The organism is Pseudomonas sp. UBA6310, from assembly GCF_002438225.1.
Classification (GTDB): Bacteria; Pseudomonadota; Gammaproteobacteria; order Pseudomonadales; family Pseudomonadaceae; genus Pseudomonas_O; species Pseudomonas_O kuykendallii.
This window is the reverse complement of record NZ_DJTK01000083.1, coordinates 147,848-203,736: the sequence shown is the minus strand read 5'-3', so window position 1 is coordinate 203,736 and position 55,889 is coordinate 147,848. Positions and strand designations below refer to the sequence as shown.

Here is a 55,889-nt window from a genome sequence, read left to right as displayed (position 1 = left end):
TTCGCCCGCAGCGTCGCCGCACGCGCGGCGCTGGAGGGCTCCGGGCTGGCGCTGGAGGCGCTGGGCAGTCGCTCTCTGGGCGAACTGCTGTTCAGCGACCAGGCCTTCGCGCGCGGCGAGTTGCAGGCCTGCGTCTATCCGGCCGAATGGCTGCCGGGCGAACAGGCCGCGGCCGGGCTCTGGGCGCGGCGTTCGTGCTTCCGCCGTGGCGCGCTGGGCGTGCTGGTCGCCGAGGTGTTCCTGCCGGCGCTGTGGCACGCCGCCGGGGCGTGATCCGCCTGCCGCGCTTCGACGGCGACGGCGAGCCGGTATACTCCGCGCGACCGGATCGGAGCCGCCCTCGATGTACACCCGCCTGCTGCACTCACTGAACCGCCTGCACCCGCGCACCTGGGACTTCATCCAGCTGATGCGCCTGGACAAGCCGATCGGCATCTACCTGCTGCTGTGGCCGACGCTGTGGGCGTTGTGGGTGGCGGCCAAGGGCGTGCCGAGCGCGAAGAACCTGTTCATCTTCGTGGCTGGGGTGCTGCTGATGCGCGCCGCCGGCTGCGTGATCAACGACTACGCCGACCGCGATTTCGACGGCCACGTCGCCCGCACCCGCGCGCGTCCCCTGGCCAGCGGGGCGATTCGTCCGAAAGAGGCGCTGGTGCTGTTCGCCGTGCTGCTGGCGGCGAGCTTCGTGCTGGTGCTGTTCACCAACGTCACGACTCTCTGGCTTTCGATCGGCGGCGTGGTGCTGGCGGCCAGCTACCCGTTCATGAAGCGCTACACCTTCTACCCGCAGGTGGTGCTCGGCGCGGCGTTCTCCTGGGGCATGCCGATGGCGTTCACCGCCGAAACCGGCAGCCTGCCGGCGGCGGCCTGGCTGCTGTACATCGCCAACCTCTTGTGGACGGTGGCCTACGACACCTACTACGCCATGGCCGACCGCGAGGACGATCTGAAGATCGGGGTGAAATCCACCGCCATCCTGTTCGGCGATGCCGACCGCGCGATCATCCTCACGCTGCAACTGCTGGCGCTGCTGTGCCTGCTGCTGGCCGGCGGGCGCTTCGAGCTGGGCGGCTGGTTCCATCTCGGCCTGGGCGTGGCCGCGGCGTGCTTCGCCTGGGAGTTCTGGGCCACCCGCCGGCGCGAGCCGCTGGTGTGCTTCAAGGCCTTCCTGCACAACCACTGGGCCGGGCTGGCGATCTTCCTCGGCATCGTGCTGGATTACGCCTTCTAGGCGGACGCGCGCCTGTCACATCGCTGCAACATTTCCGTTATCTAATGCGACGCATAGATGGTTTGGGCAGGAATGGACATGGCAGGTAGAACAATCCTCATCGTGGACGACGAGGCGCCGATCCGCGAGATGATCGCGGTGGCGCTGGAGATGGCCGGCTACGAATGCCTCGAGGCGGAAAACACCCAGCAGGCGCATGCGCTGATCGTCGACCGGCAGCCGGACCTGATCCTGCTCGACTGGATGCTGCCCGGCACCACCGGCATCGAGCTGGCGCGGCGTCTCAAGCGCGACGAGATGACCGCCGAAGTGCCGATCATCATGCTCACCGCCAAGGGTGAAGAGGACAACAAGATCCAGGGCCTGGAAGTCGGCGCCGACGACTACATCACCAAGCCGTTCTCGCCGCGCGAGCTGGTCGCCCGGCTCAAGGCCGTGCTGCGCCGCGCCGGGCCGGTGGACAACGAGGCGCCGATCGAGGTCGGCAGTTTGCTGCTCGATCCGGTCAGCCACCGCGTCACCATCGACGGCAAGCCGGCCGAGATGGGCCCCACCGAGTACCGCCTGCTGCAGTTCTTCATGACCCATCAGGAGCGCGCCTACAGCCGCGGCCAGTTGCTCGACCAGGTCTGGGGCGGCAACGTGTACGTCGAGGAGCGCACCGTGGACGTGCACATCCGCCGCCTGCGCAAGGCGCTGGGCGAGGTGCACGAGAACCTGGTGCAGACCGTACGCGGCACCGGCTACCGCTTCTCCACCAAGAGCTGACGGCGGGCGCGACCAGCCGGCCGTTGCGAACCGGTAGACTGCGCATGACCGATCGCCGTTTCCTTCCGCACAGGACCTGACCCGCCTTGAACACCGATTGGCGCCGCATTCTGCTCCGCCACCTGCTCGCGCTGATCGGCGGCGGGCTGTTGCTCGGCTTCATCAGCGATGCCTACGGCTGGAGTTTTGCCCTCTGCCTGGCGCTCTACCTCGGCTGGCTGCTGCGCGACCTGCTGCGTCTGCGGCGCTGGCTGGAAAGCGCCGACGCGCAGGCCGAGGTGCCGGAAGCGCGCGGCCTGTGGGAAGAACTGTTCGACCGCATCTACCACCTGCAACGGCGCAACCGCCAGGCCCGCGAGCGCCTGCAGGCGGTGATCGACCGCGCCCAGGAATCCACCGGCGCGCTGCGCGACGCGGTGATCATGCTCGACAGCGGCGGCAACCTGGAATGGTGGAACCCGGCGGCGGAGACCCTGCTCGGGCTCAAGACCCGCCAGGACGGCGGCCAGCCGGTGGGCAACCTGGTGCGTCATCCGCGCTTCAAGGAGTACTTCGAGCAGGAGCAGCACACCGATCCGCTGGAGATTCCCTCGCCGATCAACGAGGACCTGCGCCTGCAGTTCCTCATCACCCGCTACGGCAACGGCGAACGCCTGATGCTGGTGCGCGACGTGACCCGCGTCCACCAGTTGGAGCAGATGCGCAAGGACTTCGTCGCCAACGTCTCCCACGAGTTGCGCACGCCGCTGACGGTGATCGCCGGCTACCTGGAAACCCTGCTCGACAACGACCCTGGCACCAGCCCGCGCTGGCGCCGCGCCATGCAGCAGATGCAGGAGCAGGCCGGGCGCATGCAGAACCTGCTCAACGACCTGCTGCTGCTGGCGCGCCTGGAGGCCACCGACTACCCCTCGGACAACCAGCCGGTGGCGGTGGAGCCGATGCTGCAGTCGATCCGCACCGATGCCCTGGCGCTGTCCGGCGAGCGTGGCCACCGCGTGCAGCTGGACATGGAAGTGGGCCTGCGCCTCAAGGGCAGCGAGGCCGAGCTGCGCAGCGCCTTCTCCAACCTGGTGTTCAATGCGGTGAAGTACACCCCGGCCGGCGGCGACGTGCGCATCCGCTGGTGGAGCGACGCTCAGGGCGCACACCTGGCGGTGGCCGACAGCGGCGTCGGCATCGAGGCCAAGCACCTGCCGCGGCTCACCGAGCGCTTCTACCGCGTCGACTCCAGCCGCGCGCTGAGCACCGGCGGCACCGGCCTCGGCCTGGCCATCGTCAAGCACGTGCTGCTGCGCCATCGCGGCAAGCTCGAAATCGCCAGCGTGCCGGGCAAGGGTAGCGTCTTCACCTGCCACTTCGCGCCGGCCCAGGTCGTTCCGCTGTCCGTCGAGGCGTTGTCCGCCGCGGACGACTGAGGCGCGCCCGCGCGCGCCGTTCGCAGCCAGGGGCCGTGGCGTCGGGGCCGCCGCTCGGCCACTCGCCGCCGAAACTGTTGCAAAGCCCGAATCCAACCCTCAACCTTGAGCCCATCATCAGCCCTACGAACCCCCCATGGACCCTTCCCCTAGCTCCCTCTACACCTATTTCGCCGACTTCGGCCTCGTGCTGTTCGCCCTGTTCCTCGTGCTGCTCAACGGCTTCTTCGTCGCCGCCGAGTTCGCTATGGTCAAGCTGCGCGCCACTCGGGTCGAAGCCATCGCCGAGACGAGCGGCTGGCGCGGGCAGATCCTGCGCACCGTGCACAACCAACTGGATGCCTACCTGTCGGCCTGCCAGCTGGGCATCACCCTGGCCTCCCTCGGCCTCGGCTGGGTCGGCGAGCCGGCCTTCGCCCACCTGCTGACGCCGCTGCTGCAGTACTTCGATATCGATTCGCCGGCGCTGGTCCACGGCATCGCCTTCTTCAGCGCGTTCTTCATCATTTCCTACCTGCACATCGTGGTCGGCGAGCTGGCACCCAAATCATGGGCGATCCGCCAGCCCGAGCTGCTGTCGCTGTGGACGGCGGTGCCGCTGTACCTGTTCTACTGGCTGATGTACCCGGCCATCTACCTGCTCAACGCCAGCGCCAACGGCATCCTGCGCATCGCCGGGCAGGGCGAGCCGGGGCCGCATCACGAGCACGCCTACAGCCGCGACGAACTCAAGCTGATCCTGCACTCCAGCCGCGCCCACGACCCCAGCGACCAGGACATGCGCGTGCTGGCCTCGGCGGTGGAGCTGGGCGAGCTGGAGGTGGTGGACTGGGCCAACTCCCGCGAAGACCTGGTCTACCTGGAGCGCCACGCGCCGCTGGAGGAAGTCTTCGAGGTGTTCCGCCGGCACAAGTACAGCCGCTACCCGGTGTACGACGAGGCCGCCGAGACCTTCGTCGGCGTGCTGCACATCAAGGACCTGCTGCTGGAGCTGTCGCTGCTGGAAATGCTGCCCACGGCGCTCAAGCTCGACGACCTGATCCACCCGATCGACCGGATTTCCCGGCACATGCCGCTTTCCGCGCTGCTCGAGCAGTTCCGCCAGGGCGGCTCGCATTTCGCCCTGGTCGAGGAGGCGGACCACAAGGTGGTCGGCTTCCTGACCATGGAAGACGTGCTCGAAGTGCTGGTGGGCGATATCCAGGACGAACACCGCAAGGCCGAGCGCGGCATCCTCGCCTACCAGCCGGGCAAGCTGCTGGTGCGGGGCGACACGCCCTTGTTCAAGGTCGAGCGCCTGCTCGGCGTGGACCTCGACCACGTCGAGGCGGAAACCCTCGCCGGGCTGATCTACGACACCCTGAAACGGGTGCCGGAGGAAGAGGACGTGCTGGAAACCGACCATCTGCGGATCATCGTGAAGAAGATGAAGGGTCCGAAGATCGTCCTCGCCAAGGTCGTCAAGCTGGACTGACGGCAATCCCCAGCACCTGCCGCAGGCGTTCGCCGTCGAGCGCCCGGCAGATGCCCTCGGGCTTCTGCATCGGCGCATCCTCGGCGGCCAGCATGGCGTTGAGCACGGCTTCCTCGGTGGCCTGCACGGCCGCCAGGTAGAGCGCGTCGAAGCACTCGTCGTTGAGGTAGTCCAGGTTCAGCCGGGTCGGCGCCAGCTGCGGCAGCGGGCGCGGGTTGGCCACGCTGAAGGCGATGAAGATATCCCCCGAATTGTTGCCGCCCGGCGTACCGCCCAGGGCGATGCCCAGCCCTGCGCGCTGTGCCAGGCGCTTGAGCTGGTGCGGCAGCAGCGGCGCATCGGTGGCCAGCACCACGATGATCGAGCCGCGCTCGCGCTCCAGGCCGGCCGGCAGCTCATCCTCCAGGCGCTCGCCCACCGGCACGCCGAGCACCTTGAGCCAGGCGCGCTGGCCGTGGTTGGCCTGCACCAGCGCGCCCAGGGTGTAGCGCTGGCCGTCGATCTCGATCAGGCGCGAGGCGCTGCCGGTGCCGCCCTTGAAGCCGTAGCAGATCATCCCGTTGCCGCCGCCGACGTTGCCTTCGGCGATCGGCCCGTCCTGCGCGTTGTCCAGCGCGGCGAAGGCGTCGGCCTCGCTGACGTGCTGGCCGTTGATGTCGTTGATCACGCCGTCGTAGGTCTCGGCCACCACCGGCATCGCCCACAGGTGGTTGGCGTCCCAGGCCTCGGCGTACTGGCGCAGGGTCCAGCGGGTCGCGGCGTGGTGGACGATGCCGACGCTGTGGGAGTTGGTGATGCACAGCGGGCCGACGAAGTAGCCGCCGTGCTCGATCCAGTGGGTGCCGGTCATCTCGCCGTTGCCGTTCAGCGCGTGGAAGCCGGCCCACACCGGCTGCGGCTCGCGCGCATAGCCACGGGGGAGGATCGCGGTGACGCCGGTCTTCACCCGCTTGCCGTTGTCGGCGAGGTAGTCGAGGGTGCGGTAGCCGACCCGCACGCCGGGCACGTCGGTGATCGCGTTGTGTGGGCCGGTGATGCCGGGAACGGCCAGGCCGAGTTCGCGGGCGCGGGGTTTAGCCATGGGCGTGGTCATCCGAGGAAGTGGCGGGCTTGCGGTTGCGCAGGTACAGCCCGAGGGAGGCGATCAGCAGCGAGGCGAGCAGCAGCAGGGTGGCGATGGCGTTGATTTCCGGCTTGATGCCGCGGCGGATCATTCCGTAGATGAACACCGGCAGGGTGGTCGAATCGACACCCGAGATGAAGTAGGTGATCACCAGGTCGTCCATCGAGATGATGAACGCCAGCAACGCGCCACCGAGCACGCCGGGGAGGATCTGCGGCAGGGTGATGCGGCGCAAGGTGGTCCAGGCCGAGGCGCCGAGATCGGCCGAGGCCTCCTCCAGCCGCGTGTCCATGCCGGCCAGGCGCGCGCTGACGATGAGGAACACGTAGCTGATCAGGAAGGTGCAGTGGCCGATGATGATGGAACCCTTGCCCAGCGGCACGCCGGCGCCGACGAAGAAGATCAGCAGGGCGATGCCGAGGACGATGTCCGGCATCAGCATCGGCAGGAACAGCAGCACCCGGTAGAAACCCTGCAGGCGGAAGCGGTAGCGCGCCAGGGCCAGCGCGGTGAGCGTGCCGACCAGGGTCGAGATCAGCGTGGTGACCAGCGCCACGGCGAGGCTGGTACGCAGCGCCGCCAGCAGTTGCCCGGTGGATTCGACGTAGAGCGCGTTCTCGCTCAGCGAATTGGACAGGCCGAACAGCGAGCGATACCAGTCCAGGCTGGCGCCGCTCCAGATCATCATGTTCAGCGGGTTGCCATTGAACGAGTAGGCCACGATCAGGCCGATCGGCAGGTAGAGGAAGACGAAGAACGCCAGGCTGTAGCCGCCCAGCAGGCGGCGGCCGATGAGTCCGAGCAGTCTGTTCATCGGGCGGCCTCCTTCAGTGCGGCGCGCCCCTGCCAGCGCACGTAGAGCAGCAGGAACAGCAGCACCGCAGCCATGATCAGCATCGCCAGGGCGGCGCCGAACGGCCAGTTGCGCGCGGCGAGGAACTGCTGCTCCACCAGGTTGCCGATCATCAGCACGCGCGCGCCGCCGAGCAGCGACGGCACGATGAAATTGCCCAGGCTGGGGATGAACACGATGATCGAGCCGGCCGCGATGCCCGGCAGGGTCAGCGGGAAGATCACCCGCCAGAAGCTCTGCCAGCGCCCGGCGCCGAGGTCGGCCGAGGCTTCCAGCAGGCGCCGGTCGAGCTTCTCCACGCTGGCGTAGATCGGCAGGAACATGAACGGCACGAAGATGTAGGTCATCCCCAGCAGCACCGCGCCCTCGGTGTAGATCAGGTCGAGCGGCGCGTCGATCAGCCCCAGCCCTTGCAGACTGGCGTTGAGGAAGCCGGTGGGGCGCAGGATCAGCACCCAGGCGTAGAGGCGCACGATCAGGCTGGTGAAGAACGGCAGGGTGATCAGGAACAGGCAGAAGTTGCGCAGCCGCTCCGGCTGGCGGCTGACCCAGAACGCCGCCGGGTAGCAGACCAGCAGGGTCAGCAGCACGGTGATCGCGGCGAGCTTGAACGAGCGCAGGAGGATCTGCAGGTAGACGATGTCGAATTCCTCGTTGCTGCCGTCCGCCCAGCCGAGGATGCGGCCGAAGTTGTCCGGGTAGAAGGTCCATTCCACGCCGCCGTACAGGCCCGGCTCGAGCAGGCTGTAGAGCGCCATGATCGCCAGCGGAACGACGAAGAACAGGCCGATGATCAGGGTCGCCGGGCTGAGCAGCCCGGCCAGGCGCCAGCGCGCGCGGTTCTCGGCGGTGAGCATCAGGCCTCCCCGGCGATCAGGTGCGCGGCGTCCAGCGCATACCACAGGCGCAGGCTGGCGCCCGGATGCAGGCGTTGCAGGGCCTGGCGCGAGGCGTCGCGCACCACCGCCTTGATGCGGCTGCCGGTGGCGCTGCGCAGGCTCACTTCGAAATCCTTGCCGATGAACACGGTCTGCTCGACCACGCCGTCCAGCGCGCCGTGCGCGGCCGGGTCGCCCGGGCAGTCGAGGTGGAATTGCTCGGGGCGCAGCAGGATGTGCAGCGGCTGGCCGACCTGCAGGCCGGCGCTCGGCAGGCGTAGCGGATCGCCCTGCTCGCCGACCAGCGTGGCGACGCCGTCCGCGCAGGACTCGACCCGCGCGCGCAGCAGGTTGCTCTCGCCGATGAAACCGGCGACGAAGGCGTTCGCCGGGCGGTCGTAGATGTCCTGCGGCGCGCCGACCTGCTGCACGTGGCCGCCGTTGAGCACGACGATGCGGTCGGACATGGTCAGCGCTTCTTCCTGGTCGTGGGTGACGAAGACGAAGGCGATGCCCAACTCGTGCTGCAGGTTCTTCAGCTCGCGCTGCATGGCCTGGCGCAACTGGCGGTCGAGGGCGGAGAGCGGTTCGTCGAGCAGCAGCAGGGCGGGACGGTCGACGATGGCGCGGGCCAGGGCGACGCGCTGCTGCTGGCCGCCGGACAGTTGCCCCGGCTTGCGCTTCTCCAGCCCGCCCATGCCGACCAGTTCCAGCGCCGCACCGACGCGCTGGCGGCGTTCGGCCCTGGCCACGCCGCGCACGTCGAGGGCATAGCCGACGTTGTCGCCGATCGACAGGTGCGGGAACAGCGCGTAGCTCTGGAACACGGTGTGCACCGGGCGCCGGTTAGGCGGCACCTGGTTCATCGCGACGCCCTGGATCAGCAGTTCGCCGCTGTCGAGGCTCTCGAAGCCGCTGATGGTGCGCAGCAGGGTGGTCTTGCCGCAGCCCGAGGGGCCGAGCAGGGTGACGAATTCGTTGGCGCCGACGCTCAGGTCGACGCCGTCCAGGGCGCGGACGGCCTGGCCTTCGGGGGTGCGGTAGTGCTTCACGGCGGCCCTGATTTCGACCACCGGGTTGTTGGCATGTGACATGAACGACTCCGGGAAAGCGCAAGGTCGCGACCGGCGCGAGCGGCGGCCGCGAACCTTCTGGGAGTGAGCCGGCTGGCGGGTGACGCCGGCGCGGACGGGACCTGCCGGCGGGTCAGTTCGCCGTGCGCACGCGCGTCCAGGCGCGGTCGTACTTCTTCAGGTCCTTGCCGAGGTCGTGGAAGATCTGCAGCTTGGCCATCACGTCCGGCCCCGGATTGACCTCTGGGTTGTCGCGCAGCTCGGCCGGCAGCAGTTTCAGCGCTTCCTTGTTCGGCGTGCCGTTCATCTGCTGCTCGGTGTTCAGCGCGGCGATCTCCGGCTGCAGGAAGAACTCCATGAAGCGCTTGGCGTTGGCCTTGTTCGGCGCGCTTTTGAGGACGCACATGTCTTCCTGGTAGAGCGTCGCGCCCTCCTTGGGAATCACGTAGGCAAGGTGCTCGGGGTCCTGCTTCACGTACATCATCGCGCCGACGAAGTAGTGCGCCGCGGCGACGTCGCCGGACTGCACCATGGGCACGCTCTCGTAGGTGAAGGCGGAAACCAGCGGCTTGCGCTCCAGCAGCCAGGATTCAGCCTGCTTGATGTCCGCAAGGTCGGTGCTGTCCACCGATTTGCCGTTGACGATCAGGCCGACGCCGAGGGTCTCGCGCATGTCGTCGAGCATGATGACCTTCTTCCCGGCCTTGGCTTCGGCGAAGAAGTCGGCCCAGGACTCGATCGGTTTGCTGACCCTGGTCTTGTTGTAGAAGATCCCCACGGTGCCCCAGGCGTAGGGCATGCAGTACTCGCCCTTGGGGTCCGATTTGGCGCGCAGGAAGCTCGGGTCGATGTTGGCGAACGCCGGGCTCTGGTCGATGGAGGTCTTTTCCAGCAGGCCGAGGGCGGCCATGCTGTCCTGCATGTGCACCGAGGGGAAGACGATGTCGTAGCCGCTGGCGCCGGCCTGCAGCTTGGCCAGCATCTCTTCGTTGCTGCCGTAGGTGTCGAGGGACACCTTGATGCCGGTCTGCTCGGTGAAGCGGCTGAGCACCTGCGGGTTGATGTAGTCGCCCCAGTTGTACAGGTGCAGCTCCTCGGCGGCCTGGCCGGCGGCGCTGGCGAGCAGGGCCGAAACGGCCAGTGCACCCCGCGCTAGGTGGCGCAGGGCGTTGCGGTGATAGGGTGCGGGCATGTTCCTGTACTCCGTTTCTGATTATCCGCCCGCATGAAGCGAGCCTTTGGTTGGGGCAGGAATTGCATGGCCGAAGGGCCGAAAGGAAGAACGCGTGTTTCTAGTCGTTATGTTTTGCCGGGCGGGTCGAGCATATAGTAAATTTCTTCCAGTCATCAACACGATGACATAAAAATTCCAGAGCTAGCGGAGCTTCGCCCATGCTGGACAGCAAGATGGAACAACTGAGCGGCAAGCTGACCCCGGCCGAGCGCTCGCTGTGGGCGTACATCCAGGCCAACCTGGAGAGCCTTTCGTTCGAGAACGGCACCACCCTGGCGCAGAAGAGCGGCGTCAGCCCGAACACCGTCAGCCGCTTCCTGCGGCGCCTCGGCTACAAGGGGCTGAAGAGCCTGAAGGAGGAACTGCGCGACGAGGTGCGCGTGCAGTCGCTGCTCAACAGCACCCTGCTCGAGCGCGTCGAACGCCAGCCGGACGACCTGCTGGCGCACCTCAACGAGGAGATCGAGGCACTCACCGCCTTCGCCAGCCAGCTCGGCAACCAGCACTGGCAGGACGTCGTCGCCCGCGTCAGCGAAGCCGAGCGGGTGTTCGTCTGCGGCTTCCAGACCATCCGCGGGCTCGCCGAGGATTTCGCCAACCGCCTTTCGCTGGTGCGCTCCGGGGTGGAATACCTCGACCTCTACAGCGGCGTGCTCGGCCACTGGCTGGACAGCCGCGACAAGCGCTGCTGTGTGATCCTCATCGACATCGCGCCCTACGCCGATGCCGGCATCGCCTTCGCCAACACCTGCCTGAAGAACGACACCGACCTGGTGGTCTTCACCGACGAGTACGGCATCGCCCGGCACATCGACACGCCCTGGATCATCACCATGAAGACCAAGACCGGGTTGATCCTCGAGTCCACCGGTGGCCTGACCAGCGCCCTCAACGTGCTGCTGCATTGCGTGGCAGCGCAGCGCAAGGACGAACTGAAGGAGCGCATGGCGGCCTACCGGGAGCGTGTGCAGAGCCTCAAGCTGTACCGCTCCTGAGGCCGCGCCCGGTGGCGCCTGGCGGCGAGCGCGGGCGGTCTGGCGCGGGCGTCTGGTACACTCCGGCATCCTCGTTGCACGGTCCCGTCGCCGGCCGTGCGCACCCCGCGCCTCATTCCACTGCCCGCCGATCCCATGTCGCTCAAGCTCGTCTCCGTCAACATCGAACGTTCCATGCACCTGCCGCGTGTCGAGGCCTTTCTCCGGCGCGAACGTCCGGATGTGCTCTGCCTGCAGGAGCTGTGCGAGCGCGACATTCCGTTCTTCGAGGCGCTAATGGGCAGCCGCATGAGCTTCGCGGCGATGGCGCGCTATCCGGGGGAGGGGCCGGACAACGTGGTCGGCGTCGGGCTGATCGCCCGCGAGACGGCGTTGGCGGACGTGTGCGCCGAGTACTATTCCGGCAGCGCCGGGAGCATCCGCGAGATGACCTTCCTCAACACGGACGGCAAGCGCGGCGCCGACCCGCTGAGCATCGCCGAAGTCATGCTCAGCGCCAGCGTCGGCGGCTTCCGCATCGCCGTCACCCACCTCAACGTCACGCCGTTCGGCACCTCCACGCCGTACCAGCGCGAAAGCGCCGGCAAGCTGATCGGCCTCGCCGAAGCACAGGCGCGGCAGGCCGGCGACCTGTTGCTGGCGGGCGACTTCAACGCCCCGCGCGGCCGCGCCACCTTCGACCTGATCGCCGAGCATTTCATCGACGGCATCCCGGCGCAGCACACCACCAGCATCGACGGCTCGCTGCACCGCGCCGGGGACATCCCGTTCATGGTCGACGGGCTGTTCCACACGCCGGGCTACCGGCTCGAGGATGTCGTCCTGAGCACCGGCGTCTCCGACCATTGCGCCCTGAGTTGCCGGCTCAGGCGGACCTGATCCCGCACCGGCTCCAACACCGTAACGCCGTAGGGTGGGCTTCAGCCCACCGGCCACGCGCCCTCCGTCACCCCGCGCCCACGCCGTTCAGGCCGGCGCGCTGCGGCTCAGCTGTTCGAGCAGTTCCAGGTCGGTGCTCATGCCGGAGGTTTCGCGGATGCGATTGAGGATTTCGCGCTTGAGGGCGAGAAATTCCGCGGAGAGCTTCATGTCCTGGTGGCGTTCGGCGGGCAGCGGCACCTCGTAGACGCTGTCGATGCGCCCCGGCCGCGGCGCCATCAACACGATGCGCCCGCCCAGGTAGATGGCTTCCTCGACGTCGTGGGTGACGAACAGGATGGTGCTCTTCTCCAGCCGGTGCACGTGGCGGATCAAGTCGTGCATCACCTCGCGGGTCTGCGCGTCCAGCGCGCCGAACGGCTCGTCCATCAGCAGGATCTGCGGCTTGGGCATCAACGCGCGGGCGATCGCCACGCGCTGCTGCATGCCGCCGGAGAGCTGGTTCGGGTAGGCATCGGCGAAGGCCGACAGCCCCATCAGGTTGAGCAGCGCATCGGCGCGGCCGCTGGCCACCTCGACGTCGGCGTCGCTGTTGACGGTGTCGGAGACGACCTTCAACTGGCGGCAGAACTTGATGTTCTTCATCACCGTCAGCCAGGGATAGAGGCTGTAGTGCTGGAACACCATGGCGCGGTCGATGCCGGGGCCGTCCACCGCGCGTCCGTCGACCAGGATGTCGCCGGCGCTGTGCCGTTCCAGGCCGCCGATGCTGCGCAGCAGGGTCGACTTGCCGCAGCCGGAGGCGCCGACGAAGGTGATGAATTCGTTCGGGCGGATCTCCAGATTGATGTCCTGCAGCGCCTGCACCGTTTTGCCGCGACTGGCGAACACCTTGTCGACATGGCTTATGCGGATTTTCGCGTCGTTCATCGCGCTTACCTCTTCAACCAGGGGAAGGCCAGGCGGCCGAGCCAGCGGAACGCCTGGTCGGTGAGCAGGCCGATGACGCCGATCAGCAGGATGCCGGCGAAGATCTTGTCCGTCTGCATGTAGCGCTGCGCCTTGAGGATGGCGTAGCCGAGGCCGGAGTTGGCGGCCACCAGTTCGGCCACCACCAGGTAGGTCCAGGCCCAGCCGCAGGTGATGCGCAGGGTGTCGAGCAGCGCCGGGCGCGCCGACGGCAGGATCACCAGCTTGATCACCTCGTAGCGGCTGGCGCCCATGGTCTGCGCCGCCTCGATCTGCGCCATCGGCACCCGGCGCACGTCCTCGGCGACCATCAGCACCATCTGGAAGAAGGTGCCGATGAAGATGATGAGGATCTTCGAGCCCTCGTCGATGCCGACCCAGAGCATCACCAGCGGGATGAAGGCCACCGCCGGCATGTAGCGGATGAAGTCGGTGAGCGGCTCGAGGAACGCCTGCACCGGGCGGTAGGTGCCGATGTAAAGACCCAGCGGCAGGGCCAGCAGCGCCGAGGAGCAGAAGCCGCCCATCACCCGCCAGACGCTGATGGCGATGTCGGCGAACAGGCCCTCGTCGGTCAGCCAGTGGCCGAGGCGCTTGATCACGGCGTCCGGGCCGGGCAGGAACATCGGGTTGGACACGCCGAAGGTGGTCGCGGCCCACCACGCCAGCAGCGGCGCCAGCAGCCCGGCGAGCGCCAGGCCCCAGATCGCGCCGCGCGGCAGGTCTCCGCGGATGACCCACCAGCGGGCGGCTTTCGGCGACGCCGCCGGACGTGTTTCGGGCAGGGGGCGATGGGCGGTCATGGTTCGTTTCTCCGGGGTGAAGACGGGCTCGCGCAGGCCTGCCAGCCGCCCTGCGGCGGCGTGGCACCGAGGTGGCCGAGGGTCTCGGCATCCAGCAGTTGCGCAGGTTGGTCGGGGTCGATGCGGCTCGGCAGGAGCGCCTGGCCGACCCGCTCGGGCAGCGTCGATAACGCGATGCGCCAGGGCTGCGTGCCCTGGCAATGGCGGCCGAACGACAGCTCGAAGTCGAGCAGCGTGCCGGCCTCCGCGCCACCCGCCAGCAGCGCGGCGAGCGAGGGCGCGGCGGGCAGGGCGGTGGCGCGACCGGCGGCGAAGAGGAAGCAGTCGCCGGCCAGCAGCAGGCAAGCCTGGCGGCCGTCGCCGGCGCTCAGCCAGGTGCCCCAGTTGCGCCCGAGGGATTCCGGCAGGCGCTCCCAGACTTCGTGGTAGCTGCCGTCGAGGCCATCCTCGAGCACGCGCTCGCTGGACTCGAAACGCATCCGGCCGATGTCCTCGCGGCCGCTCGGCGGCTGGAAGTCGATCGCCCGGTGCCACTGGCAGAGGTCGTCGTTGACCTCGGTGACGCCGGCGAAGCCGGCCTGCAGCACGCGCTCGGCCTCGCTGCGCGGTGCCGGCTGCGGAATCCGCAGGTCGGCGAACAGGCGCTCGGTCTGCAGCCAGTAGACGTGGGTGCTGCTGTCGTGAACGCCACCGGTGGTGGTCAGCAGCGTGCGCTGCCAGACGCCGAGGTAGGCGTCGGGAACAGGTTTCATGAATGGAACTCCGGGAACTGGCGCAGGCCGTTGAAGAAGGCCATGTCGTGGTTCGGCCACAGCTCGCCGCCGGTTTCCCGCGCCAGCGCCTTGAGCTTGCGGATGCTGTCGATGGCCATGTCCTCGCGATCCTGCCAGAGCGTGCCGGGAGCGATTTCCTCCTCGATGTTCTCGGTCAGGTCGGCGGCGTCGCCGGCGAGGATCACCGGCTTGCCCTCGGGCAGCTCGATCAGCAGCGACATGTGCCCGGCGGTGTGGCCGGGCGTGTTGATCGCGCGCACGCCGGGGACCAGGTCGTACTCGCCGGTCTGCACCTTCCAGCGGTAGTCGCCGGCGAAATCGTCGGCGAAGTAGGCCTCGTCGGCCTGTCCGCGGGCGGCTTCCAGCTCGGCGGCGTGCACGTGCACCTCGGCGCCGCAGACCTCGCAGAGACCGCCGGCGTGATCGAAGTGCAGGTGGCCGAGGAACACCAGGTCGATGTCCGCCGGGGTCAGGCCGAGGCGGGCGAAATGCGCCGGCAGGCGCTGCTCCTCGCTCATCTGCGGCGCGCCCAGCGGGAAGTCGCCGTACCAGCGCTCGCGCAGCGCCGGGTCGGCGATCTTGCGGTAGTCGCAGCCGACGTCATAGAGGATGCGCCCCTGCTTCGTCTCGATCAGGTAGGCGAGGATCGGCGCCTCGATGGCAATGCCCTGGCCGCGGCGGTAGGTGGAGATCGACTTGTCGTAGCGGTAGGTCGCGGTGAGCAGCGGCCACAGGCGGGTTACCTGGGTCATCGGCGCTCCTCCCATTCGGCCAGTACATCCTGACTGTCGAGGACGCGGCCGAACAGCCCGCCTTCTACCGCCATCATCGCCACCACGGCGGCGTGCAGCGTGGCGTGCGCCGAACCGCAGGCATCGTCGACCAGGGTGCAGGCGAACCCGAGATCCACCGCGCTGCGCAGCGTCGAGGACACGCAGACCTCGGTAGTCACGCCGGTGACGATCAGCTCGTCGATGCCGCGGTTGCGCAGCATCAGCTCCAGGTCGGTGTGGGCGAAGGCGCTGTAGCCGGGCTTGTCGATCACCGGCTCGCCGGGCAGCGGCTGCAACTCGTCGATCAGGTCGTGGCCGTACTCGCCGCGCACCAGCAGGCGCCCCAAGGGGCCCTGGCCACCGATCGGCGCACCCGCGCACTCGGCGCGCCGGCGCTTGCTTTCCGGCAGGTCGGCGAGGTCGGGACGATGGCCCTCGCGGGTGTGGAAGATCGCCAGGCCGTGGCGACGGGCGCCGTCGAGCAGGCGCTGGATCGCCGGGATCGGCGCGCGCAGGCGCGTGATGTCCAGCCCGGCGCGGTCGGCGTAGCCACCGGCGGCGCAGAAGTCGCGCTGCATGTCGATGACGATCAGGGCCGTGCTCACAGCGCGAATTCCTTGCGCACCGCCTGGGCGATGCCGTTGCAGATGTCGCCGGCCATGCGCGCGCCCTTCTCGGCGCTGGAGCCCTTGGCCGAGGACAGCACGCCGGACGGCGGCACCCACTCGGTGCGGCTCGGGTACATGTCGTAGGGCGGGAAATCGGCGGGCGGATCGTTGGGGATCAGGTCGATGCGCACCAGGTTCGGCAGGTAGTGCAGCATCAGCGACGTCTCGATCACCGCCGCGTGCTCCAGGGCGAAGCCGGGGAAGCCTTCGGGGAACACGTCGGCCAGGGTCTGCTCGCTGCAGAAATCCCAGTGCTCCAGGCGCATCACCTGCAGCTTCGCGGTGGGGCCCAGCTCGCGCAGCGCCAGCTCGATGCCCTCGGTGACGAACCACTGGTTCTCGTAGTGACCGTCGACCAGCACCAGGCGGGTCACGCCGTGGCGGGCGAACTCGCGCACGGCGTCGCGTACCAGGGCGATCAGGGTCTGCCCGTCGAGGCTGGTGGTGCCGCAGAAATGGTTGCCGCCGCCGCACTTGGGCTGCGACTTGTAGCCGTAGGACAGCGCCGGTGCGACCAGCCCGCCGACGCGCGCGGCGACGTCCTCGCAGAGCGCGCTGGCGAGCAGCGCGTCGGTGCCCAGCGGCAGGTGCGGGCCGTGCTGTTCGGTGGCGCCACAGGGCAGGAAGACCACGGGCGATTCCTCGCTCACGCGGCGGGCGTATTCGACCCAGCTGAGCTGGTCCATGCGTACGGTTGTCATCGGTTTGCCTCGCAGACAGAGGGAAGGGTGGGCCGCGGCGGACGCGCGGCGATGAAGGCGGCGGCCAGCACCAGGGCGCCGCCGAGCCATTCGCGCAGGCCGATCTCGCGCTCGCCGAAGGCCGCCGAGCTGAGCACCGCGGCGATCAGTTCGACCAGCGCCAGCACCGCACCGCGGCTGGCCTCGACGTGGCTGAAGCCGTACTGCGCCGCGGCCATGGAGACCAGCCAGAAGGCACCGAACAGCGCCACCAGGCCCCAGGTTTGCACCGACATCGGCGGCAGGCCGCGGCCCTGGATCAGGCAGAACAGCGCGCCGAAGGCGGCGCTGCCTAGAAAGGCGACCAGCGCCTTGCTGGTCAGCGGCACACGCTCGGCCGAGCGCGTGGCGATGTTGTTGAGGGCGAAGGCCATGCCGGCGGAGAGCGCCAGGGCATCGCTGCCGTGCAGCGCCTGGAAGCTCTCGCGGCTGACGCCAAGGGTCAGGGCGATGCCGAGCATGGCCAGCAGCACAGCGCCGATACGCGTGGCGTCGAGGCGTTCGCCGAGCAGCAGCCAGCCGCCCAGCAGCGCCCATACCGGCGCCAGGTAGAACAGCAGCATGGCGCGCATCACGTCGCCTTCGGACAGCGCGCTGACCAGCCCGGCGGTGGCCCAGCCGCCGCACGCGCCGATCGCCAGCAGGTTGAAGCGCTGGCTCCACCAGGCGCGGCGCTGGCGCAGGATCAGCGGCAGGCTGACGAGGCTGAGCAGGCCGTAGCAGGCGAGGATCAGCGGCATGCCGAGCAGCCCGCGGTTGGCGAACATCTGCACCGGAATCCAGCCGAGGCCCCACAGGATCGCGCCGCTCATCAGCGCCAGTTCCGCTCGCAGCAGGCTCATCTTCAGCCCATCCAGGCGCCGCCGTTGGCGCCGAGGGTCTGACCGTGGAAGAAGCTCGCCTGCGGCGAGACGAGGAACAGCACCGCCGCGGCGATTTCCTCGGGGCGCCCGAGACGGCCGGCGGGGATCGCGGTTTCCGCGGCGATCATCTCGGCGCTCATGTGCTCCAGCGAGACCATCGGCGTGTCCACCGGGCCGGGCGCCACCGCGTTGATGCGGATCGCCGGGGCGAACTCGCGGGCCAGCGACTTGCTCAGGCCGATCACCCCGGCCTTGGCGGTGCAGTAGGCGACGTACTGGGCGCGGCCGAGCTGGCCGAGTTCCGAGGCGATGTTGACGATGCTGCCGGTGCCGCGTGGCTGCATGTGCCTCAGCGCCTGGCGGCAGCAGCGGTAGACGCCGCCGAGGTCAACGCCGAGCAGACGTGCCCAGTCGTCCTCGTCGGTGTCGAGGAAGGCTTTCTCGAGAATGATCCCGGCGTTGTTCACCAGGATGTCCAGCGGCCCGTGGCCGAGCACCTCGACGAACATCGCCTCGACCTGCTCCGGCGAGGCGACGTCGGCCTGTACCGCGTGGGCGCGGCCGCCGGCGGCGACGATCTGCGCCACCAGCGCTTCGGCGGCCTGCGGCTGGTCGAGGTGGTTGATCCACACCCGCGCGCCGGCGTCGGCCAGCGCGATCGCGATGGCGCGGCCGATGCCCTGGGTGGCGCCGGTGACCAGCGCGACCTGGTGTTCCAGTGGCCGCGCCATCAGTGCATGACCTCGCCGTGGCTGACCGACAGCGCCTGCCCGGTGATCGGCGCCGCCAGTGCGCTGCCGAGGAACAGGAAGGTGCCGGCCAGGTCAGCCGGCGTGAGCAGTTCGGGCACCGCCTGGGCGGCGAGGATCGTGGCCAGTTCCTGCTCCTCGCTGCGCCCGGCCTCGGCGGCCATCACCCGCAGCGAACGCATCGCCGCCTCGGTGGCGATCCAGCCGGGGCACACGGCGTTGACGCGAATCCTCCGCCCGCCCAGTTCCCAGGCCAGCGAGCGGGTCAGGCCGATCACCGCGTGCTTGCTGGCGACATAGGCGGAAAACCCCGGCACGCCCTTGAGGCCCCAGATCGACGCCTGGTTGATCACACTGGCGCCATCCTTCAAGTGCCCCAGCAGGGCGCGGGTCAGGCGCAGCATCGAGGCGACGTTGTTGTCCAGCAGCGCCTGCCAGTGGGCATCGGCCTGTGCGCCGGTATCGCTCAGCGGCGTGGCGTACTCGACGCCGGCATTGTTGATCAGCACATCCAGCGGCCGCCCGCCGCGGCGGGCGGCGTAGTCGGCGATGGCAGCGCTGTCGCCCAGGTCGACGCAGGCGATGCGGCTGGAGGTCAGCGTCGCCAGTTCCTCGGCGACCTGCCCCAGCGCCTCGGCGTTGCGGTCGAGCAGATCCAGGGTGGCGCCCTGCTCGGCGAAGGCGCGCGCCAGGCCGCGCCCGATGCCGCTGGCCGCGCCGGTGATCAGCACCTGTTTGCCGCGGTAGTCGATCATGCTCACACCGCCGTCAGGAAGGACACGCCGACCGCGCCGTAGAAACCGTCGGCGCGGTGTTTGCCTTCCGGCTCGACCACGCCGTAGTTGTCGTCGATGACGCGGCGCAGGCGGTGCTGGTGGAAGCTCTTGAACAGCAGGTGCATCGGCAGCACCTGGGCGTAGTCGTCGCCGTACAGCTGCTTGTGCAGCGCCGGCAGGCGGTACCAGGGCGCCACCGGTTTTTCGTGGTGGGCGTTGTGGTAGGCGAAGTTGAGCAGCAGCAGGTCGAGCACCGGCCAGCGCACCGAGACCACGTTGCTGAAGGTGTTCATCTGCTCGTAGGTGCGGTCGCGGGTCTTGTCGTCAGGGATCTTGCCGCCGTCCTCGAGCACCGCGAAGGCGTCGTAGGTGTGCTGGTAGGCATCGGTGAAGCGCAGCACGGTGAGCATGATCGACCAGGCGACGAAGTACAGCACGGCGGCCAGCGGCGAGGCGTAGGCGAGCAGGCCGAAGAGCACGCCGCGGATCAGCAGGGTGAGCGCGACCTTGCGGCGGTTGGCGCGGTGCTTGGCGTTGTCGGTGATGAACGGCAGGAGGATCACGTAGTAATGCATGATCAGCTCGACCGCCGGCACGTAGGCCCATTCCGCGGCCAGCACCAGCTTGCGGAACCAGGCCGGGCTGCGGGCGAGGAAGGCCTTGGTGTCGAAGGTGATCACGTCGGCGCGGTCGACGTGGTGGCGCATGTGCTTCTTGCGCAGGTCCTGGAAGCCGGCGTAGCAGCTGCCGCAGATCCAGCTGCACAGCTCGCCGGCCCATTCGTTGTGCCGGGGCTTGGCGAAGATGGTGCCGTGGGCGAATTCGTGGATCAGGTAGGCGGCGACGATCATCGAATGGGCCAGCAGCAGGGTGCCGGCAGCGATCGCCGCCCAGTGACCGGAAAGCAGCAGGCCGATGCCGCCGACGTAGCCGACGAGGGTGTAGGCGATGGCCAGGGTATTGGCCAGGCGGCCGTCGGCGTAGCGGTAGATCTGGGTGGACATAGGTTCCTCCAGCGGTGGAGCGCGGGCGCGCCGTGGCGAAGTCGGGCGCAGGTGCAGCGTCGGTGGAGGGCAAGCCCCTCCACCGGCGAGGACGCGATTACTCGGTCAGCGCTTTGACGAACTGGGCGTCGTAGGTCTTGGCGAAGTCGGGGATCTCCGCGATCTGGCCGTTATCCTTGAGCAGCTTGGCGATCACCGCGCCGCTGCCGAAGAACGAGGTGGTGGCCTCGGCCTTGGTGAAGTTGGTTTCCATCTCGTTGAGCGGGATGTTGTACACGCCGCTCATCTGCGCCTTGGCTTCTTCGGCATCGACGCCGAGCACCTTGCCGATGATCTTCGCCGCTTCGTCCGGATGGCTCTGGATGTAGGCGAGGCCGTCGAGGTAGCCGAGGATCAGCGCGCTGATCGCTGCGGGTTTCTTGGCGATCATCTTCTCGTCGAACACCAGCACGTCGGTGATCAGGCCGGGCGCGTCCTTGGACGAGTAGACGACGTGGAACTTGTCGCTGGGCATGCCGAGGATCTGCGACACGTTGGGTTCGTAGGTCACGCCGATCGGCAGGCTGCCGGAGGCCATGGCGCCGGGAATGCCTTCGGGCGTCATGTTGACCGGCTGGATGTCCTTGTCGGTCAGGCCGTTGGTCTTCAGCGCATAGGCGAGCAGGAAGTCGGACGGCGAAAGCGGGTTGAAGCCGACCTTCTTGCCCTTGAAGTCGGCCACCGAAGTGATGGATTTCTCGGCGACGATGGCATCGCCACCGTTGGAGAAGTCGATCGGCATCACCACCTTGTGCGCCAGGCCCTTGGCGGCCGAGTTGATCACCTGGTCATAGGTGAGCATGCCGCCGTCCAGCGCGCTGCCGGCCATCGCCGACGGGATCATCGCGGGATCGTTGAAGAACTGCAGCTGCACCTTGAGGTTGTGCTTCTTGTACAGATCGAGGGCATCGGCGACATAGAAGGGCGCGTAGCCGGCCCAGACCACGGTGCCGATCTTCAGCGATTCGGCCGCGGAGGCGGCGACCGGAAGTAGCGTGGCGGCGGCCAGACAGAGGCCGGCGAGGGTCTTGCGGAACGCGAAGCGGGTTAGCGACAGGCTCATGGCGGAACTCCTACACAGGGAATCGGGCACGGGATGACGACGCGTCTCCCGGGCTTTTATCCCGCCGTGTAGCCCCCTTGTCCTTGGGGCCGGAGAACTCTCGGACCTGCCATCCACTCGCGTGGACCGGAACCCTAGTTCGCCTCTGGTGTTGCTCCTGTGTGCCAAGCGTCATGAGTGCACGATGTACCAGCGTTGCCGGCGCGTTGACTCATCCCGTTCGATTGGGTTTTTGCAAGTCCGGTGCCAGTTTGTCGCAGCCTGCCTGGCGTGCCGGCAAACCCCAGCGCGTTCAACGGGTTGGCGGCATCCGGCGGAATCGGCGCGGGAAATGTGCGCTGCGCCTGCCACGCTTCGGCGCACCAGCGGCAGGCGCCACGCCAGTTTTCAGTGCAACGAAGCCGCCTACTCGCCACCCACGGCGAAATTGGGCAGCGCGTCCACCGGCTGGGCGAAGTCGAAGGGAATCGATTCCAGCGCCAGTCCGACGTTGCGCTGGACCACGAAGTGCAGGTGCGGACCGGTGCTGTTGCCGGTGTTGCCGGAGAGCGCCAGCGCGCTGCCGGGCAGCACGCGCTGGCCCTCGCGCACCTTCACCGAGCCCTGCATCAGGTGCAGGTAGACGCCCATGGTGCCGTCATCGTGAAGGATCCGCACGAAGTTGCCCGAAGGGTTCTTGCCGCGCCCGCTCTGGTCGTTTTCCACCTTCACCACCATGCCGGCGCGGGCGGCGACGATGGGCGTGCCCTCGGGCATGGCGATATCGATGGCGTAGCGACCCTTCGGCGTGTTGTGGCTGTAGCCGCCGTTGGCGCCCTGGCTCTTGCGGAACGGCCCGCCGCGCCAGGGCAGCGGATAGCGCACCGCCAGCGGCTGCAGGCGCGGATCGCCGAGGGCGTAGCGCAGCTTGGGCGTGTAGCGCAGCGGCTGACTGGGATCGCGCGGCGCGAGGGTGGCCAGGCGGATCGAGCTGCGTGGCGGCAGCACCCAATGAATCGGCTTGTCCGGCGCGCCGACCGCGTTGTCGAGTTTTTCCAGGCGCAGCTCGACTTCCACCGGCGCGTAGAGGTCGTTGCGCACGCTGAGGGTCTCGCCGCCGGCATGCTTGCTGGTCTCCAGCTTCACCTGGTTGTCCAGGCGCTCGACCATGCGGTCCTGGAACACGAACACCTTCGCGCCGGGCGCGGCCTGGTCGCTGTAGGTGACCACGCCGTTGGCGTCGGTGTACTTGTAGACGGTCAGCGCGGCGGCGGGCGCGCTGAGCGCCAGCAGGCAGCAGAGGAAGAGCAGGCGTCCGGGCATGGGGTTCCGCAGTGGAAGGGGTCGCGAGGCGAAGATAGCAGCGCCGGCCCGGCTCGGCGAATCGCCGGCCGTCGCGCAGGACGCCCTAGGCGCCGGGGACGAAATGCTTCTGCGCGGTGCCGCGGGCGATCAGGCGCGAGAGGTAGTCCATCTTCTGCGGATCGCGGTCGACGAAGCGGAAGATCAGCTGCAGCCAGTCGCTGTCGGGTTTCGGCTCGAAGGCGGCGACCGAGTGGAGGTAGCCGTTGAGGCGCGCGACTTCGCCGCCTTCGCCCTGTTCCAGGTCGAGCACCGCGCTTTCCAGCACCTGCGGGATCAGCTCGCCGCGGCGCACCACGATGGCCGCTTCCTTCAGGCTGATGGCCTTGATCACGCAACCGAGCATGCCGCCGGGCAGGCGCAACTGGCCCTGGCCCCGGCCTGTCGGCGCGGCGGCGGGGGCGGGTTTGCTGGCCGCGGGAGCCGGGGCGGCCACCGGTCGCGGTGGCTGCGCGGGGCTGGTGTTGATCACCGCGGCCTTGCCGCCGGTGAGCGCGGCGAGGGAATCGTTGGGTATGCCGCCGGATAGCGTGCGCGCCGGCGCGGAGGCGGACAGCGCCTCGAGCTTGCCGGCGCGGCTCAGGGCCTTCTTCACCTTGTTGATCAACTGGTCGTTGGAGAAGGGCTTGCCGATGTAGTCGCTGACGCCGGCCTGGATCGCCTGAACCACGTTGTCCTTGTCGCCGCGGCTGGTGACCATGATGAACGGCGTGGTCTTGAGCGTGTCCTGTTCGCGGCACCAGGTGAGCAGTTCGAGGCCGGACATTTCCGGCATTTCCCAGTCGCAGAGGATCAGGTCGACGGTCACGCGGCCGAGCAGCTGCTGGGCCTTGCGCCCGTTCACCGCTTCTTCCAGCTGGATGCCGGGAAAGTGGTCGCGTAACCCCTTTTTCACCAGATCGCGAATGAAGGAGGCGTCGTCCACCACCAGCACACTGACTTTGCTCATCGGCCACTCCTGAAGGTTGGACCTAAGCATAGCCTTGGCGAGTAGCTAATGGCTAACCGCCCACGCCATGGGGCGGAAAATCCCGGACGGGGCCTCGGCGAAGCGCGCGCGCCGCCGGCGGCCGGATGCCGGGGCAGGGCGCGCGCGGCTCAGGGCGCGATTTCTTCCGGTTCGCCGGGGAGCTGGCGTCTCTTCTTGGTCAGCCCGGTGTGGCGCACGTCGGTGCCGCGCACCAGGTAGATCACCAGTTCGGCGATGTTGCGCGCGTGGTCGCCGATCCGCTCCAGCGAGCGCAGCGCCCAGATCACGCTGAGCACGCGGGAGATCGAGCGCGGGTCTTCCATCATGTAGGTGACCAGCTCGCGCAGCGCGGTCTTGTATTCGCGGTCGACGGTCTTGTCGTACTGGGCCACCGAGAGCGCCAGGTCGGCATCGAAGCGGGCGAAGGCGTCCAGCGCTTCCTGGACCATCTTGCGCACCTGGCCGCCGATGTGGCGCACCTCGACGTAGCCGCGTGGCGACTCGCCTTCCTCGCACAGCTGGATGGCGCGGCGGGCGATCTTGGTCGCCTCGTCGCCGATCCGCTCGAGGTCGATCACCGACTTGGAGATGCTGATGATCAGGCGCAGGTCGGACGCCGCCGGTTGGCGCCGGGCGAGGATGCGCACGCATTCCTCGTCGATGTTGCGCTCCATCTGGTTGATCTGGTCGTCGATCTCGCGGACCTGCTGGGCGAGGCCGGTGTCGGCATCGATCAGCGCGTTGACCGCGTCGTTGACCTGCTTCTCGACCAAGCCGCCCATCGCCAGGAGATGGCTGCGCACCTCCTCCAACTCGGCGTTGAACTGCTGGGAGATGTGTTGGGTGTGGCCGTCTTTGTTGATCATTCTCTAACTCCGCGAAAAACCGGTAGGGTGCGCCGCGCGCACCAGTGGCGAGTCGGTGCGCGCGGCGCACCCTACGGCACGAGTCCCTAGCCGTAGCGGCCGGTGATGTAGTCCTCGGTCTGCTTCTTCGCCGGGTTGGTGAACAGCGTGTCGGTGTCGCCGAATTCGATCAGCTTGCCCATGTACATGAACGCCGTGTAGTCGGAAACCCGCGCGGCCTGCTGCATGTTGTGGGTGACGATGACGATGGTGTACTTGCTCTTCAGCTCGTAGATCAGCTCCTCGACCTTCAGCGTCGAGATCGGGTCGAGCGCCGAGCAGGGCTCGTCGAGCAGCAGCACTTCGGGCTGCACCGCCACCGTGCGGGCGATCACCAGGCGCTGTTGCTGGCCGCCGGAGAGGCCGAGGGCGGAGTCATGCAGGCGGTCCTTCACCTCGTCCCACAGCGCGGCGCTCTTCAGCGACCATTCCACCGCTTCGTCGAGCACGCGCTTCTGGTTGATGCCCTGGATGCGCAGGCCGTAGACGACGTTCTCGTAGATGCTCTTGGGAAACGGGTTGGGCTTCTGGAAGACCATGCCGACGCGGCGGCGCAGCTCGGCGACTTCCACGCCCTTGCGGTAGATGTTCTGGCCCTCGAGGAGGATCTCGCCCTCGACGCGGCAGCCGTCGACCAGGTCGTTCATCCGGTTGAAGGTGCGCAGCAGGGTCGACTTGCCACAGCCGGACGGGCCGATGAAGGCGGTCACGCGCTGCTTGGGAATGTTCATGCTGACGTCGAACAGCGCCTGCTTGTCGCCGTAGAACAGGTTCAGGCCGGGGACTTCGAGGGCGACGGTCTCGTCGGCCAGGCGCAGGCTCTGCTTGTCGCGGCCGAGGGCCTTGATGTCGATGCCGTGGGTAGGCGTTTCGTGCTGCATGGGGTGCTCCCTACGCTAACAATTCGGTTAGCCGGCCGCGCGGCGCGCGTCCGGCGCAATTCACTCAGTGGTCCAGCGCCTTGTACTTCTCGCGCAGGTGGTTGCGGATGAACACCGCGCTCAGGTTGAGCAGGGCGATCACCAGCACCAGCAGGAGCGCGGTGGCGTACACCAGCGGTCGCGCGGCTTCGACGTTGGGGCTCTGGAAGCCGACGTCGTAGATGTGGAAGCCCAGGTGCATGATCTTCTGGTCCAGATGCAGGTACGGGTAGTTGCCGTCCAGTGGCAGCGCCGGCGCCAGCTTGACCACGCCGACCAGCATCAGCGGGGCGACTTCGCCGGCGGCGCGGGCCACGGCGAGGATCAGGCCGGTCATCATCGCCGGGCTGGCCATCGGCAGTACGACCTTCCAGAGGGTTTCCGCCTTGGTCGCGCCGAGCGCCAGGGAGCCCTCTCGCAGGGCCCGCGGGATGCGCGCCAGGCCTTCCTCGGTGGCGACGATCACCACCGGCACGGCGAGGATCGCCAGGGTCAGCGACGCCCACATCAGCCCCGGCGTGCCGAAGGTCGGCGCCGGCAGGGCTTCGGCGAAGAACAGCCGGTCGATCGAGCCGCCCAGCACGTAGACGAAGAAGCCCAGGCCGAACACGCCGTAGACGATCGCCGGGACCCCGGCGAGGTTGTTCACGGCGATGCGGATGACCCGCGTGAGCGGCCCCTGCTTGGCGTACTCGCGCAGGTAGATGGCCGCCAGCACGCCGAACGGGGTGACGATCACGGCCATGATCAGGGTCATCATCACGGTGCCGAAGATGGCCGGGAAGATGCCGCCCTCGGTGTTCGCCTCGCGCGGCTCGTCGCTGAGGAATTCCCACAGCTTGGCGAAGTAGAAGCCGAGCTTGGCGCCGGTGCCCATGGTGTTCGGCCGGTAGGCGCGGACCACCTTGCCCAGGCTCATCTCCTGCTCCTGGCCGTCGACGGTGCGCACCGTCACGCTGTCGCGGTCGAACTGCTGGTGCAGGTCGTTGAGCTGACCCTCGAGGACCCTGTACTCGGCACCCCACTGCGCGCGCTCGGCGTCCAGGTCGGCCTGCCCGGCGGCGTCCAGCTGGCCGTTCATCTCCAGCTTGCGGGTTTTCAGGCGCAGGCGCTCGAGGCCGGCGTTGATGCGCCCGATGTCGCGTTTTTCCAGTTTGGAAATCTGCCCGTAGAGCGCGTCGACGCGGCCGATGCGCTGCTGCATCGCGGCCCAGGCGTCGTCACCCTCGGCGATCACCTGGCCGTTTTCCTTCACGTTGACCAGGTAGCCGTAGAAGTTGCCCCACTCGCGGCGCTCCATGACCATCAGGTTCTGCGGCGTGCGCAGGTTGCTGGTCCATTCGGCGACCACCCAGGTGAAGTCGGCGCCATACACCTCGCGGTTGCCGACCTTGAACAGCTCGCGGGTCATGAACTCGCCGCCGTTCACGTCCACCGGCAGGCCGGCGCCGGCCAGGCGCGCGCGCGGCACCTCCTCGGCCTGGACCAGCTCGCCGGCCATCACCTTGGCTGGCGTGCCGGGCACCTGGTAATCGGCCTCCAGCACATCCGCCGGCCAGAAGTTGGCCAGACCGCGGGTGGCGATCACCGCCAGCAGGCCGACGGTCATGATCACCGCGATGGACACGCCACTGGCGGTCATCCAGACCCAGGGCGAGCCGCTCTTGAACCAGGATTTCAGGGTTTGCTGTTTCACCGCTCGTACCTTCGTTCGTTTCGCCCGGCGACGTCGCGCCGCGCAGTGCATTCATCAGCGGGCCGGCGTGGCCGGCCGTGTATCTATAGCGAGGCGTATTTCTTGCGCAGGCGGGTACGGATCACTTCCGCCAGGGTGTTCATCACGAAGGTGAAGCTCAGCAGCACCAGCGCGGCGAGGAACAGCACCCGGTAGTGCGAGCTGCCCACTTCGGATTCGGGCATTTCCACCGCGGTGTTGGCCGCCAGGGTGCGCAGGCCCTCGAAGATGTTCATGTCCATGATCGGCGTGTTGCCGGTGGCCATCAGCACGATCATGGTCTCGCCCACCGCGCGGCCGAGGCCGATCATCAGCGCCGAGAAGATCCCCGGGCTGGCGGTGAGGATCACCACGCGGGTCATGGTCTGCCAGGGCGTCGCGCCGAGGGCCAGAGAGCCGAAGGTGAGGCTTTTCGGCACGCTGAACACGGCGTCCTCGGCGATCGAGAAGATGTTCGGGATCACCGCGAAGCCCATCGCCAGGCCGACCACCAGGGCGTTGCGCTGGTCGAACGCGATGCCGAGGTCGTTGGACAGCCAGTGGCGCATGTCACCGCCGAACAGCCAGTTCTCCAGGTGCCCGCTCATGCCCAGCGACAGCGCGCCGACGCCGAGGATCACCGGGATCAGCAGCGCCGCTTCCCAGCCCTCGGGAATCGCCAGGCGGACTTTCTCCGGCAGGCGACTCCACAGGTAGGCGGCGAGGAGAACGCCGACCGGCGTCAGCAACAGCAGGCTGAAGATGCCCGGCAGGTGCCCTTCGACGTAGGGCGCGAGGAACAGCCCGGCGAAGAAGCCGAGGATCACCGTCGGCAGCGCTTCCATCAGCTCGATCACCGGCTTGACCTTGCGGCGCATCGCCGGGGCCATGAAGTAGGCGGTGTAGATGGCCGCGCAGATCGCCAGCGGGGCGGCGAGGATCATCGCGTAGAAGGCTGCCTTCAGGGTGCCGAAGGTCAGCGGGGCGAGGCTCAGCTTGGGCTCGAAATCACTATTGGCCGAGGTCGACTGCCAGACGTAGCGCGGTTCGTCGTAGTTCTCGTACCAGACCTTGCTCCACAGCGCGCTCCAGGACACTTCCGGGTGCGGGTTGTCGACCACGAAGCGTTGCAGCTGTCCGTTGGACTCCACCAGCAGGCGCGAAGCGCGCGGCGACAGCGCGGCGTGGGTTTCGCCATCGGCGACCCGCTGGACCAGCAGGGTGCGGTGCGCGGTGCTGTGGAAGATGCCGAGCGTGCCGTCGGCGTCCAGCGCCATGAAGCCCTTGCGACGTTCCTCGGGGACGATCTGGGTGATCGGTTTTTCACCGAGGCTGAAGTCGCGGATGTGCGTCAGCACCGACTTGCCGTCGCCGTCGCGGACCATGAACCACTGGGCGATGCCGCCCTTGCTGTCGCCGACCAGCAGCGAGGTGCCGCCGAGCAGCGGGCTGAGGGTGCTGACTTCGGCGTCGCCCTTGAGCATCGCGTAACGGCCGTTGAGGCTCTTGCTGCGCAGGTCGAAGACGTCGGCGGTGGCCTTGCCGTTGATCACGTAGAGCCACTGCTGGCGCGGGTCGATGACCAGCGCCTTGATCGGCTCGGCGATCTGCGGCAGGGCGATGCGCGTCTCGTCCTGGCTGACCTCGCCGGTCATCAGGTTCTCTTCGCGGCTGATCGACAGCAGGCTCAGTTCGGCGCCGCTGGAGCCGGCGAGCATCAGCGTGTCGCCGTTCTCGCTGAGCGCCACGTGCTCCAGCGCGCGGCCCTGCGGGTCGAGCACGATCGGCGCCTCGCCGAACGGGTACTGCAGCGTCGGCGTGATGGTTTTGACGTTGTCCGGGTAGGTCACCGGGTAGGTGTGGGTGAACACCAGCACCTGGCCGTTGGACAGGCCGAGCAGCACACGGTGGCTGCCGGGCTGGTCCTGGCTCACCGAGGTGATGCTGGCGCCCGCCGGCAGCGGCAGCTGCACGCGGTTCAGCGGCGTGCTGTCCTTGAGGGTGAAGAACTGCACCTGGCCGGCGCGATCGAGGCGCATCGCCACCTTGTTCTGTTCTTCCACGGCGAGCAGCAGCGCGTCGCTCTGCGCGGCCAGCCAGGCGGGCTGCTGCGCTTTCAGCGGCTTCAGCTCGGCGCCGGCGAAGATCGGCAGCACCACGTGGGCGAGGTAGAAGAAGATCAGCGTGATGGCGCCGAGCACGGCCAGGCCACCGATCGACACGTACCAGCGGGTGAGCCGGTCCTTGAACGCGCGAACGCGCCGTTTGCGTTGCTGGGCGGGGGTGTTGAAATCCAGCCTCAGGCCGTTCGATTGGGCGCTCATGCTGTTGTTGGCCAGGTCATTCATGAGGAATTCTCGGGGCGCTGCGAACAGGGCCGCTTGTTGCGAGGGTCTTCAATCTAGCTGCCTTCTGTGACAGATAGATGACAGAGTGCTGACATGACGATGCCCGCCGCCCCAGAGGAGCAGCGGGCTTCGTCAGGCACGACGGGCGCCTTGCGGTCGCCGCGCGCCCGTTACAGGCCGGCGTCCTTCAGGGCCTTCTCGACCACCTTGGCCGGCAGCGGGATGTAGCCGTCCTTCACCACCACTTCCTGACCCTGCTTGGACAGGACCATCTTCAGGAACTGCGCTTCCAGCGGCGCCAGGGGCTTGTTCGGCGCCTTGTTCACGTAGACGTAGAGGAAGCGCGCCAGCGGGTACTTGCCGGACAGGGCGTTGGTTTCGTTGGCTTCTTCCAGCTCACCCTTCTTGTTGACCAGGGGAACGGCGCGGACGCTGGAGGTCTTGTAGCCGATCCCCGAGTAACCGATGGCGTTCAGGGTGCTGGAGATCGACTGCACCACCGAGGCCGAACCCGGCTGCTCGTTGACGTTGGACTTGAAGTCGCCTTTGCACAGCGCTTCTTCCTTGAAGTAACCGTAGGTGCCGGATACCGAGTTGCGACCGAACAGCTGGATCGGCTTGTTCGCCCATTCGCCGGTCAGGCCGGTTTCACCCCAGGACTTGATCTCCTTCGGCTCGCCGCACAGGCGGGTGCTGGAGAAGATCGCATCGACCTGCTGCATGGTCAGTTGCTTGATCGGGTTGTCCTTGTGCACGAACACGGCCAGGGCATCGATCGCGACCGGAACGGCGGTCGGCTTGTAGCCGTACTTCTCTTCGAAGGCCTGGATCTCGGCGTCCTTCATCTGACGGCTCATCGGGCCGAGGTTGGAGGTGCCTTCGGTGAGTGCCGGCGGTGCGGTGGAAGAACCGGCAGCCTGAATCTGGATGTTCACGTTGGGGTAGAACTTCTTGTAGTTCTCGGCCCACAGGGTCATCAGGTTGGCCAGGGTATCGGAACCGACGCTGGACAGGTTGCCGGACACGCCGGAGGTTTTCTCATAGGTGGGCAGCGCCGGGTCGATCGCGGCGAACGCGCTTGCGGTGCCTACGCCAGCGGCGACGAAGGTCAGGGCCGCCATTAGACGATTCAGTTTCATGCCTTGCTCCTAGCATTCCAGTGTGGGTCGAACGGGGGCCAGTATCGGCAGGCCGTATGAACACTCTATGAAAGGTTTATGACAATTGAATGACGACCACAGAAATGCCGAGGCCCGCGCGTGGCGGGCCTCGGAATGGCGCGTGGCGGTCAGTGCGGGGTGGCTTGCCAGCGCTCGGCGTCGAGCAGGTAGAGACCCAGCGCCAGGCCCAGGCCGCACAGCGCCAGCACGTAGTAGGCCGGGCCGAGCGGGCTGTATTTGAGCAACAGCGCGACGCTCATCGGCGTCAGCCCGCCGAAGATCGCGTAGGCCAGGTTGTAGGAGAACGACAGCCCGGTGAAGCGGACGGCGGCGGGGAAGGCGTTGACCATCACGAAAGGCACGGCGCCGATGGTGCCGACGCACAGGCCGGTCAGCGCGTAGAGCGGGAACAGCAGGTCCGGGTGCGCGTGCAGCTGGCTGTAGAAGGTCCAGGAACTGGCGGCCAGCAGCAGGCTGCCGACGACGAACACCTTCCCGGCGCCGACGCGGTCGGCCAGCGCGCCGGCAGCGATGCAACCGAGGCTGAGCATGACGATGGCCAGGCTGTTGGCCTTCAGCGCCTGGGCGGCGTCGAAGCCGTAGGCGCTCTGCAGCACGCTGGGCGTCATCAGGATCACCACCACGATGCCGGCGGAAAGCACCCAGGTCAGCAGCATGGAGATCGCCACTGCGCGGCGATGGCCGCGCAGCACGGTCTTCAGCGGCAGTTCGTCGGCCAGCGCCTTGCGTTGCTGCAGCTCGGCGAACACCGGGGTTTCGTGCAGCCAGCGGCGCAGGTACACCGAGAACAGGCCGAACACACCGCCGATGACGAAGGGCACGCGCCAGGCCCAGGCGGCGATGTCCTCGGCGCTGTAGAGGCTGTTGATCAGCGTCGCCATCAGCGAACCGAGCAGGATGCCCGCGGTCAGCCCCGAGGTCAGGGTGCCGCAGGCGTAGCCGACGTTGCGCCGCGGCACGTGCTCGGCGACGAACACCCAGGCGCCCGGCACTTCGCCGCCGATCGCCGCGCCCTGGATCACCCGCAGCAGGAGCAGCGCCAGCGGCGCGAGGATGCCGATCTGCGCGTAGGTCGGCAGCAGGCCCATCAGCAGCGTCGGCACCGCCATCAGGAAGATGCTCAGGGTGAACATGCGCTTGCGCCCGAGCAGGTCGCCGAAGTGCGCCATGACGATGCCGCCCAGCGGGCGCGCCAGGTAGCCGGCGGCGAAGATGCCGAAGGTCTGCAGCAGGCGCAGCCACTCGGGCATGTCGACGGGGAAGAACAATTTGCCGACCACGGTGGCGAAGAACACGAAAATGATGAAATCGTAGAATTCCAGCGCGCCCCCGAGGGCGGAGAGGGCGAGCGTCTTGTAGTCGTTGCGGGTCAACGGGCGCGTCACCGGCGCGGAACCGGTAGGCAGGGCATGCATGGCGGTGTTGTTTCTCGTGGAAGGCCGCGGCGTTGAGCCGCCGCAGCCGCGGACTCTAGCAAATTGCGACACATCGACACAGCTTTTGCGGGGCGCCTCGCGAAAAGCGGAACCCTGCGGTCGTCGCTCGACGCATCCGCCGATATACTGCCGGCACGGCAGCGCCGCCCGTCCCGGCGCGCGTGGCCGGGGGCATTGCGCAAAGATCATCCGTCCGGCGAGCGGCACAGCACCGCGTCGTCGTGATCCGACGGGGTCTTTGCGGAATTCCCCACTTAAACCGCGTCTCTCCAATTCCAATAAATTGAGAGGCTGAGGCTTCCAGGCAATGATCGAGATCGAAGAAGAAAACCTCACCCCCCAGGGTGACCTGGCCTTGCAGATAACCGCGCTACCGCGCGAAACCAACGGTTTCGGTGACATCTTCGGCGGCTGGCTGGTCGCGCAGATGGACCTCGCCGGCACCGCCATGGCGAGCAAGGTCGCCGGCGGCCGTGTCGCCACCGTGGCCATCGACCGCATGGCGTTCCTGGTTCCGGTGGCCGTCGGCGCGCAGCTTTCCTTTTATACCGAGGCCCTGGAAGTCGGGCGCAGCTCGATCCAGATGCTGGTCGAGGTGTGGAGCGACGACCCGCTGTCCAGCGAGTGGCGCAAGGTCACCGAGGCGGTGTTCGTCTTCGTCGCCATCGACGGCAGCGGGCGCACCCGCCCGGTACCGCCGCGCCGCTGAGCCTTTCTTCACCTGCCGCGCGCCGTCGCCCATCGCGTCGGTGCCGCGGCGTGTCCGCCTCCCTGGCGACGTTTTTTCGGAGATCCCCGCATGGCCCTGGCCTCCCGCAGCGCACACATCGAACGCATCGAGCGTGGCGACCTCGCCTGCTGGCAGATTCGCGGTGCCGATGGCGCCGAGATGCTGATCGCCGAACAGGGCGCCCAGGTGCTCGCCTACACCCCGGCCGGCGGACGCCCGCTGATCTGGCTCAGCGAGGACGCCGCGTTCACCCGCGGCCAGTCGGTGCGTGGCGGAGTGCCGGTGTGCTGGCCGTGGTTCGGCGACCTGGCGCGCAACCCCGCCGAAGTGCAGGCGATGCGCCGGGCCGATACGCCGGCACCGGCGCATGGCGAGGTGCGCGCGCGTGACTGGCAGTTGCTGAACATCGCCGACGAGGACGATGGCGTGTCCATCGAGTTCATCCTCGACGCCGCCGAGGACGGCCTGCCCGGCTGGCCGCATGCGCTGGAGCTGAAGCTCGCCGTTCGCCTCGACACGCGCCTGAGCATCAGCCTGAGCACCACCAACCTGGGTCGCGAGCCGGTGGCGTTCAGCCAGGCGCTGCACAGCTATTTCGCGGTCGGCGACATCCATCGGGTCAGCGTCGAGGGGCTCGAAGGGCGTCGCTACATCGAGACGCTGGAGAACTGGCAGGAGCGCCGCCAGCAGGGCGCGCTGCGCTTCACCGGCGAGACCGACCGCATCTACCTGGACCTGCCGCCGACACTGAGCATCGTCGACCCGGCCTGGCAGCGGCGCATCGTGCTGCAGGCCAGCGGATCGGATTCGGCCGTGCTGTGGAACCCGTGGATCGACAAGGCCGCACGGCTCTCGCAGTTCGCCGACGACGCCTGGCAGCGGATGCTCTGCATCGAAACCGCCAACGTCATGGACGACTGCATCGTCCTGGCGCCGGAGGCGACCCACGAGATGGGCGTCTCGATCCGCGCCGAAGCGCTCTGATCGGCGCCGCTCAGCGCCCGCCTTTCACGTTCGCGAAGTCCTGCCGCCCGAACGGGCTGACCCGGTAACCCTCGACATCGGCGCGCACCAGCGCGCTGGCGGTCGGGTGCGCCAGCGGCAACCACAGCGCCTGCTCCTGGATCAGCTGCTGCGCCTGCTGGTACAGGGCGCTGCGCCTGGCCTGGTCGGAGGTGCGCTTGCCGTCGCCGATCAGCCCGTCCAGGCGCGGATCGCAATAACGCGCGAAGTTCAGCCCGGACTGCACCGACGCGCAGGAAAACTGCGGGGTGAGGAAGTTGTCCGGGTCGCCGTTGTCGCCGGCCCAGCCCATGAACAGCAGATCGTACTCGCCGGCCTTCGCGCGGCGGATCAGCTCGCCCCATTCCAGCGTGCGGATCTCGGCCTGGATGCCGACCTTGGCCAGATCGGCCTGGAGCATCTGCGCGCCGAGACCGGGGTTGGGGTTGAGCAGGCTACCGGAGGGGCGGGTCCAGATCGTCGTCTTGAAACCGTCGGCCAGGCCGGCCTCAGCCAGCAGCTGGCGGGCCTGCAGGGGATCGTAGGCATAGCCCGGCAGGTCCTTGGCGTAGCTCCAGGTGTTCGGCGGATAGGGGCCGCTGGCGGCCGTCGCGCTGCCCTCGAAGACCACCTTCAGGTAGTTCTGCCGGTCGAACGCCAGGTTGATCGCCTGGCGCACCTTGGCCTGGTCCAGTGGCGGATGCTGGCTGTTCAACGCGACGAAAGCGGTCATGAAGGCGGGCGTCTCGATCACCTTCAGCTTGGCGTCGGCCTGCGCCTCGCGCACGTCCTGCGGTTTCGGCGACAGGGCGATCTGGCACTCGTTGCGGCGCAGGCGCTGCAGGCGCACGTTGGCGTCCGGGGTGATGGCGAAGATCAGCGCATCGGCCACCGGCTTGCCGGCGAAGTAGTCCGGGTTGGCGATGTAGCGCACCGCCGAATCCTTCTGGTAGCGCTTGAGGATGAACGGGCCGCTGCCGATCGGCTGGCTGTTGAGCTTCTCCGGCGTACCGGCGGCCATCAGCTGGGCGGCGTACTCGGCGGAATAGATGGAGGCGAAACCCATGCTCAGGGTGGCGAGGAAGGTTGCGTCCGGGTGCTTGAGGACGATCGTCACCCTGTGCGGGTCGCTGGACTCGATGCGCTCCACCAGGCTCGGCCACTGCATCGACTGGGCGTGCGGGTAGCCGGCTGGCGCGGTCCTGTACCAGGGATGTTCGGGGTCGAGCATGCGGCGGAAACTGAACAGCACGTCACTGGCGTTCAGCGTGCGGCTCGGGGTGAAGTAGTCGGTGCTGTGGAACTTCACGTCGTCGCGCAGCGTGAAGCGGTAGCTCAGGCCGTCGGCGGAAACTTCCCAGCGCGTCGCCAGGCTCGGCACCAGGGTGCCTTTCTCGGCATCGAACTCCACCAGGCGGTTCATCAGCACGTCGGCCGAGGCGTTGGTGGTGGTCAGCGAGTTGTACTGGACCACGTCGAAGCCGTCCGGACTGGCTTCGGTGCACACGGCGAGGGTGGCGGCGTTCGCCAGCAACGGGCAGAACAGCAGGGATAGAATGGCGCGGCGCACGGCGAACTCCTGTGGACTGGCGCGGGGGACTTACCCTAGACCATGCACTGCGGCGGAACAACGGCTTTGCGGCGACGGACGGTCGTGCGCCGCACAGCCCCGCCGCCCACACCGCGCGCCGGTAGCACCGCGGGCGCCCGCTTCGGCGATGGCGTGTTTCGCCTTGCTAGGGTAGGGGTGTTCTGGTATAAAGCAGCGCTCTTTTCTAGGGGCCTGGTTCCTTCCCACGAAGGCGCAGCCAGTAAGACCCCGAAGAAACGTGGCGCCAAGCGCCGAATCAGAGAGATCAAGCGGCCAACCCATGCCGGGTTGGGCATGTGGTTACAGAGGGCTGAGTCATGTCGAGAGTCTGTCAAGTTACCGGTAAGGGTCCGGTAACCGGGAATAACATTTCCCACGCAAACAACAAAACCCGTCGTCGTTTCCTGCCGAACCTGCAGCATCACCGTTTCTGGGTCGAGACCGAGAAACGTTTCGTGCGTCTGCGCGTTTCTGCCAAGGGTATGCGTATCATCGACAAACGCGGTATCGACGCCATTCTGGTCGAACTCCGCGCCCGTGGCGAAAAGTTCTAAGGCTTCGGTCTTTCTAGGAGAGCAACATGCGTGATCTGATCCGTTTGGTGTCCAGCGCCGGTACCGGCCACTTCTACACCACCGACAAAAACAAGCGCACTACGCCCGACAAGATCGAAATCAAGAAATTCGATCCGGTCGTTCGTAAGCACGTGATCTACAAGGAAGCCAAGATCAAGTAATTGATCGGCCCCTTGATGGAAAAAGCCCGCCGATTGGCGGGCTTTTTCTTGCCCGCAGGAAACCCCGGGCTGTTGGCGATCTATGCGGACCGCGCGCCGTCACTGGGCCGCCTGTTCGAAGATCACGTAGACCTTGCGGCACCGTTCGACGACTTCCCAGCTCCCATGGAAACCGGCCGGAATGACGAAACGGTCGCCGGCGCGCACCGTGCGGCTGCCGCCGTCGGCAGCGTGAAGCACCGAGACGCCCTCGAGAATCTCGCAGTACTCGTGCTCGCTGTAGTTCACCGTCCAGTGGCCGGGAGCGCCCTCCCAGAAGCCGACGTTGAATTGCCCGCAGGGGCTGGCGAAGACGTTGCGCACGCACTGGGCGGGATCGCCGGAAAGGATTTTTTCTGCGGCCGGGCGGTACTGCTCGAGTGGGGCGCTGGAGTGCGCGAGGTCGACGATCTGTTCGATGGACATGTCTGGAAGCTCGAAAACGGGAAAGTTTCGAGTTTATGTTTAATAAAACGAACATGAGAAGAGCTTTTGCCCTGCGCTGTAAAAAATATTGAAAACCCCGGCCCCTGTGGTTTAGGGTGGCCGGCACCCTTGCGCGACGGTGCCGCACGCGCGCCAGCGTCCAACGAACGAAGAGGATTGCCCCATGACCCTGACCCGCAGCGACTGGGAACAGCGCGCCAAAGCCCTGCACATCGAAGGCCGCGCCTTCATTCACGGCGCCTACCGCAACGCCGCCAGCGGCGAGACGTTCGAGTGCATCAGCCCGGTCGACGGCCGCCTGCTGGCGCGGGTCTCCAGCTGCGACAAGGCCGATGCCGAGGCCGCCGTGGCCGACGCCCGCGCGGTGTTCGAGTCCGGTGTCTGGTCGCGCCTGGCGCCCGCCCGGCGCAAGGCGATCATGATCCGGTTCGCCGACCTGATCGAAGCCAATGGCGAGGAACTGGCGCTGCTGGAAACCCTCGACATGGGCAAGCCGATCAGCGACTCCATGGCCGTCGACATTCCCGCCGCCGCCCGCGCCTTGCGTTGGAGCGGCGAGGCGATCGACAAGATCTACGACGAGGTCGCCGCCACCGCGCACAACGAGCTGGGCCTGGTGACCCGCGAACCGGTCGGCGTGGTTGCCGCCATCGTGCCGTGGAACTTCCCGCTGCTGATGAGCAGCTGGAAGCTCGGCCCGGCGCTCGCCACCGGCAACTCGGTGATCCTCAAACCGTCGGAAAAATCGCCGCTGACCGCCATCCGCATCGCCGCGCTGGCCATCGAGGCGGGCATCCCGGCCGGCGTGCTCAACGTGCTGCCGGGCCATGGCCACACGGTCGGCCGCGCGCTGGCGCTGCACATGGACGTCGATACTCTGGTGTTCACCGGCTCGACGCGGATCGCCAAGCAGCTGATGGTCTACGCCGGCGAATCGAACATGAAGCGCGTCTGGCTGGAAGCCGGCGGCAAGAGCCCGAACATCGTCTTCGCCGACGCGCCCGATCTCAAGGCCGCCGCCGAGGCCGCCGCCAGCGCCATCGCCTTCAACCAGGGCGAGGTCTGTACCGCCGGTTCGCGCCTGCTGGTCGAACGCTCGATCAAGGAGCAGTTCCTGCCGCTGGTGATCGAGGCGCTGAAGGCCTGGAAGCCGGGCAACCCGCTCGATCCGGCCACCAGCGTCGGCGCCCTGGTCGACACCACGCAGATGAACAACGTGCTGTCCTACATCCAGGCCGGCCACGACGACGGCGCCAGGCTAGTCGCCGGCGGCAAGCGGGTGCTGGAGGAAACCGGCGGCACCTACGTCGAGCCGACCATCTTCGATGGCGTGGACAACGCCATGCGCATCGCCAAGGAAGAGATCTTCGGTCCGGTGCTGTCGGTGATCGCCTTCGACGATGTCGAGGAAGCCATCGCCATCGCCAACGACACTGTCTACGGCCTGGCCGCGGCGGTCTGGACCAGCAACCTGTCCAAGGCGCACCTCACCGCCAAGGCGCTGCGCGCCGGCAGCGTGTGGGTCAACCAGTACGACGGCGGCGACATGACGGCGCCCTTCGGTGGCTTCAAGCAGTCGGGTAACGGTCGCGACAAGTCGCTGCACGCCTTCGACAAGTACACCGAGCTGAAGTCCACCTGGATCAAGTTGTAGGAACCCGTTTGGAGTCTGCTGCGCGGCGTTGAGCGCAGGCCCGCCTGTCGCTCGCGAGGCTCCGGCAGATTCCAGAACACGCTCAGCGGGCCTGACCCGCGAACAAGAAGGTCCGCCCCGGTACACGGGGCCGGCTCGTTGCGAGCCCTACCTGCGGCCGGGTTTCCTTGGGAACCCGGCCGTTTGCTTTGCTGCCGTGAAAGAAGAGAGATCGACCATGCGTTGGGGGACTTATTTCGCCGTCTGTGCGGCGGTGATCAGCATCGGGCTGGCGCTGGGCGTGACCATGCCGCTGGTGTCGCTGCGCCTGGAGGGCTGGGGCTACGGCAATTTCGCGATCGGCGTGATGGCGGCGACGCCGGCGGTCGGCGTGCTGCTCGGCGCCTCGCTGGCCGGCCATCTTGCCGCCCGGCTGGGAACCACGCGGCTGATGCAGACCTGCCTGCTGCTCGGCGCGGTGTCCGTGGCATTGCTGGCGCTGGTGCAGCATTACGCGGTATGGCTGGCGTTGCGCCTGGGGATCGGCGTGGCGCTGACGATGGTGTTCATCCTCGGCGAAAGCTGGATCAACCAGTTGGCCCCGGAGAAATGGCGCGGCCGCCTGGTGGCCCTGTATGGCACCGGCTATGCGCTGAGCCAGCTCTCCGGGCCGTTGCTGCTGAGCCTGCTCGGCACCGACAACGACTCGGCGTTCTGGACCGGCACCGGCCTGCTGGTCGGCGGTTCGCTGGTGCTGCTCGGCCGCTCCGGCGCGCCGCGCGTGGATGCCCATGGCGCTTCCGGGCGAGGTCTGTTGGCCTTCTGCCGCAAGCTTCCGGCGATCGCCTGGGCGGTGGCGCTGTTCGCCGCCTTCGAGGCGATGATGCTGACCCTGCTGCCGGTCTACGGGCTGCGACAGGGATTCACCCAGGAGGTGGCGCTGCTGATGGCCAGCGTGGTGGTGGTCGGCGATGCCGCGCTGCAGCTGCCAATCGGCCTGCTCGCCGACCGCATGTCCCGCGGCACGCTGTTCCGCGCGTGCGGCGTGCTCCTGCTGGTGTCGAGCCTGAGCATCCCGCTGCTGCTGCACACCCAGGCGATCTGGCCGCTGCTGGTGCTGTTCGGCGCCGCCGCCGGTGGGCTGTTCACCCTGTCGCTGATCCTCATCGGCGAGCGCTATCGCGACGACGAACTGGTTCGCGCCAATGCGCACGTGGCGCAGCTCTGGGGATTGGGTTGCCTGGTCGGCCCGCTGCTCACCGGCGCGGCCAGCCAGTGGCTCAGCGGGCATGCGTTGCCGCTGGTGATGGCGGCGGGCGCGGCGGTGTTCGTCTGGCTGATCCGGCGCCCGGGAGGCTTCATCGAGGTGTCGACGCAGAAGACGTAGGGCGGTTGCCTGCTCTTCGTAGGAGCCAGCTTGCTGGCGATGCGATACCGCTGATCGCCAATCTCGTAGGGTGGGCTTCAGCCCACCACTCTGCCGGCATACCTCGGTGGGCTGAAGCCCACCCTACGGTCAATCGGATGACCTTGGCCTTGGCGTCAGCCTGTCGCTGCGCTGCCTGGCTACAGCAGCCGCTCCAGCCCGATGACCTTGGTCAGCCAGGCGTTGACGCTTGTAGGGTGGGCTTCAGCCCACCAACCTGCCGGCATATCTCGGTGGGCTGAAGCCCACCCTACGGTCAATCGGATGATCTTGGCCTTGGCGTCAGCCTGTCGCTGCGCTGCCTGGCTACAGCAACCGCTCCAGCCCGATGACCTTGGCCAGCCAGGCGTTGACGCTCGTAGGGTGGGCTTTAGCCCGCCAACCTGCCCGCATATCTCGGTGGGCTGAAGCCCATCCTACGGTCAATCGGATGACCTTGGCCTTGGCGTCAGCCTGTCGCTGCGCTACCTGGCTACAGCAACCGTTCCAGCCCGATTGCCTTGACTAGCCAGGCGTTGACGCTCGTAGGGTGGGCTTCAGGCCACCACTCTGCCGGCGTATCTCGGTGGGCTGAAGCCCACCCTATGGTCAATCGGATGACCTTGGCCTTGGCGTCAGCCTGTCGCTGCGCTGCCTGGCTACAGCAGCCGCTCCAGCCCGATGACCTTGGCCAGCCAGGCGTTGACGCTCGTAGGGTGGGCTTCAGCCCACCACTCTGCCGGCATACCTCGGTGGGCTGAAGCCCATCCTACGGTCAATCGGATGACCTTGGCCTTGGCGTCAGCCTGTCGCTGCGCTGCCTGGCTACAGCAACCGTTCCAGCCCGATGACCTTGGCCAGCCAGGCGTTGAACTGGCGCCAGGCGCCGCCCGGCTCCCTGTAGATGCGGTGCAGGCGGCGATTGTCCTCGGCGATCCACACCAGCCGCCCGTTCTCCAGACGCACCTCGTAGCTGAGCGCTGGCGCCATGCCTTCCAGGGTCAGGCGGCGCACCTCGCCGGCCAGCTCCGGGCTGTCCACCAGCACGCCGACCTCGGTGTTCCAGAGGATCGAGCGCGGGTCGAAGTTCAGCGAGCCGATGAACACCTTGCGCCGATCGAACACCAGCGCCTTGCTGTGCAGGCTGGACTCCGAGGAGCCGCTCAGGTTGTAGGACGCCTCCTGCTCCGGCTGCCGGCGCAGCTCGAAGAGCTTCACCCCGTGACGCAACAGCGCCTTGCGGTAGGGCGCGTAACCGCCGTGCACCGCAGGCACGTCGGTGGCCTCCAGCGAGTTGGTCAGCAGGCTCACCGAAACGCCCGCGTCGGCGCGCCCGGTGAGGTAGGTCAGCCCATCCTCGGCGGGCACGAAGTAGGCGGAGATCAGCATCAGCTCCTCGCTGACATTGGTCAGCTCAGGGCCCAGTTGCGAAGTCAGCAGCAACTGTGGATCGGGCTCGCTCTTGAGGATCTTGGTCGGTGCATCCCACATCGCGCTGCCGTGCGCCCAGATCAGCTCGTTCAGCCAGCCTGCCAGGCGCGGGTGGTCCTGGTAGTCCATCAGTCGCTGGTAGTTCTCGCGCTGCTCGATCTGAGCCGCGTTGAGATAGTCGGTCAGTCCGCGACGGGTCTTCGCCAGGTCGCGGGCGCTGGGCGGAAAGCTGACGAATTGCTCGATCGGCTTGCTCAGCGCGCTGTTCCAGTACTGATCGAAGCTCTGCCCGAGCTGTTCGGCCACCGGGCCGGCGCCGAGCAGGTCGATGTCGGTGAAGTTCAGGTTCGGCTCGACGTCGAAATACTCGTCGCCCAGGTTGCGCCCGCCGACCACCGCCACGGCGTTGTCCGCCAGCCAGAGTTTGTTGTGCATGCGGCGGTGCTGCAGGGTGACGTCGAACAGCCGCCCCAAGGCGCGGGTGATACCGGTGGCGCGGCCCAGGTGCAGCGGGTTGAACACCCGTACCTGGACGTTCGGGTGGGCGCCGAGCAGGGCGATCTCGTCGTCCTGGCCGTCGCTGGTGGTGTCGTCTAGGAGAATGCGCACGCGCACGCCGCGGTCGGCGGCCTTGAGCAACTCGTCGATCAGCGCGCGGGTGCTGAGGCCGTCGTGGACGATGTAGTACTGCAGGTCGAGGCTCTGCCGGGCGGCGCGGATCAGCTCGGCGCGGGCGATGAACGCCTCGGTGCTGGAAGACAGCAGGCGAAAGCCGGACTGTCCTGCCGGGTGCTGCCGTGACTGGGCGATGAGGGCGGCGCCGAGCGGCGAATCCTTGGCCGGCAATGCCTGGCTGGGCTCGATCGGCACGTGATTGGCGCAGGCGGTCAGCAGTAGCGCAACCAGCAACAGCAGATGTCGACGCAAAGTAGCCTCCCGCTACATTCAACCTAGCGGTTAGACGGCTCTCTCGCGGTTTGATTCAGCGAAGCGGCGCGAGGGCTCTGGGGCGGGCAATCGCGCCGCTCAACTTTCAGCCATCTGCGCCGCCACCGCTTCGCCGACGGCGCGCACCGCCTGCTCGATCGGCGCGCTCGGCTTGCTGGCGTAGTTCATCCGCAGGCAGTTCCGGTATTTTCCCGCCGCGGAAAAGATGCTGCCGGTGGCGATCTGTATGCCCTGGCTGGCGAGGGTACGATTCAGCCGGTGACTGTCGAAGCCCTCGGGCATTTCCACCCAGATCATGAAACTGCCCTGCGGCTGGCTGACCTTCACCCCGGCCGGGAAGTAGCGGGCGATCCATTCGATCATCACGTCGCGGCTGCGCTGGTACTGTGCGCGCATGCGCCGCAGGTGCGGTTCATAGTGGCCGCCGCTGATGAATTCGGCGAGCGCCAGTTGCGGCAGTTGCGCGGTGGCGCCGGTGCCCATGTATTTCATGTGCAGCACGCGGTCCAGGTAGCGGCCAGGGGCGATCCAGCCGACCCGCATGCCGGGCGCCAGGGTTTTCGAGAAGGAGCTGCAGAGCAGCACGCGGCCATCCTCGTCGAACGACTTGATGGTGCGCGGGCGCGGGTAGCGGTAGGCCAGTTCGCCGTAGACGTCGTCCTCGATGATCGCCACGTCGTAGCGCTGGGCCAGCGTCAGCAGGGCGCGCTTGTTGGCCTCCGGCATGATGTAGCCGAGCGGGCTGTTGCAGGTCGGGGTGAGCTGGATGGCCTTGATCGGCCACTGCTCCAGGGCCAGCTCCAGCGCCTCCAGGCTGATCCCGGTGAGCGGGTCGCTGGGCAGCTCCAGGGCCTTCATGCCGAAACCCTTGAGCGCCTGCATCACGCCATGGAAGCTCGGCGAGTCCACCGCGACGATGTCGCCGGGCTCGCACAGGGCGCGAATGGCGGCGGACAGCGCTTCGTGGCAGCCGGTGGTCACGACGATCTCGGTGGCCGGAATCTGGCAGCCGGAGTCGAGCATCAGCCGCGAGATCTGTTCGCGCAGGCCGATGTCGCCATAGATGTTGCCGTAGGTGAGGGTGTTCAGGTCCTGGCGCCGGCCCAGCCGTGACAGCGAGCGCAGCAGCGGTTTCAGCGTCGGGCTGCTGATGTCCGGGCGGCCGCGCCCGAGCTGGATCAGCTTCTCGCTGGGCTCGCCGCCGATCTGCTCCAGCACCTGATCCCACTGCGAGACCTCCACCGGCCGCTGCGCGTTGCGGATCACGTTGGGCAGCGCCGGCACCTGGCGCGCGGCGGGCACGAAGTAGCCCGACTTCGGCCGCGGTGTCGCCAGGCCCTGGTCCTCGAGGTGCCGGTAGGCCTGCTGCACGGTGCTCAGGCTGACGCCGTGCTCGACGCTCAGCGCGCGTACCGACGGCAGGCGATCGCCGGGCAGGTAGAGGCCCTGCTCGATGCGGGCGCCGATCACATCGGCAAGGTTCTGGTAAAGCGTCATCGACTGAGGATTCCTCTGCAATCAGTACAGATACGTCAAAAACCGTCGATTCAGAGGTGATTTTCGCCCGGCTGTATGGGGTAAATTTCTATACGCTGAATCTGTATCGGTTTTCCGATGAGCGCAATGATGTTCTCCCATACAGATGAAGGCAAGGAGAGCGCGATGCGCGACTCGATCGAAAGCTGCGAGGAACTCGTCGAACCCGTACCGGTGCTGGAGGATCGGCACCCGACGCTGCGCCTGGTGCCGGCCGCGCCGGTGGGCGACGGGCGCTGGGTGGTGTTCTGGCGCGCCCTGCGCACCCGCAAGGCGCTGCTGAGTCTCAGCCGCCACGCCTTGCACGACATCGGCCTGAGCCGCGCCGATGCGCTGGCGGAGGCGGAAAAGTCGATCTGGACGCTCTGGCGCGAGACCGGACGCGGCACGCGCCCGGACCGGTGAGGGCGACGCGCGGGTCACGCCAGCCCGGTGGCTTCCTTGAAGCGGTACCAGAGCATGCCCAGGGCGAGCATTGGCGAGCGCAGGCGTTTGCCGCCCGGAAAGGTGATGTGCGGAACCTTGTCGAACAGGTCGAAGCCGCCGCCCTGCTGCCCGCTGATGGCTTCGGCGAGGAGCTTGCCGGCCAGGTGGGTGGCGTTCAGTCCATGGCCGGAATACGCCTGTGCGTAATACACGTTGGGGCGATCGGCGAAGCGGCCGATCTGCGGCAGGCGGTTGGCGCCAATGCCGATCATCCCGCCCCACTGGTAGTCGATGCGGGTGTTTTCCAGTTGCGGGAAGACCTTGAGCATCTTCGGCCGCATGTAGGCGGCGATGTCCGCCGGGTCGCGGCCTGAATAGTGGCAGGCGCCGCCGAACAGCAGGCGGCGGTCGGCGGACAGGCGATAGTAGTCCAGCGCCACGCGCTGGTCGCAGAGCGCCATGTTCTGCGGGATCAGCGCCTGCGCCTGGTCTTCGGAAAGCGGCTCGGTGGCGATCACGTAGCTGCCGGCGGGCAGCACCTTGCCGCCGAGCCGCAGCTCCAGGTCGTTGATGTAGGCATTGCAGGCGAGCACCAGGGTCTTGGCGCAGACGCGGCCCTGTTCGGTATGCACCTTCACCCCGTCGCCGTACTCGATGCGTATCACTTCGGAATGCTCGAACAGGCGCACGCCCAGCGCGGCGGCGGCGGCGGCCTCACCGAGCGCGAGGTTGAGCGGATGCAGGTGGCCGGAACCCATGTCGATCAGCCCGCCGACGTAGCGGTCCGAGCCCACCACGCTGTGCATCTCGCCCGGTTGCAGCAGGCGCAGCGGATGCCGATAGCCCAGCCCCTGCAGCTCGGCCATGTCCTCGGCGAAACCGGCCAGGTCGGCCGGCTTGTTCGCCAGGTCGCAGTAGCCCCAGGTCAGGTCGCAGTCGATGGCGTGTTTCTCGATGCGCCGGCGAACGATTTCCACGGCTTCCAGGCCCATCAGCTTGAGCGAGCGCACGCCGTCCTCGCCGAGCACCGGGCGGAACTGCTCGACGCCGTGGCCGACGCCGCGAATCAGCTGGCCGCCGTTGCGTCCGCTGGCGCCCCAGCCAATCTGCCGCGCCTCCAGCAGCGCCACGGAGAACCCCCGTTCGGCCAGTTCGATGGCGGTGTTGAGCCCGCTGAAGCCGCCGCCGACGATGCACACGTCGACGCGCAGGGCGTCGCGCAGCGGCGGGTAGCTGAGCGCCTGGTTGGCGGTGGCGGTGTAATAGGAAGGAGCATGCCGATCCGTGTGCACCGGAAGCCGAACGCGAGCGCTCATGTGTGAAATCCTGATTAGGGTGTGTGGAAAATTTTACGCAGCATAGGGGTGACACCGTCGAGCATCAAGGCCCGGAGGTCGTGGCGGAAGTGTCAGGATGCCGCTGGATCGGCTTTGGCGCGGCGAGCGCGCTTCACCGCCCGGGCGAACCGATCGGCCGGCGCGCCGTCCGAGGGAATAGGCGCCTTCGAAATCAGTCCGGCACCGGCAGGTTGAGGCTCTCCTTCACCTCTTCCATGACGATGTAACTCTTCGATTCGCGCACGTGCGGCAACTTGAGAAGGATGTCGCCGAGCAGCTTGCGGTAGGACGCCATCTCGTTGATCCGCGCCTTCACCAGGTAGTCGAAGTCGCCGGACACCAGGTGGCACTCGAGTACGTGGGGCAGCTTGAGCACGGCGCGGCGGAACTCCTCGAAGGTGTCGCCGGACTTGTAGTCGAGGCTGATCTGCACGAACACCAGCAGGCTGGACTTCAGGTGCTGCGGATTGAGCCGCGCCGAGTAGCCCATGATGATGCCTTCGCGCTCCAGCCGGCGGACCCGTTCGGTGCAGGGTGTGGTGGAGAGGCCGATGCGCTCGCCCAGCTCGGTGAAGGAGATGCGGCCTTCTTCTTGCAGGATGCGCAGGATGTTGCGGTCGATCTTGTCCAGCTCACGGCGTGATTGGTGCTGAGTTCTCACAGGAGATAGCCCTCCACAAAAAGCCTTTCGGCCCAGATTTGTCGCCAAATATAGCTTTTTAAATAGTCAAAATCACTGCTTATTGCTCCATATACTGCCGCACATTCGGGTTCGACAAACTTAGCGTTCGGATGGCGTCCGGGCGAGGAGGCAGCATGCGTGTTCTGGTTCTCGGTAGCGGTGTCATCGGTACCGCCAGCGCCTATTATCTGGCCCGTGCCGGCTTCGAGGTGACGGTCGTCGACCGCCAGCCTGCGCCCGCCATGGAGACCAGTTTCGCCAACGCCGGGCAGGTCTCGCCCGGCTACGCCTCGCCCTGGGCGGCGCCCGGCGTGCCGTTCAAGGCGATGAAGTGGCTGCTGCAGAAGCACGCCCCGCTGGCGATCAAGGCCACTGGCGACGTTCAGCAGTACCTGTGGATGGCGCAGATGCTGCGCAACTGCACGGCGGCGCGCTACGCGGTGAACAAGGAGCGCATGGTGCGCCTCTCGGAGTACAGCCGCGATTGCCTCGACGAATTGCGTGCGGAAACCGGCATCGCCTACGAAGGCCGCCAGCTCGGCACCACCCAGCTGTTCCGCACCCAGGCGCAACTGGATGCCGCGGCGAAGGACATCGCCGTGCTGGAACAGTCCGGCGTGCCCTACGAACTGCTCGACCGTGCCGGCATCGCCCGGGTCGAGCCGGCGCTGGCCAAGGTCACCGACAAGCTCGCCGGCGCGCTGCGCCTGCCCAACGACCAGACCGGCGACTGCCAGATGTTCACCACGCGGCTGGCGGAAATGGCCCGCGCGCTGGGCGTCGAATTCCGCTTCGAGCAGAACATCCAGCGCCTGGATTTCGCCGGCGACCGGATCAACGGCGTATGGATCGACGGCAAGCTGGAAACCGCCGACCGCTACGTGTTGGCTCTGGGCAGCTACAGCCCGCAGCTGCTCAAGCCGCTGGGCATCCGCGCGCCGGTCTATCCGCTCAAGGGTTACTCGCTGACCGTGCCGATCACCAATGCGGCGATGGCGCCCAGCTCGACGATCCTCGACGAGACCTACAAGGTCGCCATGACCCGCTTCGATAATCGCATCCGCGTGGGCGGCATGGCCGAGATCGCCGGCTTCGACCTGAGCCTCAATCCGCGCCGCCGCGCCACCCTGGAGATGCTGGTCAACGACCTCTATCCCGAGGGCGGCGACCTCGCTCAGGCCGAGTTCTGGACTGGCCTGCGCCCGGCGACCCCGGACGGCACGCCAATCGTCGGCGCCACGCCGTTCCGCAACCTGTTCCTCAATACCGGACACGGTACCCTGGGCTGGACCATGGCCTGCGGCTCCGGCCGTTTCCTCGCCGACCTGATGGCGCAGAAGCGCCCGCAGATCAGCGCCGAAGGCCTGGACATTACCCGCTACGGCAATTCTCAGGAGACCCACAAGCATGTCCATCCAGCGCCTGCGCACTGAAAAGCGCTTCAGCGAAATCGTCATCCATAACGGCACCGTCTACCTGGCGGGGCAGCTGGCCGACGACTACGCCGGCGACATCCGCGCGCAGACCCGCGAGACCCTGGCCAGCATCGACCGCTTCCTGGCCGAGGCGGGCAGCGACAAGTCGAAGATCCTTTCGGTGACCATCTACCTCAAGGACATGGCCGACTACGCCGGGTTGAACCTGGAGTGGGACGCCTGGGTCGCCGAGGGCGCCACGCCAGCCCGCGCCTGCGTCGAGGCTGCGCTCTACGACCCGCGTGTGCGGGTGGAAATGAGCGTGATCGCCGCTCAGGCCTGACCGCTGCCCGGCCGCGCGCCGGGCCTCTTTCAATCTTTCAGAAGTCCCGAACCATGCGCCCCGCCCGTGCCCTGATCGACCTGCAAGCCTTCCGCCACAACTACCGCCTGGCCCGCGAAGTGGGCGGCGCGCGCGCCCTCGCCGTGGTCAAGGCGGATGCCTATGGGCATGGCGCACTGGAATGCGCGGCGGTGCTGGCCGACGAGGCGGACGGTTTCGCCGTGGCGATGATAGAGGAAGCGCTGGAGCTGCGCGCCGCCGGTATCCGCGCGCCGATCCTGCTGCTGGAAGGCTTCTTCGAGGCCGATGAGCTGGCGCTGATCGCCGAGCACGACCTGTGGTGCGTGGTGCATTCGACCTGGCAGATCGAGGCCATCGAGCGCGCCGCGCTGAGCCGGCCGCTGTGCGTCTGGCTCAAGCTCGACAGCGGCATGCACCGCGTCGGCCTGCATCCGGCGGAGTTCCAGCAGGGCCACCGGCGGCTGCTGGCCAGCGGCAAGGTGGCCAAGGTCGTGCTGATGACCCACTTCGCCCGCGCCGATGAGCTGGACCACGGCCGCACGGCGGAGCAGCTCGCGGTGTTCGAGACGGCCCGCGAAGGGCTCGCCGCGGAAGTCAGCCTGCGCAACTCGCCGGCGCTGCTGGGCTGGCCGCAGCTCTTTCCCCAGCAGCGCCCGAGCGACTGGCTGCGGCCGGGGATCATGCTCTACGGCGCCACGCCCTTCGAAGAGGCGCACCCGTTGGCCGACCGGCTACAGCCGGTGATGACCCTCGAATCGAAGATCATCTGCGTGCGCGAGCTGCCCGCCGGCGAGCCGGTGGGCTACGGCGCACGCTTCGTCAGCGAGCGCCCGACGCGCGTCGGGGTGGTCGCCATGGGCTATGCCGACGGTTACCCGCGGCACGCTCCGAGCGGCACGCCGGTGAGCATCGACGGCCAGCCGAGCCGGCTCATCGGGCGCGTCTCGATGGACATGCTCACTGTCGACCTGACGGACCTGCCGCAGGCCGGGCTCGGCAGCCGGGTGGAGTTCTGGGGCAAATCCGTTTCGGTGAGCGAGGTCGCCGCCCGGGCCGAAACCATTCCCTACCAGCTGATGTGCAACCTGAAGCGCGTACCGCGCGTCCATTCGGACCACTGAAGGCCCCTCTGCAGGCCGCGCGAATCCTGGGATGCGGCGCTTTTGTGCGGGAAACCTGATCGCAGCGTTGTAAATTCCGAACGCTGTGCGATGATACGGCCCACTTCGACCGCAGCTATCCCCTCGAGGAGGGTTCAACCATTGGACGTCGGTGTTCGACTGCAATCCATCCGCAAGCACAAAGGCCTCTCTCAGCGTGAACTCGCCAAGCGTGCGGGCGTCACCAACAGCACCATCTCGATGATCGAGAAGAACAGCGTCAGCCCCTCGATCAGCTCCCTGAAGAAAGTGCTCGGCGGCATTCCGATGTCGCTGGTGGAGTTCTTTTCCCTGGATTTCGAACAGGACAACCAGACCCAGGTGGTCTACCGCGCCAGCGAGCTGCTCGACATCTCCGACGGCGCCGTGACCATGAAGCTGATCGGCAAGGCCCATCCCAGCCGCGCCATCGCCTTTCTCGACGAAACCTACCCGCCGGGGGCCGATACCGGCGCGGAGATGCTCAACCACGACGGCGAAGAGGCCGGCATGCTGATCGACGGGCGCCTCGAACTGACCGTCTCCGGCGAGCTGTTCGTGCTCGAGAGTGGCGACAGCTACTACTTCGAGAGCAACAAGCCACATCGCTTCCGCAACCCCTTCGACAAGCCCGCGCGACTGATCAGCGCCACCACCCCTGCCAACTTCTGAGGCCACGGCTGCGACGCGATGCCGCAAGCCCATGCATGGCGCAGGGTTGTTTCGGCTGGGCGGGCTTATCGGTATACTGGCGCCCGCTCGCGAAACCGTGGCCGCGAGCGTTTCTAGCCACGATGAGGGTGTAAGGGTGAACTGGATAAACAAGATGCTGGTGGCGAATGCCGCCGCGCTGGCCCTGTGGGCGATGAGCGCTCAGGCTGCGACCAATGATGAGATTGCCGCACGCCTCAAGCCGGTTGGCGAAGTATGCGTGAGCGGCCAGGAATGCAAGGGCGTCGCCGCCGTTGCCGCGTCGGCTTCCGGCGGTGGCATGAGCCCCGACGACGTGATTGCCAAGCACTGCAACGCCTGCCATGGCGCTGGCGTGCTCGGTGCACCGAAGATCGGTGATGCCGCGGCCTGGAAAACCCGTGCCGACGAACAGGGTGGCCTCGACGGTCTGCTGGCCAAGGCCATCAGCGGGATCAACGCCATGCCGCCGAAAGGCACCTGCGCGACCTGCTCCGATGACGACCTGCGTGGCGCCATCAAGAAGATGTCCGGCCTCTGATCGCACGTCTTCGCTGAAAGAGCCGCCTCCGGGCGGCTTTTTCATGCCTGCGATTCGCCTCCCTGGCATCGGCACGCCGCGGGGATCAAAGCGGCACCGGAGCGGGTCCAAACTCCGACGCATTCGCCAAGGAGTCCGCCGGTGCCTTCCTGCACGCTGGAACAGGCCGTCGATGCCGTGCTGGCACGCATCGAGGGTCACATTCGCCTGGGCCTGCCGCTGGGGCTGGGCAAGCCGAATCGATTCGCCAATGCGCTCTACCAGCGCATCAAGCAAACGCCGCAGCGCGAGCTGACGATCTACACCGCATTGTCGCTGGGCCGCCCGCAGGCCCACAGCGAACTCGAGCAGCGGCTGCTCGGGCCGTTCGTCGAACGGGTGTTCGGCGATTATCCCGAGCTCGACTATCGCCTGGACCTGCAACGCGGCGAGCTGCCGGCGAACATCCACATCGAGGAGTTCTACCTGCAGCCCGGCAGCCTGCTGGACAGCCCGCAGGCGCAGCGCGGCTACATCAGTCTGAACTACAGCCAGGTCGCGCGCGATCTCGACCGCAAGGGCATCAACTTGGTGGCGCAATTGGTGGCCCGCCGCCGCGACGATCCGGATTGCCTGAGCCTATCCTGCAACCCGGACATCACCCTCGACCTGATGCCGCTGCTCAAGCGGCGCCGCGAGGCCGGTGAAACCTTGCTCAGCGTCGCCCAGGTGCATGCCGACCTGCCGTACATGCCCGGCGACGCCGAGTTGCCCGAGGACGAGTTCGACCTGCTGATCGAACCGCCCGAGCGCGACACGCTGTTCTCCACGCCGAACATGCCGGTCAGCCTGCAGGACCACGCCATAGGCCTGCACGCCAGCACGCTGGTACGCGACGGCGGCACCTTGCAGATCGGTATCGGCGCCATGGGCGATGCGCTGAGTGCGGCGCTGCTGGCGCGCCAGGCCGACAACGCCGGCTACCGCGCGGTGCTCGAGGAGCTTCGCGTGCCGCAGGGCTGGGGCGAACTGATTGAGCGCGAGGGTGGCCTGGCGCCGTTCGCCGAAGGGCTCTATGGCTGCAGCGAGATGTTCGTGCTCGGGATGCTGGCGCTGATGGAAGCCGGCGTGGTGCGCCGCCCCGTGTACGCCGACGCGCGCCTGCAACGGATGGCCAACCTCGGCGCGCTGGATGCCCACGGCAGGCCGCGCAGCCTGGGTACGCTGGTCGCCGCCGGGCTGCCGGCGCGGATCACGCCGCGCAGCCTGCTCTGGTTGCAACGTCACGGCCTGCTCGACGGCGAGCTCCGTCTGGAGCGGGACGGCGTACGCCTGCCGGACGGGCGGCTGGTCAGCGCCGATCTCAACGACCGCGCCAGCGAGCAGGCGCTGAGCGAATACCTCGGGCAGGCTGCCGGCGTGCTGGTGCACGGTGGCTTCTTCCTCGGCCCGCAGGCTTTCTACGAACGCCTGCGGCAGATGAGCCACGCGCAGCGCCAGCGGGTCGGCATGACCGGCATCGGCTTCATCAACCGCCTGTATGGCGACGAGGAGCTCAAGCGCCTGCAGCGCCGCGATGCGCGCTTCATCAACAGCGCCTTCACCGTGACCCTGCTCGGCGCCGGCGTGGCCGACCAGCTGGAGGACGGCCGCGTGCTCAGCGGCGTTGGCGGGCAGTACGACTTCTTCGCCCAGGCCCACGAGCTGGAGGGCGCGCGCTCGATCCTGATGCTGCGCGCCTGGCGCGAGTCGGGCGGCGAGGCCAGCTCGAACATCGTCTGGCAGTACGGCCACACGACCATTCCGCGCCACCTGCGCGACATCGTCGTCACCGAGTACGGCATCGCCGACCTGCGCGGCAAGAACGACGAGGAGGTGATCAAGGCGCTGCTGCGCATCGCCGACTCGCGGTTCCAGGACGCGCTGATCGAGCAGGCGCAGAAGGCCGGCAAGCTGTCGGCGGACTTCCAGCTGGACTGGGTCCACCGGCAGAACACGCCCTGGCGACTGCTCGACGTACAGTCGCAGCATCCGCGGCTGTTCGCCGAATATCCGCTGGGCTGCGATTTCACGGCCGAGGAGCAGGCGCTGCTGCGCGCGCTGCGCTGGCTGAAGAGCAAGCTCAAGCTCAGCGAGATTCTCGAACTGGGCATGGCCACGCTGTTCGACCTGCCGGAGCCAGCCGCCTATGCCGCGCACCTTGAGCGCATGGGGCTGGAAAAACCCGAGGGCCTGCGCGAGCAGCTTTACCAGAAACTGGTGCTGGCCGGCCTCAAGGCCACCGCCCAACGCTGAGGAGCAAGCGATGCCAAGCACCGCGCCGAGACCGGAGACCCTGCATTTCGCCAGCGATGGGCGCACGCCGAACAGCCCGTTGCCGGTGCTCATCTACCGTCGATTGCCGCTCGGTCAGGACGCGCTCGCCGAGCGTTTCGAGGGGCTCTTCGCCAGCCACCTGTGGCCGCCGCGCTGGCGCGCGAGCGTGTTCGACTATCAGCACTACCACGCCGACACCCACGAGGCGCTGGGTGTGGCGAGCGGCTGGGCGCGCCTGCTGCTGGGCGGCGAGTCGGGAACCGAGGTGGAGGTGCGCGCCGGCGATGCGCTGGTGCTGCCGGCCGGCACCGGGCATTGCCGGCTGCAGGCCAGCGAGGATTTCCTGGTGGTCGGCGCCTATCCACCGGAGTGCGACTTCGACCTGCAGCGCCCCGACGCGGCGACCCATGACGCCCACCGTGCGCGCATCGCCCGCGTCGCGCCGCCGCTGACCGATCCGGTGGCCGGCAGTCAGGGGCTGCTGGTGGGGTTGTGGCGACCGCCGCACTGAGTCGGCCGTCGCCGCCGGTCAGTCGACGAAGGTGACCTTGCCGTCTTTCAGCGATTTCACCCGGGCCAGGGACTCGACGCGGTAGCCCTCGTTTTCCAGCAGGCTGCGGCCTTCCTGGAAGGACTTCTCGATGACGATGCCGAGCCCGGCGACGCTGGCGCCGGCCTGGCCGATCAGGTCGAGCAGGGCCTTGGCGGCGTGGCCGTTGGCGAGGAAGTCGTCGATTACCAGCACGTGGTCATTGGCGTGCAGGTGCTTGGCGGAGATGGCGATGGTGCTTTCGGTCTGCTTGGTGAAGGAGAACACCTTGGAGATGTACAGGTTCTCGCGCAGGGTCAGCGACTGGTACTTGCGGGCGAAGATCACCGGCACGCCGAGCTCCAGGCCGGCCATCACCGCCGGCGCGATGCCCGAGGCCTCGATGGTGACGATCTTGGTGATGCCCTGATCGCGGAAGCGCTCGGCGAAGGCGTGGCCGATCTGCTGCATCAGCCGCGGATCGATCTGGTGGTTGAGGAAGGCGTCGACCTTCAGCACCTGCTCCGACAGCACGATGCCTTCGGTGCGAATTTTCTCTTTCAACAGTTCCACGAACGCGGCCCCCTGCGACCCCAAGGAAAGCCGCGCATTCTCCCGCAAAACGGCTCGGTATGCCCGTCAATTCCACCGGCCGCCGGGCGGAAAACTTGCAATAGGTCAAGCAGGCGTGTCGCGCCGCTGTTCTTCGCCTTTGGCTCAGTTAGAATCCCACCACGCCCACGCGGATCGCCCCGATGAATCGTCCGTTGCACATCCTGCTCATGTTGCTGCTGCTCGCCACCACGGCGGGGCGGGGGATGGCGGCGTCGGCGATGATCGACTGCACGCAGATGCCGATGACCAGCCATGACGGCGGCCTGATGACGGCCTCGGCGCATGCCGCGATGGCTGCCTCCTGCGACAGCTCGTCCGCCAGCATGGACCACGACCTCGGTCTCTGTTGCCTGGCCTGCGTCGCCCTGCCGTTGGCCTCCAGCCTGATGGAACCCGGCGCCGCGCCCGTACACGCCGCGCCCCTGCTCGGTGATCCCGAGCGTTACCGAAGCATCGTTCCCGACCCCTTGCGGCGCCCGCCGCGCTCCCTCGCCTGATCGCGCGTCTTCCTTCTCTTTCGACTTTCGCGGACCTCCGCCGTCGTCCTCTCGCGACCGCGGCTGTTCCGCTCGATCAGGATTTCACAGATGAACGCATCCTTTCCGGCGCTTTCGCGGCGCCGTTTCGTCCAGGGGCTGGGCGCCGGTGGCGCACTGGCGCTCGCCGGCGGCTGGCCGCAGGGCGCACTGGCGCAGGCTGTCGCGCCTTCGCCGCGGCAACTCTCGGGTAATCGCTTCGAACTGGAGATCGCCGAGCAGGCGGTCAACTACACCGGCCGCGCGGCGCTCGCCACCACGGTGAACGGCTCGCTGCCGGCGCCGACCCTGCGCTGGCGCCAGGGCGAGGAGGTCAGCCTGCGGGTGACCAACCGCCTCGCCGTACCCAGTTCGATCCACTGGCACGGCATCCTCCTGCCGGCCGACATGGACGGCGTGCCCGGCATCAGCTTCGCCGGCATCGCGCCGGGGGAAACCTTCACTTACCGCTTCCGCGTGCTGCAGGCCGGCACCTACTGGTATCACGGCCATAGCGGCTTTCAGGAGCAGACCGGGCTGTACGGCGCGCTGCTGGTCGAGCCCGAACACGGCGAGCCGCTGGCGGTGGAGCGCGACTACACGCTGATGCTCAGCGACTGGACCGACGAGGACCCGATGCGCATCTTCGGCCGGCTGAAGGCGGACAGCGAATACTTCGCCCGCGCCAAGCCCAGCGTGGCGCAGTTCGCCCGCGACGTCGAAAACCTCGGGCTGGCCGCCGCCTGGGACAGGCGCGCGATGTGGAACCGCATGCGCATGAGCCCCACCGACCTGCAGGACGTGTCCGGCGCTACCTACACCTACCTGGTCAACGGCGCCACGCCGGCAGCCAACTGGACGGCCATCGCCGAACCCGGCGAGCGGGTGCGCCTGCGCTTCATCAACGCCGGCACCTCGACCTACTTCGACGTGCGGATTCCCGGCCTGCCGCTGACGGTGGTCGCCACCGATGGCCAGGCGGTCGCCGAGGTGACGGTGGACGAGTTCCGCATCGCCCCCGGTGAGACCTACGACGTGCTGGTGCGCATGCCGGACGCGCAGGCCTACAGCATCTTCTGCCAGTCCATGGACCGCAGCGGCTACGCCCGCGCGACCCTGGCGCCGGTGGCCGGCATGCAGGCGGCGGTGCCGCGCCTCGATCCGCCGGTCTGGCTGGACATGCGCGACATGGGCCACGGCGAGGAAACCATGGCCGGCATGGAACACATGGCAATGTCGGGGATGGATCATGGATCGATGGCCGGGATGGATCACGCCGCCATGCCCGCCAGCGCGCCCTTGCCGACCTCGGCGCAGGTCGACATGCGCGTCGCCAATCCGTCCGACGTGCTGGATGATCCCGGCCCGCGGCTGCGCGGCAACGGCCGTCGCGTGCTGACCTACGCCGACCTGAGCACCCTGGGCGGCGGACTCGACCCTCGACCGCCGACACGCGATCTGGTGCTGCGCCTGACCGGCAACATGCAGCGTTTCGTCTGGGGGTTCGACGGGCTGAAGTACAACGAGGCCGAGCCGATCCCCCTGCGTTACGGCGAACGCCTGCGCCTGCGGCTGATCAACGACACCATGATGAATCACCCGATCCACCTGCACGGGATGTTCTTCGAGGTGGAGAACGAGGCGAGCGGCGTGCTGCTGCGCAAGCACACCGTCAACGTCCAGCCGGGCAAGCAGGTGGCGCTGCTGGTCAGCGCCGATGCGCCCGGTGAATGGGCGTTCCATTGCCACCTGCTGTATCACATGGAAGCGGGCATGTTCCGCAAGGTGGTGGTCGCATGAGGCGTTTACTGATGATCGCCGCGCTGGCGCTCGCTCCGGCGCTGCAGGCCGAGGAAATGCCCGGCATGACGCACGACATGCA

54 protein-coding genes and 1 riboswitch (1 of these 55 cut by a window edge) are annotated in these 55,889 nt (G+C 67.5%); of the genes, 23 read left to right on the top strand and 31 right to left on the bottom strand.

Features of this window, described 5'->3' with window-relative positions:
- The 5 genes from B3E91_RS21135 to B3E91_RS21115 all read left to right on the top strand — a co-directional run.
- Positions 1-273 carry the 3' portion of a chorismate--pyruvate lyase family protein gene (locus B3E91_RS21135; protein WP_287031262.1) on the top strand. The gene continues 267 nt to the left of window position 1, outside the view, so 273 of the gene's 540 nt are visible here — the last part of the coding sequence; its start codon lies beyond the left edge, outside the window; the stop codon is at positions 271-273.
- A 70-nt stretch (positions 274-343) separates the two neighbouring features.
- Entirely contained in the window at positions 344-1,231 is an 888-nt protein-coding gene (gene ubiA / locus B3E91_RS21130; protein WP_287031252.1) for a 4-hydroxybenzoate octaprenyltransferase, read from the top strand.
- Positions 1,232-1,309: 78 nt separating this feature from the next.
- Positions 1,310-1,999, top strand: a complete 690-nt coding sequence (gene phoB / locus B3E91_RS21125) for a phosphate regulon transcriptional regulator PhoB (RefSeq protein ID WP_090224421.1) — start codon at positions 1,310-1,312, stop codon at positions 1,997-1,999.
- Positions 2,000-2,085: 86 nt separating this feature from the next.
- Entirely contained in the window at positions 2,086-3,417 is a 1,332-nt protein-coding gene (gene phoR, locus B3E91_RS21120) for a phosphate regulon sensor histidine kinase PhoR (protein WP_287031251.1), read from the top strand.
- A 136-nt stretch (positions 3,418-3,553) separates the two neighbouring features.
- Positions 3,554-4,891, top strand: coding sequence for a hemolysin family protein (locus tag B3E91_RS21115; RefSeq protein WP_287031250.1), 1,338 nt, complete (start codon positions 3,554-3,556; stop codon positions 4,889-4,891).
- Here the strand turns inward: B3E91_RS21115 and B3E91_RS21110 are convergent.
- From B3E91_RS21110 to B3E91_RS21090, 5 genes are all read right to left on the bottom strand, one after another.
- The gene (locus tag B3E91_RS21110) at positions 4,878-5,972 is read right to left on the bottom strand and encodes a P1 family peptidase (protein ID WP_287031249.1); all 1,095 of its coding nucleotides are present in this window, start codon (positions 5,970-5,972) and stop codon (positions 4,878-4,880) included. The genes B3E91_RS21115 and B3E91_RS21110 overlap by 14 nt on opposite strands.
- Positions 5,965-6,828, bottom strand: a complete 864-nt coding sequence (locus tag B3E91_RS21105; RefSeq protein WP_287031248.1) for an ABC transporter permease — start codon at positions 6,826-6,828, stop codon at positions 5,965-5,967. The genes B3E91_RS21110 and B3E91_RS21105 overlap by 8 nt, the downstream gene beginning before the upstream one ends.
- Positions 6,825-7,724 carry an ABC transporter permease gene (locus B3E91_RS21100; RefSeq protein WP_273231112.1) on the bottom strand — a complete coding sequence of 300 codons (900 nt, stop codon included), beginning with the start codon at positions 7,722-7,724 and terminating at the stop codon, positions 6,825-6,827. The genes B3E91_RS21105 and B3E91_RS21100 overlap by 4 nt, the downstream gene beginning before the upstream one ends.
- Entirely contained in the window at positions 7,724-8,839 is a 1,116-nt protein-coding gene (locus B3E91_RS21095; RefSeq protein WP_287031247.1) for an ABC transporter ATP-binding protein, read from the bottom strand. The genes B3E91_RS21100 and B3E91_RS21095 overlap by 1 nt, the downstream gene beginning before the upstream one ends.
- Positions 8,840-8,951: 112 nt before the next feature.
- A complete protein-coding gene (locus B3E91_RS21090; RefSeq protein ID WP_287031246.1) occupies positions 8,952-10,010 on the bottom strand; it encodes a polyamine ABC transporter substrate-binding protein in 1,059 nt (352 codons plus the stop codon).
- 200 nt (positions 10,011-10,210) lie between these two features.
- Between B3E91_RS21090 and B3E91_RS21085 the strand changes: the two genes are divergently transcribed.
- Positions 10,211-11,047, top strand: coding sequence for a MurR/RpiR family transcriptional regulator (locus B3E91_RS21085; protein WP_090224407.1), 837 nt, complete (start codon positions 10,211-10,213; stop codon positions 11,045-11,047).
- Between the two features lie 174 nt (positions 11,048-11,221).
- Positions 11,222-11,926 carry an endonuclease/exonuclease/phosphatase family protein gene (locus tag B3E91_RS21080; protein ID WP_287031245.1) on the top strand — a complete coding sequence of 235 codons (705 nt, stop codon included), beginning with the start codon at positions 11,222-11,224 and terminating at the stop codon, positions 11,924-11,926.
- Positions 11,927-12,013: 87 nt separating this feature from the next.
- Here B3E91_RS21080 and B3E91_RS21075 read toward each other — a convergent pair whose 3' ends face one another.
- The 19 genes from B3E91_RS21075 to B3E91_RS20985 form a co-directional block, all read right to left on the bottom strand.
- Positions 12,014-12,856, bottom strand: coding sequence for an ABC transporter ATP-binding protein (locus B3E91_RS21075; RefSeq protein ID WP_287031244.1), 843 nt, complete (start codon positions 12,854-12,856; stop codon positions 12,014-12,016).
- Positions 12,857-12,861: 5 nt separating this feature from the next.
- Positions 12,862-13,698 carry an ABC transporter permease gene (locus tag B3E91_RS21070; RefSeq protein WP_282343990.1) on the bottom strand — a complete coding sequence of 279 codons (837 nt, stop codon included), beginning with the start codon at positions 13,696-13,698 and terminating at the stop codon, positions 12,862-12,864.
- Complete coding sequence (locus B3E91_RS21065) at positions 13,695-14,450, bottom strand: hypothetical protein (RefSeq protein WP_287031243.1); 756 nt, start codon at positions 14,448-14,450, stop codon at positions 13,695-13,697. The genes B3E91_RS21070 and B3E91_RS21065 overlap by 4 nt, the downstream gene beginning before the upstream one ends.
- Positions 14,447-15,223, bottom strand: a complete 777-nt coding sequence (locus B3E91_RS21060) for an N-acyl homoserine lactonase family protein (protein ID WP_287031242.1) — start codon at positions 15,221-15,223, stop codon at positions 14,447-14,449. Before B3E91_RS21060 ends, B3E91_RS21065 begins: the two co-directional genes overlap by 4 nt.
- Complete coding sequence (locus tag B3E91_RS21055) at positions 15,220-15,858, bottom strand: cysteine hydrolase family protein (protein WP_255964505.1); 639 nt, start codon at positions 15,856-15,858, stop codon at positions 15,220-15,222. Before B3E91_RS21055 ends, B3E91_RS21060 begins: the two co-directional genes overlap by 4 nt.
- Positions 15,846-16,613 (bottom strand): creatininase, encoded by a 768-nt coding sequence (locus B3E91_RS21050; protein WP_090224397.1) that lies wholly within the window; start codon positions 16,611-16,613, stop codon positions 15,846-15,848. Before B3E91_RS21050 ends, B3E91_RS21055 begins: the two co-directional genes overlap by 13 nt.
- Positions 16,610-17,494, bottom strand: coding sequence for a DMT family transporter (locus B3E91_RS21045; protein ID WP_286786410.1), 885 nt, complete (start codon positions 17,492-17,494; stop codon positions 16,610-16,612). Before B3E91_RS21045 ends, B3E91_RS21050 begins: the two co-directional genes overlap by 4 nt.
- Positions 17,495-17,496: 2 nt before the next feature.
- Positions 17,497-18,246: an SDR family NAD(P)-dependent oxidoreductase gene (locus tag B3E91_RS21040; RefSeq protein WP_287031240.1), complete on the bottom strand. Its 750-nt coding sequence runs from the start codon at positions 18,244-18,246 to the stop codon at positions 17,497-17,499.
- Positions 18,246-19,019 carry an SDR family NAD(P)-dependent oxidoreductase gene (locus B3E91_RS21035; protein WP_287031239.1) on the bottom strand — a complete coding sequence of 258 codons (774 nt, stop codon included), beginning with the start codon at positions 19,017-19,019 and terminating at the stop codon, positions 18,246-18,248. The genes B3E91_RS21040 and B3E91_RS21035 overlap by 1 nt, the downstream gene beginning before the upstream one ends.
- Before the next feature lie 2 nt (positions 19,020-19,021).
- Positions 19,022-20,044, bottom strand: a complete 1,023-nt coding sequence (locus B3E91_RS21030) for a fatty acid desaturase family protein (RefSeq protein ID WP_287031238.1) — start codon at positions 20,042-20,044, stop codon at positions 19,022-19,024.
- 97 nt (positions 20,045-20,141) lie between these two features.
- On the bottom strand, positions 20,142-21,146 hold the full coding sequence (locus B3E91_RS21025; RefSeq protein ID WP_287031237.1) for an ABC transporter substrate-binding protein: 1,005 nt from the start codon (positions 21,144-21,146) through the stop codon (positions 20,142-20,144).
- Positions 21,147-21,189: 43 nt separating this feature from the next.
- A riboswitch (guanidine-I (ykkC/yxkD leader) is annotated at positions 21,190-21,295 on the bottom strand.
- A gap of 256 nt (positions 21,296-21,551) precedes the next feature.
- A complete protein-coding gene (locus tag B3E91_RS21020) occupies positions 21,552-22,448 on the bottom strand; it encodes a peptidoglycan DD-metalloendopeptidase family protein (protein WP_287031236.1) in 897 nt (298 codons plus the stop codon).
- Between the two features lie 85 nt (positions 22,449-22,533).
- A complete protein-coding gene (locus B3E91_RS21015) occupies positions 22,534-23,436 on the bottom strand; it encodes a response regulator (RefSeq protein ID WP_287031235.1) in 903 nt (300 codons plus the stop codon).
- Between the two features lie 149 nt (positions 23,437-23,585).
- Positions 23,586-24,323, bottom strand: coding sequence for a phosphate signaling complex protein PhoU (gene phoU, locus B3E91_RS21010; protein WP_090224383.1), 738 nt, complete (start codon positions 24,321-24,323; stop codon positions 23,586-23,588).
- Positions 24,324-24,409: 86 nt separating this feature from the next.
- Positions 24,410-25,243, bottom strand: coding sequence for a phosphate ABC transporter ATP-binding protein PstB (gene pstB, locus B3E91_RS21005; protein WP_287031234.1), 834 nt, complete (start codon positions 25,241-25,243; stop codon positions 24,410-24,412).
- Between the two features lie 64 nt (positions 25,244-25,307).
- Positions 25,308-27,029, bottom strand: coding sequence for a phosphate ABC transporter permease PstA (gene pstA / locus B3E91_RS21000; protein WP_287031233.1), 1,722 nt, complete (start codon positions 27,027-27,029; stop codon positions 25,308-25,310).
- Positions 27,030-27,061: 32 nt separating this feature from the next.
- Positions 27,062-29,344: an ABC transporter permease subunit gene (locus B3E91_RS20995; protein WP_287031232.1), complete on the bottom strand. Its 2,283-nt coding sequence runs from the start codon at positions 29,342-29,344 to the stop codon at positions 27,062-27,064.
- Positions 29,345-29,514: 170 nt separating this feature from the next.
- Positions 29,515-30,483 (bottom strand): phosphate ABC transporter substrate-binding protein PstS family protein, encoded by a 969-nt coding sequence (locus B3E91_RS20990; protein WP_090224377.1) that lies wholly within the window; start codon positions 30,481-30,483, stop codon positions 29,515-29,517.
- A 149-nt stretch (positions 30,484-30,632) separates the two neighbouring features.
- Complete coding sequence (locus B3E91_RS20985) at positions 30,633-31,940, bottom strand: MFS transporter (RefSeq protein WP_273234085.1); 1,308 nt, start codon at positions 31,938-31,940, stop codon at positions 30,633-30,635.
- Positions 31,941-32,268: 328 nt separating this feature from the next.
- Here B3E91_RS20985 and B3E91_RS20980 point away from each other — a divergent pair, with 328 nt between their 5' ends.
- Together B3E91_RS20980 and B3E91_RS20975 are read left to right on the top strand one after the other, a co-directional pair.
- Complete coding sequence (locus B3E91_RS20980; RefSeq protein WP_090224374.1) at positions 32,269-32,670, top strand: acyl-CoA thioesterase; 402 nt, start codon at positions 32,269-32,271, stop codon at positions 32,668-32,670.
- 90 nt (positions 32,671-32,760) lie between these two features.
- Positions 32,761-33,675, top strand: coding sequence for a D-hexose-6-phosphate mutarotase (locus B3E91_RS20975; protein ID WP_287031231.1), 915 nt, complete (start codon positions 32,761-32,763; stop codon positions 33,673-33,675).
- Between the two features lie 10 nt (positions 33,676-33,685).
- Here B3E91_RS20975 and B3E91_RS20970 read toward each other — a convergent pair whose 3' ends face one another.
- Complete coding sequence (locus B3E91_RS20970; protein WP_287031230.1) at positions 33,686-35,263, bottom strand: ABC transporter substrate-binding protein; 1,578 nt, start codon at positions 35,261-35,263, stop codon at positions 33,686-33,688.
- A gap of 338 nt (positions 35,264-35,601) precedes the next feature.
- Here B3E91_RS20970 and rpmB point away from each other — a divergent pair, with 338 nt between their 5' ends.
- Both rpmB and rpmG read left to right on the top strand, forming a co-directional pair.
- Complete coding sequence (gene rpmB / locus B3E91_RS20965) at positions 35,602-35,838, top strand: 50S ribosomal protein L28 (protein ID WP_090224368.1); 237 nt, start codon at positions 35,602-35,604, stop codon at positions 35,836-35,838.
- A gap of 26 nt (positions 35,839-35,864) precedes the next feature.
- Complete coding sequence (gene rpmG, locus B3E91_RS20960) at positions 35,865-36,020, top strand: 50S ribosomal protein L33 (RefSeq protein WP_003284185.1); 156 nt, start codon at positions 35,865-35,867, stop codon at positions 36,018-36,020.
- Positions 36,021-36,119: 99 nt separating this feature from the next.
- Here rpmG and B3E91_RS20955 read toward each other — a convergent pair whose 3' ends face one another.
- Complete coding sequence (locus B3E91_RS20955) at positions 36,120-36,485, bottom strand: cupin domain-containing protein (protein WP_287031229.1); 366 nt, start codon at positions 36,483-36,485, stop codon at positions 36,120-36,122.
- Positions 36,486-36,669: 184 nt separating this feature from the next.
- Here B3E91_RS20955 and B3E91_RS20950 point away from each other — a divergent pair, with 184 nt between their 5' ends.
- A complete protein-coding gene (locus B3E91_RS20950; protein ID WP_287031228.1) occupies positions 36,670-38,160 on the top strand; it encodes an aldehyde dehydrogenase in 1,491 nt (496 codons plus the stop codon).
- Positions 38,161-38,377: 217 nt separating this feature from the next.
- Entirely contained in the window at positions 38,378-39,526 is a 1,149-nt protein-coding gene (locus B3E91_RS20945) for an MFS transporter (RefSeq protein ID WP_273234105.1), read from the top strand.
- A gap of 843 nt (positions 39,527-40,369) precedes the next feature.
- Here B3E91_RS20945 and B3E91_RS20940 read toward each other — a convergent pair.
- Complete coding sequence (locus tag B3E91_RS20940) at positions 40,370-41,902, bottom strand: phospholipase D family protein (protein ID WP_287031227.1); 1,533 nt, start codon at positions 41,900-41,902, stop codon at positions 40,370-40,372.
- Between the two features lie 99 nt (positions 41,903-42,001).
- Complete coding sequence (locus B3E91_RS20935; RefSeq protein ID WP_287031226.1) at positions 42,002-43,420, bottom strand: PLP-dependent aminotransferase family protein; 1,419 nt, start codon at positions 43,418-43,420, stop codon at positions 42,002-42,004.
- Between the two features lie 165 nt (positions 43,421-43,585).
- Here B3E91_RS20935 and B3E91_RS20930 point away from each other — a divergent pair, with 165 nt between their 5' ends.
- Complete coding sequence (locus tag B3E91_RS20930; RefSeq protein ID WP_287031225.1) at positions 43,586-43,864, top strand: DUF1127 domain-containing protein; 279 nt, start codon at positions 43,586-43,588, stop codon at positions 43,862-43,864.
- Between the two features lie 14 nt (positions 43,865-43,878).
- On the opposite strand, the gene B3E91_RS20925 is transcribed toward B3E91_RS20930, so the two are convergent.
- Both B3E91_RS20925 and dadR read right to left on the bottom strand, forming a co-directional pair.
- Complete coding sequence (locus tag B3E91_RS20925; protein ID WP_287031224.1) at positions 43,879-45,201, bottom strand: NAD(P)/FAD-dependent oxidoreductase; 1,323 nt, start codon at positions 45,199-45,201, stop codon at positions 43,879-43,881.
- Between the two features lie 193 nt (positions 45,202-45,394).
- Positions 45,395-45,883: a transcriptional regulator DadR gene (gene dadR, locus B3E91_RS20920; protein ID WP_090224356.1), complete on the bottom strand. Its 489-nt coding sequence runs from the start codon at positions 45,881-45,883 to the stop codon at positions 45,395-45,397.
- Positions 45,884-46,038: 155 nt separating this feature from the next.
- Between dadR and dadA the strand changes: the two genes are divergently transcribed.
- The 7 genes from dadA to B3E91_RS20885 all read left to right on the top strand — a co-directional run bounded on the left by dadA (position 46,039) and on the right by B3E91_RS20885 (position 52,859).
- A complete protein-coding gene (gene dadA, locus B3E91_RS20915; protein ID WP_287031222.1) occupies positions 46,039-47,337 on the top strand; it encodes a D-amino acid dehydrogenase in 1,299 nt (432 codons plus the stop codon).
- On the top strand, positions 47,312-47,662 hold the full coding sequence (locus tag B3E91_RS20910) for a RidA family protein (protein ID WP_282340125.1): 351 nt from the start codon (positions 47,312-47,314) through the stop codon (positions 47,660-47,662). Before dadA ends, B3E91_RS20910 begins: the two co-directional genes overlap by 26 nt.
- Positions 47,663-47,715: 53 nt before the next feature.
- Complete coding sequence (gene alr, locus B3E91_RS20905) at positions 47,716-48,804, top strand: alanine racemase (protein ID WP_287031220.1); 1,089 nt, start codon at positions 47,716-47,718, stop codon at positions 48,802-48,804.
- Positions 48,805-48,945: 141 nt separating this feature from the next.
- Entirely contained in the window at positions 48,946-49,494 is a 549-nt protein-coding gene (locus B3E91_RS20900; protein ID WP_090224349.1) for a cupin domain-containing protein, read from the top strand.
- Between the two features lie 136 nt (positions 49,495-49,630).
- Complete coding sequence (locus B3E91_RS20895) at positions 49,631-50,053, top strand: c-type cytochrome (protein ID WP_273234127.1); 423 nt, start codon at positions 49,631-49,633, stop codon at positions 50,051-50,053.
- A gap of 141 nt (positions 50,054-50,194) precedes the next feature.
- Positions 50,195-52,327, top strand: coding sequence for an acetyl-CoA hydrolase/transferase C-terminal domain-containing protein (locus tag B3E91_RS20890; RefSeq protein WP_287031219.1), 2,133 nt, complete (start codon positions 50,195-50,197; stop codon positions 52,325-52,327).
- A 10-nt stretch (positions 52,328-52,337) separates the two neighbouring features.
- A complete protein-coding gene (locus tag B3E91_RS20885; RefSeq protein WP_282340129.1) occupies positions 52,338-52,859 on the top strand; it encodes a DNA-binding protein in 522 nt (173 codons plus the stop codon).
- A gap of 18 nt (positions 52,860-52,877) precedes the next feature.
- Here B3E91_RS20885 and B3E91_RS20880 read toward each other — a convergent pair whose 3' ends face one another.
- Entirely contained in the window at positions 52,878-53,450 is a 573-nt protein-coding gene (locus tag B3E91_RS20880) for a xanthine phosphoribosyltransferase (protein ID WP_090225181.1), read from the bottom strand.
- Positions 53,451-53,632: 182 nt separating this feature from the next.
- On the opposite strand from B3E91_RS20880, the gene B3E91_RS20875 reads away from it, so the two are divergent.
- The gene (locus B3E91_RS20875; RefSeq protein WP_090224342.1) at positions 53,633-53,989 is read left to right on the top strand and encodes a hypothetical protein; all 357 of its coding nucleotides are present in this window, start codon (positions 53,633-53,635) and stop codon (positions 53,987-53,989) included.
- 90 nt (positions 53,990-54,079) lie between these two features.
- Positions 54,080-55,807, top strand: a complete 1,728-nt coding sequence (locus tag B3E91_RS20870) for a copper resistance system multicopper oxidase (RefSeq protein ID WP_287031218.1) — start codon at positions 54,080-54,082, stop codon at positions 55,805-55,807.
- Positions 55,808-55,889 lie beyond the last annotated feature (82 nt).

Coding starts and splice junctions, on each gene's coding strand:
- ubiA (WP_287031252.1), top strand. CDS start 344: ATGTACACCCGCCTGCTGCACTCACTGAACCGCCTGCACCCGCGCACC.
- phoB (WP_090224421.1), top strand. CDS start 1,310: ATGGCAGGTAGAACAATCCTCATCGTGGACGACGAGGCGCCGATCCGC.
- B3E91_RS21115 (WP_287031250.1), top strand. CDS start 3,554: ATGGACCCTTCCCCTAGCTCCCTCTACACCTATTTCGCCGACTTCGGC.
- B3E91_RS21110 (WP_287031249.1), bottom strand. CDS start 5,972: ATGGCTAAACCCCGCGCCCGCGAACTCGGCCTGGCCGTTCCCGGCATC.
- B3E91_RS21105 (WP_287031248.1), bottom strand. CDS start 6,828: ATGAACAGACTGCTCGGACTCATCGGCCGCCGCCTGCTGGGCGGCTAC.
- B3E91_RS21100 (WP_273231112.1), bottom strand. CDS start 7,724: ATGCTCACCGCCGAGAACCGCGCGCGCTGGCGCCTGGCCGGGCTGCTC.
- B3E91_RS21095 (WP_287031247.1), bottom strand. CDS start 8,839: ATGTCACATGCCAACAACCCGGTGGTCGAAATCAGGGCCGCCGTGAAG.
- B3E91_RS21090 (WP_287031246.1), bottom strand. CDS start 10,010: ATGCCCGCACCCTATCACCGCAACGCCCTGCGCCACCTAGCGCGGGGT.
- B3E91_RS21085 (WP_090224407.1), top strand. CDS start 10,211: ATGCTGGACAGCAAGATGGAACAACTGAGCGGCAAGCTGACCCCGGCC.
- B3E91_RS21080 (WP_287031245.1), top strand. CDS start 11,222: ATGCACCTGCCGCGTGTCGAGGCCTTTCTCCGGCGCGAACGTCCGGAT.
- B3E91_RS21075 (WP_287031244.1), bottom strand. CDS start 12,856: ATGAACGACGCGAAAATCCGCATAAGCCATGTCGACAAGGTGTTCGCC.
- B3E91_RS21070 (WP_282343990.1), bottom strand. CDS start 13,698: ATGACCGCCCATCGCCCCCTGCCCGAAACACGTCCGGCGGCGTCGCCG.
- B3E91_RS21065 (WP_287031243.1), bottom strand. CDS start 14,450: ATGAAACCTGTTCCCGACGCCTACCTCGGCGTCTGGCAGCGCACGCTG.
- B3E91_RS21060 (WP_287031242.1), bottom strand. CDS start 15,223: ATGACCCAGGTAACCCGCCTGTGGCCGCTGCTCACCGCGACCTACCGC.
- B3E91_RS21050 (WP_090224397.1), bottom strand. CDS start 16,613: ATGACAACCGTACGCATGGACCAGCTCAGCTGGGTCGAATACGCCCGC.
- B3E91_RS21045 (WP_286786410.1), bottom strand. CDS start 17,494: ATGAGCCTGCTGCGAGCGGAACTGGCGCTGATGAGCGGCGCGATCCTG.
- B3E91_RS21040 (WP_287031240.1), bottom strand. CDS start 18,246: ATGGCGCGGCCACTGGAACACCAGGTCGCGCTGGTCACCGGCGCCACC.
- B3E91_RS21035 (WP_287031239.1), bottom strand. CDS start 19,019: ATGATCGACTACCGCGGCAAACAGGTGCTGATCACCGGCGCGGCCAGC.
- B3E91_RS21030 (WP_287031238.1), bottom strand. CDS start 20,044: ATGTCCACCCAGATCTACCGCTACGCCGACGGCCGCCTGGCCAATACC.
- B3E91_RS21025 (WP_287031237.1), bottom strand. CDS start 21,146: ATGAGCCTGTCGCTAACCCGCTTCGCGTTCCGCAAGACCCTCGCCGGC.
- B3E91_RS21020 (WP_287031236.1), bottom strand. CDS start 22,448: ATGCCCGGACGCCTGCTCTTCCTCTGCTGCCTGCTGGCGCTCAGCGCG.
- B3E91_RS21015 (WP_287031235.1), bottom strand. CDS start 23,436: ATGAGCAAAGTCAGTGTGCTGGTGGTGGACGACGCCTCCTTCATTCGC.
- phoU (WP_090224383.1), bottom strand. CDS start 24,323: ATGATCAACAAAGACGGCCACACCCAACACATCTCCCAGCAGTTCAAC.
- pstB (WP_287031234.1), bottom strand. CDS start 25,243: ATGCAGCACGAAACGCCTACCCACGGCATCGACATCAAGGCCCTCGGC.
- pstA (WP_287031233.1), bottom strand. CDS start 27,029: ATGCACTGCGCGGCGCGACGTCGCCGGGCGAAACGAACGAAGGTACGA.
- B3E91_RS20995 (WP_287031232.1), bottom strand. CDS start 29,344: ATGAATGACCTGGCCAACAACAGCATGAGCGCCCAATCGAACGGCCTG.
- B3E91_RS20990 (WP_090224377.1), bottom strand. CDS start 30,483: ATGAAACTGAATCGTCTAATGGCGGCCCTGACCTTCGTCGCCGCTGGC.
- B3E91_RS20985 (WP_273234085.1), bottom strand. CDS start 31,940: ATGCATGCCCTGCCTACCGGTTCCGCGCCGGTGACGCGCCCGTTGACC.
- B3E91_RS20980 (WP_090224374.1), top strand. CDS start 32,269: ATGATCGAGATCGAAGAAGAAAACCTCACCCCCCAGGGTGACCTGGCC.
- B3E91_RS20975 (WP_287031231.1), top strand. CDS start 32,761: ATGGCCCTGGCCTCCCGCAGCGCACACATCGAACGCATCGAGCGTGGC.
- rpmB (WP_090224368.1), top strand. CDS start 35,602: ATGTCGAGAGTCTGTCAAGTTACCGGTAAGGGTCCGGTAACCGGGAAT.
- rpmG (WP_003284185.1), top strand. CDS start 35,865: ATGCGTGATCTGATCCGTTTGGTGTCCAGCGCCGGTACCGGCCACTTC.
- B3E91_RS20955 (WP_287031229.1), bottom strand. CDS start 36,485: ATGTCCATCGAACAGATCGTCGACCTCGCGCACTCCAGCGCCCCACTC.
- B3E91_RS20950 (WP_287031228.1), top strand. CDS start 36,670: ATGACCCTGACCCGCAGCGACTGGGAACAGCGCGCCAAAGCCCTGCAC.
- B3E91_RS20945 (WP_273234105.1), top strand. CDS start 38,378: ATGCGTTGGGGGACTTATTTCGCCGTCTGTGCGGCGGTGATCAGCATC.
- B3E91_RS20935 (WP_287031226.1), bottom strand. CDS start 43,420: ATGACGCTTTACCAGAACCTTGCCGATGTGATCGGCGCCCGCATCGAG.
- B3E91_RS20930 (WP_287031225.1), top strand. CDS start 43,586: ATGCGCGACTCGATCGAAAGCTGCGAGGAACTCGTCGAACCCGTACCG.
- B3E91_RS20925 (WP_287031224.1), bottom strand. CDS start 45,201: ATGAGCGCTCGCGTTCGGCTTCCGGTGCACACGGATCGGCATGCTCCT.
- dadA (WP_287031222.1), top strand. CDS start 46,039: ATGCGTGTTCTGGTTCTCGGTAGCGGTGTCATCGGTACCGCCAGCGCC.
- B3E91_RS20910 (WP_282340125.1), top strand. CDS start 47,312: ATGTCCATCCAGCGCCTGCGCACTGAAAAGCGCTTCAGCGAAATCGTC.
- alr (WP_287031220.1), top strand. CDS start 47,716: ATGCGCCCCGCCCGTGCCCTGATCGACCTGCAAGCCTTCCGCCACAAC.
- B3E91_RS20885 (WP_282340129.1), top strand. CDS start 52,338: ATGCCAAGCACCGCGCCGAGACCGGAGACCCTGCATTTCGCCAGCGAT.
- B3E91_RS20875 (WP_090224342.1), top strand. CDS start 53,633: ATGAATCGTCCGTTGCACATCCTGCTCATGTTGCTGCTGCTCGCCACC.
- B3E91_RS20870 (WP_287031218.1), top strand. CDS start 54,080: ATGAACGCATCCTTTCCGGCGCTTTCGCGGCGCCGTTTCGTCCAGGGG.